Source organism: Asticcacaulis sp. (genome assembly GCF_035497195.1).
In the GTDB taxonomy this organism is placed as follows: Bacteria; Pseudomonadota; Alphaproteobacteria; order Caulobacterales; family Caulobacteraceae; genus Asticcacaulis.
This window is the reverse complement of sequence record NZ_DATJDZ010000014.1, coordinates 1-57,362: the sequence shown is the minus strand read 5'-3', so window position 1 is coordinate 57,362 and position 57,362 is coordinate 1. Positions and strand designations below refer to the sequence as shown.

53 protein-coding genes (1 of these 53 running past the window's edge) are annotated in these 57,362 nt (G+C 60.2%); 34 read left to right on the top strand and 19 right to left on the bottom strand.

Going from position 1 to position 57,362, the window contains the following annotated elements; translation table 11 throughout:
- From gltB to VL130_RS04310, 5 genes are all read left to right on the top strand, one after another.
- Nucleotides 1–242: the 3' portion of a glutamate synthase large subunit gene (gltB, locus tag VL130_RS04330; protein ID WP_325361503.1), read on the top strand. It extends 4,273 nt beyond the left edge of the window; the window shows 242 of its 4,515 coding nt (coding positions 4,274–4,515); the start codon falls outside the window, past its left edge; its stop codon occupies nt 240–242.
- Nucleotides 243–371: 129 nt separating this feature from the next.
- Nucleotides 372–794: a response regulator gene (locus VL130_RS04325; RefSeq protein WP_325361502.1), complete on the top strand. Its 423-nt coding sequence runs from the start codon at nt 372–374 to the stop codon at nt 792–794.
- Nucleotides 795–804: 10 nt separating this feature from the next.
- Nucleotides 805–1,401, top strand: coding sequence for a protein phosphatase CheZ (locus VL130_RS04320; RefSeq protein WP_325361501.1), 597 nt, complete (start codon nt 805–807; stop codon nt 1,399–1,401).
- 181 nt (nt 1,402–1,582) lie between these two features.
- A complete protein-coding gene (locus VL130_RS04315) occupies nt 1,583–2,731 on the top strand; it encodes a sensor histidine kinase (protein WP_325361500.1) in 1,149 nt (382 codons plus the stop codon).
- Between the two features lie 75 nt (nt 2,732–2,806).
- Nucleotides 2,807–3,367 carry a lipocalin family protein gene (locus VL130_RS04310; protein WP_325361499.1) on the top strand — a complete coding sequence of 187 codons (561 nt, stop codon included), beginning with the start codon at nt 2,807–2,809 and terminating at the stop codon, nt 3,365–3,367.
- A 40-nt stretch (nt 3,368–3,407) separates the two neighbouring features.
- Here VL130_RS04310 and VL130_RS04305 read toward each other — a convergent pair whose 3' ends face one another.
- The 6 genes from VL130_RS04305 to VL130_RS04280 all read right to left on the bottom strand — a co-directional run bounded on the left by VL130_RS04305 (nt 3,408) and on the right by VL130_RS04280 (nt 8,538).
- A complete protein-coding gene (locus VL130_RS04305) occupies nt 3,408–4,154 on the bottom strand; it encodes a phosphoadenylyl-sulfate reductase (RefSeq protein WP_325361498.1) in 747 nt (248 codons plus the stop codon).
- 13 nt (nt 4,155–4,167) lie between these two features.
- On the bottom strand, nt 4,168–4,716 hold the full coding sequence (locus VL130_RS04300; protein ID WP_325361497.1) for a DUF934 domain-containing protein: 549 nt from the start codon (nt 4,714–4,716) through the stop codon (nt 4,168–4,170).
- Nucleotides 4,703–6,346, bottom strand: a complete 1,644-nt coding sequence (locus VL130_RS04295) for a nitrite/sulfite reductase (protein WP_325361496.1) — start codon at nt 6,344–6,346, stop codon at nt 4,703–4,705. Before VL130_RS04295 ends, VL130_RS04300 begins: the two co-directional genes overlap by 14 nt.
- 5 nt (nt 6,347–6,351) lie before the next feature.
- Nucleotides 6,352–6,657 (bottom strand): DUF2849 domain-containing protein, encoded by a 306-nt coding sequence (locus VL130_RS04290; RefSeq protein WP_325361495.1) that lies wholly within the window; start codon nt 6,655–6,657, stop codon nt 6,352–6,354.
- Nucleotides 6,654–8,042 (bottom strand): siroheme synthase CysG, encoded by a 1,389-nt coding sequence (cysG, locus tag VL130_RS04285; RefSeq protein WP_325361494.1) that lies wholly within the window; start codon nt 8,040–8,042, stop codon nt 6,654–6,656. Before cysG ends, VL130_RS04290 begins: the two co-directional genes overlap by 4 nt.
- 148 nt (nt 8,043–8,190) lie before the next feature.
- Nucleotides 8,191–8,538 carry a GFA family protein gene (locus VL130_RS04280; RefSeq protein ID WP_325361493.1) on the bottom strand — a complete coding sequence of 116 codons (348 nt, stop codon included), beginning with the start codon at nt 8,536–8,538 and terminating at the stop codon, nt 8,191–8,193.
- A gap of 114 nt (nt 8,539–8,652) precedes the next feature.
- Here VL130_RS04280 and VL130_RS04275 point away from each other — a divergent pair, with 114 nt between their 5' ends.
- On the top strand, nt 8,653–9,084 hold the full coding sequence (locus VL130_RS04275; protein ID WP_325361492.1) for a group III truncated hemoglobin: 432 nt from the start codon (nt 8,653–8,655) through the stop codon (nt 9,082–9,084).
- A gap of 199 nt (nt 9,085–9,283) precedes the next feature.
- Here the strand turns inward: VL130_RS04275 and VL130_RS04270 are convergent, their stop codons facing one another.
- Nucleotides 9,284–10,381, bottom strand: coding sequence for an NAD(P)/FAD-dependent oxidoreductase (locus tag VL130_RS04270; RefSeq protein WP_325361491.1), 1,098 nt, complete (start codon nt 10,379–10,381; stop codon nt 9,284–9,286).
- A gap of 122 nt (nt 10,382–10,503) precedes the next feature.
- Between VL130_RS04270 and gcvA the strand changes: the two genes are divergently transcribed.
- Nucleotides 10,504–11,466, top strand: coding sequence for a transcriptional regulator GcvA (gene gcvA, locus VL130_RS04265; protein ID WP_325361490.1), 963 nt, complete (start codon nt 10,504–10,506; stop codon nt 11,464–11,466).
- Between the two features lie 11 nt (nt 11,467–11,477).
- On the opposite strand, the gene VL130_RS04260 is transcribed toward gcvA, so the two are convergent.
- Complete coding sequence (locus VL130_RS04260) at nt 11,478–12,485, bottom strand: cysteine synthase A (RefSeq protein ID WP_325361489.1); 1,008 nt, start codon at nt 12,483–12,485, stop codon at nt 11,478–11,480.
- Between the two features lie 198 nt (nt 12,486–12,683).
- On the opposite strand from VL130_RS04260, the gene thrB reads away from it, so the two are divergent.
- Nucleotides 12,684–13,649, top strand: a complete 966-nt coding sequence (gene thrB, locus VL130_RS04255) for a homoserine kinase (protein ID WP_325361488.1) — start codon at nt 12,684–12,686, stop codon at nt 13,647–13,649.
- 40 nt (nt 13,650–13,689) lie between these two features.
- Entirely contained in the window at nt 13,690–14,832 is a 1,143-nt protein-coding gene (locus VL130_RS04250; RefSeq protein WP_325361487.1) for a tetratricopeptide repeat protein, read from the top strand.
- Nucleotides 14,833–14,855: 23 nt separating this feature from the next.
- Here the strand turns inward: VL130_RS04250 and thrC are convergent, their stop codons facing one another.
- A complete protein-coding gene (gene thrC, locus VL130_RS04245) occupies nt 14,856–16,238 on the bottom strand; it encodes a threonine synthase (protein WP_325361486.1) in 1,383 nt (460 codons plus the stop codon).
- A 105-nt stretch (nt 16,239–16,343) separates the two neighbouring features.
- Between thrC and proB the strand changes: the two genes are divergently transcribed.
- The 6 genes from proB (at nt 16,344) to phoB (ending at nt 22,379) form a co-directional block, all read left to right on the top strand.
- Complete coding sequence (proB, locus tag VL130_RS04240) at nt 16,344–17,480, top strand: glutamate 5-kinase (protein WP_325361485.1); 1,137 nt, start codon at nt 16,344–16,346, stop codon at nt 17,478–17,480.
- Between the two features lie 2 nt (nt 17,481–17,482).
- On the top strand, nt 17,483–17,938 hold the full coding sequence (locus tag VL130_RS04235) for an SMI1/KNR4 family protein (protein ID WP_325361484.1): 456 nt from the start codon (nt 17,483–17,485) through the stop codon (nt 17,936–17,938).
- A gap of 5 nt (nt 17,939–17,943) precedes the next feature.
- Nucleotides 17,944–19,218: a glutamate-5-semialdehyde dehydrogenase gene (locus tag VL130_RS04230; protein ID WP_325361483.1), complete on the top strand. Its 1,275-nt coding sequence runs from the start codon at nt 17,944–17,946 to the stop codon at nt 19,216–19,218.
- A 129-nt stretch (nt 19,219–19,347) separates the two neighbouring features.
- The gene (locus VL130_RS04225) at nt 19,348–20,838 is read left to right on the top strand and encodes a sensor histidine kinase (RefSeq protein WP_325361482.1); all 1,491 of its coding nucleotides are present in this window, start codon (nt 19,348–19,350) and stop codon (nt 20,836–20,838) included.
- A gap of 140 nt (nt 20,839–20,978) precedes the next feature.
- Entirely contained in the window at nt 20,979–21,677 is a 699-nt protein-coding gene (phoU, locus tag VL130_RS04220; RefSeq protein ID WP_325361481.1) for a phosphate signaling complex protein PhoU, read from the top strand.
- Between the two features lie 12 nt (nt 21,678–21,689).
- The gene (phoB, locus tag VL130_RS04215) at nt 21,690–22,379 is read left to right on the top strand and encodes a phosphate regulon transcriptional regulator PhoB (protein ID WP_325361480.1); all 690 of its coding nucleotides are present in this window, start codon (nt 21,690–21,692) and stop codon (nt 22,377–22,379) included.
- Here phoB and VL130_RS04210 read toward each other — a convergent pair.
- The 3 genes from VL130_RS04210 to VL130_RS04200 all read right to left on the bottom strand — a co-directional run bounded on the left by VL130_RS04210 (nt 22,376) and on the right by VL130_RS04200 (nt 25,388).
- Nucleotides 22,376–23,383 (bottom strand): retropepsin-like aspartic protease, encoded by a 1,008-nt coding sequence (locus VL130_RS04210; protein ID WP_325361479.1) that lies wholly within the window; start codon nt 23,381–23,383, stop codon nt 22,376–22,378. The two genes, phoB and VL130_RS04210, sit on opposite strands and share 4 nt — an antisense overlap.
- Complete coding sequence (locus VL130_RS04205) at nt 23,376–24,410, bottom strand: aspartyl protease family protein (RefSeq protein WP_325361478.1); 1,035 nt, start codon at nt 24,408–24,410, stop codon at nt 23,376–23,378. The genes VL130_RS04210 and VL130_RS04205 overlap by 8 nt, the downstream gene beginning before the upstream one ends.
- Before the next feature lie 75 nt (nt 24,411–24,485).
- Nucleotides 24,486–25,388 carry an Hsp33 family molecular chaperone gene (locus tag VL130_RS04200; protein ID WP_325362365.1) on the bottom strand — a complete coding sequence of 301 codons (903 nt, stop codon included), beginning with the start codon at nt 25,386–25,388 and terminating at the stop codon, nt 24,486–24,488.
- Between the two features lie 255 nt (nt 25,389–25,643).
- Between VL130_RS04200 and serA the strand changes: the two genes are divergently transcribed.
- Nucleotides 25,644–27,566, top strand: a complete 1,923-nt coding sequence (gene serA / locus VL130_RS19495; protein ID WP_414636211.1) for a phosphoglycerate dehydrogenase — start codon at nt 25,644–25,646, stop codon at nt 27,564–27,566.
- A 50-nt stretch (nt 27,567–27,616) separates the two neighbouring features.
- Here serA and VL130_RS04185 read toward each other — a convergent pair whose 3' ends face one another.
- On the bottom strand, nt 27,617–28,096 hold the full coding sequence (locus VL130_RS04185; protein WP_325361477.1) for a hypothetical protein: 480 nt from the start codon (nt 28,094–28,096) through the stop codon (nt 27,617–27,619).
- A gap of 661 nt (nt 28,097–28,757) precedes the next feature.
- Here VL130_RS04185 and VL130_RS04180 point away from each other — a divergent pair.
- The gene (locus tag VL130_RS04180; protein ID WP_325361476.1) at nt 28,758–30,566 is read left to right on the top strand and encodes a DEAD/DEAH box helicase; all 1,809 of its coding nucleotides are present in this window, start codon (nt 28,758–28,760) and stop codon (nt 30,564–30,566) included.
- A 149-nt stretch (nt 30,567–30,715) separates the two neighbouring features.
- Entirely contained in the window at nt 30,716–32,677 is a 1,962-nt protein-coding gene (locus tag VL130_RS04175; RefSeq protein ID WP_325361475.1) for a M1 family metallopeptidase, read from the top strand.
- A 31-nt stretch (nt 32,678–32,708) separates the two neighbouring features.
- Here VL130_RS04175 and VL130_RS04170 read toward each other — a convergent pair whose 3' ends face one another.
- Together VL130_RS04170 and VL130_RS04165 are read right to left on the bottom strand one after the other, a co-directional pair.
- On the bottom strand, nt 32,709–33,713 hold the full coding sequence (locus tag VL130_RS04170) for a sugar kinase (RefSeq protein WP_325361474.1): 1,005 nt from the start codon (nt 33,711–33,713) through the stop codon (nt 32,709–32,711).
- On the bottom strand, nt 33,713–34,561 hold the full coding sequence (locus tag VL130_RS04165) for a 2-keto-4-pentenoate hydratase (RefSeq protein WP_325361473.1): 849 nt from the start codon (nt 34,559–34,561) through the stop codon (nt 33,713–33,715). The genes VL130_RS04170 and VL130_RS04165 overlap by 1 nt, the downstream gene beginning before the upstream one ends.
- A gap of 147 nt (nt 34,562–34,708) precedes the next feature.
- Here VL130_RS04165 and VL130_RS04160 point away from each other — a divergent pair, with 147 nt between their 5' ends.
- Together VL130_RS04160 and VL130_RS04155 are read left to right on the top strand one after the other, a co-directional pair.
- Nucleotides 34,709–35,167: a carboxymuconolactone decarboxylase family protein gene (locus tag VL130_RS04160; RefSeq protein ID WP_325361472.1), complete on the top strand. Its 459-nt coding sequence runs from the start codon at nt 34,709–34,711 to the stop codon at nt 35,165–35,167.
- Nucleotides 35,168–35,271: 104 nt separating this feature from the next.
- On the top strand, nt 35,272–36,153 hold the full coding sequence (locus VL130_RS04155; protein ID WP_325361471.1) for a sigma-70 family RNA polymerase sigma factor: 882 nt from the start codon (nt 35,272–35,274) through the stop codon (nt 36,151–36,153).
- A gap of 34 nt (nt 36,154–36,187) precedes the next feature.
- Here the strand turns inward: VL130_RS04155 and uxaC are convergent, their stop codons facing one another.
- Nucleotides 36,188–37,600, bottom strand: a complete 1,413-nt coding sequence (gene uxaC / locus VL130_RS04150) for a glucuronate isomerase (RefSeq protein ID WP_325361470.1) — start codon at nt 37,598–37,600, stop codon at nt 36,188–36,190.
- A 76-nt stretch (nt 37,601–37,676) separates the two neighbouring features.
- Nucleotides 37,677–38,720, bottom strand: coding sequence for a LacI family DNA-binding transcriptional regulator (locus VL130_RS04145; protein ID WP_325361469.1), 1,044 nt, complete (start codon nt 38,718–38,720; stop codon nt 37,677–37,679).
- 139 nt (nt 38,721–38,859) lie between these two features.
- Between VL130_RS04145 and VL130_RS04140 the strand changes: the two genes are divergently transcribed.
- The 8 genes from VL130_RS04140 (at nt 38,860) to VL130_RS04105 (ending at nt 51,535) form a co-directional block, all read left to right on the top strand.
- Nucleotides 38,860–40,365: an altronate dehydratase family protein gene (locus tag VL130_RS04140; protein WP_325361468.1), complete on the top strand. Its 1,506-nt coding sequence runs from the start codon at nt 38,860–38,862 to the stop codon at nt 40,363–40,365.
- The gene (locus VL130_RS04135) at nt 40,366–41,796 is read left to right on the top strand and encodes a mannitol dehydrogenase family protein (protein WP_325361467.1); all 1,431 of its coding nucleotides are present in this window, start codon (nt 40,366–40,368) and stop codon (nt 41,794–41,796) included.
- Between the two features lie 53 nt (nt 41,797–41,849).
- Nucleotides 41,850–42,419: a molybdenum cofactor biosynthesis protein B gene (moaB, locus tag VL130_RS04130; protein ID WP_325361466.1), complete on the top strand. Its 570-nt coding sequence runs from the start codon at nt 41,850–41,852 to the stop codon at nt 42,417–42,419.
- Complete coding sequence (gene glp / locus VL130_RS04125) at nt 42,419–43,636, top strand: gephyrin-like molybdotransferase Glp (RefSeq protein WP_325361465.1); 1,218 nt, start codon at nt 42,419–42,421, stop codon at nt 43,634–43,636. The genes moaB and glp overlap by 1 nt, the downstream gene beginning before the upstream one ends.
- 73 nt (nt 43,637–43,709) lie before the next feature.
- Nucleotides 43,710–45,491, top strand: a complete 1,782-nt coding sequence (locus VL130_RS04120; RefSeq protein ID WP_325361464.1) for a bifunctional protein-serine/threonine kinase/phosphatase — start codon at nt 43,710–43,712, stop codon at nt 45,489–45,491.
- A 152-nt stretch (nt 45,492–45,643) separates the two neighbouring features.
- A complete protein-coding gene (locus tag VL130_RS04115) occupies nt 45,644–48,304 on the top strand; it encodes a M1 family metallopeptidase (RefSeq protein ID WP_325361463.1) in 2,661 nt (886 codons plus the stop codon).
- Between the two features lie 169 nt (nt 48,305–48,473).
- Nucleotides 48,474–50,123 carry an MFS transporter gene (locus VL130_RS04110; RefSeq protein ID WP_325361462.1) on the top strand — a complete coding sequence of 550 codons (1,650 nt, stop codon included), beginning with the start codon at nt 48,474–48,476 and terminating at the stop codon, nt 50,121–50,123.
- A gap of 170 nt (nt 50,124–50,293) precedes the next feature.
- A complete protein-coding gene (locus VL130_RS04105; RefSeq protein WP_325361461.1) occupies nt 50,294–51,535 on the top strand; it encodes a Yip1 family protein in 1,242 nt (413 codons plus the stop codon).
- Here VL130_RS04105 and VL130_RS04100 read toward each other — a convergent pair whose 3' ends face one another.
- On the bottom strand, nt 51,536–52,426 hold the full coding sequence (locus VL130_RS04100; protein ID WP_325361460.1) for an alpha/beta hydrolase: 891 nt from the start codon (nt 52,424–52,426) through the stop codon (nt 51,536–51,538).
- A 137-nt stretch (nt 52,427–52,563) separates the two neighbouring features.
- Between VL130_RS04100 and VL130_RS04095 the strand changes: the two genes are divergently transcribed.
- From VL130_RS04095 to VL130_RS04080, 4 genes are read left to right on the top strand one after another with little or no spacing between them, the layout of a single operon-like run.
- Complete coding sequence (locus VL130_RS04095; RefSeq protein WP_325361459.1) at nt 52,564–53,787, top strand: acyltransferase family protein; 1,224 nt, start codon at nt 52,564–52,566, stop codon at nt 53,785–53,787.
- Entirely contained in the window at nt 53,784–54,416 is a 633-nt protein-coding gene (locus tag VL130_RS04090) for a hypothetical protein (RefSeq protein ID WP_325361458.1), read from the top strand. The genes VL130_RS04095 and VL130_RS04090 overlap by 4 nt, the downstream gene beginning before the upstream one ends.
- Nucleotides 54,413–55,018 (top strand): hypothetical protein, encoded by a 606-nt coding sequence (locus tag VL130_RS04085; RefSeq protein WP_325361457.1) that lies wholly within the window; start codon nt 54,413–54,415, stop codon nt 55,016–55,018. The genes VL130_RS04090 and VL130_RS04085 overlap by 4 nt, the downstream gene beginning before the upstream one ends.
- Before the next feature lie 2 nt (nt 55,019–55,020).
- A complete protein-coding gene (locus VL130_RS04080; protein ID WP_325361456.1) occupies nt 55,021–55,320 on the top strand; it encodes a transcriptional regulator in 300 nt (99 codons plus the stop codon).
- 34 nt (nt 55,321–55,354) lie between these two features.
- Here VL130_RS04080 and VL130_RS04075 read toward each other — a convergent pair whose 3' ends face one another.
- Entirely contained in the window at nt 55,355–55,645 is a 291-nt protein-coding gene (locus VL130_RS04075) for a DUF817 family protein (RefSeq protein WP_325362361.1), read from the bottom strand.
- A gap of 149 nt (nt 55,646–55,794) precedes the next feature.
- Between VL130_RS04075 and VL130_RS04070 the strand changes: the two genes are divergently transcribed.
- A complete protein-coding gene (locus VL130_RS04070; RefSeq protein ID WP_325361455.1) occupies nt 55,795–56,937 on the top strand; it encodes a hypothetical protein in 1,143 nt (380 codons plus the stop codon).
- Nucleotides 56,938–57,032: 95 nt separating this feature from the next.
- The coding region (locus tag VL130_RS04065; RefSeq protein ID WP_325361454.1) for an SIS domain-containing protein at nt 57,033–57,362 on the top strand (330 nt) is incomplete at its 3' end.

The window sequence follows — 57,362 nt, the reverse complement described above, 5'->3', positions numbered from 1 at the left end:
TCTACGATCCGAACGCCGTGCTGGCGAACTATATCAACCCCGAAGGCATTACTCTGCGCCCGGTGCCGGACGCCAGTGTGGCCCGCCTGAAGACGCTGATCGCCAGCCACCTTGAGAAGACCCTGTCGCCACGCGCGCAGGCCATTCTTGACGACTGGGACAACAGCCTGAAGGCCTTCGTTGAGGTCATGCCCAACGAGATATTGGCAATCCAAGCTGCGCAGGAAGCCAAACGCGCCTAAAACAGAAAAGCGGCTCCTATCCGGGGCCGCTTTTTCGTATGATGAATCGCCTCCGCCGGGTCGCGTCCTAACCATATGTTAGGCATTTACCCGCTCTAATAGTATACGTTAGTGAGTAAGGGGCGAGTTATGGCGAGACAAGTGCTGATACTGGAGGATAGCCGGACCCAGGCGATCATTATCAGCAAGATGTTCCAGCGCGCCGGTTACGAAGCGGTCTGTGTGACCAGCATGTCCGAGGCGCTGAACCAGCTCAGCACACAGGCCTTCGACCTGCTGGTGCTCGATGTCTTCATCGAGAGCCACAACACGCTCGACGATCTCGATATTTACCGCGAACTGGCCCCGCAGGTGCCCATCGCCATCATGACGGCCGGGCAGATCGACAATCCGGATGCCGGCGCCACGGCGCTCAACAAGGCGCGCCGCGCCCGCGTGAAATTCCTGCTGCCGAAGCCCTTCTATTTCGATGACGTCAAGCAGGTCTGCGGCGATGTCGATGCCTACTGGGCGCAGGGCGAAAACGTCGAAGCCGTGACAGCCGCGCAGTAAGCCCATTTTCATGTCCGCGTTTCCCCCTTTCCGCCGTCCTGATCCTGACGGCGACATGTCCCGCCTTATGGACCTGATGCAACATTCCGAAACCCTGGTCGGACTGCTGCACAGCTTTTACACACAGCTCGATACCCGCCGCTCGCAGGACTTTCAGGCGATCGCCGACTCGATTGCTCAGGCACGGGCGGAGATCAGCGACCTGAATCCCAACGGTGCTTTTTCCAATGCGGGCGCCGAACTGGCGGCGATTACGCAGGATACCGAGCGCGCCACGAACGCCATCATGACGGCGGCGGAAACCGTTATGGCTATGGATGCCGCCGATCCGCAAATGGCCGGCCGCATTACCGATGAGGTGATGAAGATGTTCGAGGCCTGCGCTTTCCAGGACATTACCGGCCAGCGTATTTCCAAGATCATCCGGCTGTTGAACCAGATCGAGGCGCGGGTCGCCGATCTGGCCGCCGCTGTCGGCATGGGTGAGGAAGTGGCCGTGGCGGAATTGACGGCCGCGGAACTGCGTGCCCAAAATCTGCTGCTCAATGGCCCGGCGCTCGATGGCCCGGAAACGAACCAGGCGGATATCGACGCACTGTTCGCTTAATGCGCTCAGAGGCCGCGCAGGCTCGCCGCATCAGCGGCGGCGTGCGGTCGCACGCTATAGGCTGCGATAAGGCAAGCTCATCACAGCCCGAATGAGTCTCTTACTATGTGAAAACCAAAATGTGATTTCACCGCAGAGGGGGTGGCGGCATAGTGTGCGCCGATCTGAGATGGGAGGGCTTATGAGTGCAATGAACAGCCTTCGCGGCGACGCCCAGGACGGCTTCGGCGCGGCCAGGCCCAAAATCCTCATCGTCGATGACCGTTGGGAAAATCTGCTCGCCACCGAAGCCCTGCTGAAACCGCTGGGCGCTGCCATCGCCACGGTCGATTCCGGTGAAAAGGCGCTGGACCTGGTGCTCAAGGAAGACTTCGCCATCGTCCTGCTCGATGTCCAGATGCCGGTCATGGATGGGTTCGAGACGGCCCGCCTGATGAAGACGCGGCCGTCGATGCAGAATGTGCCGATCATCTTCGTCACCGCCATCAGCAAGGAAGATCACTTTGCCACCGAGGCCGCCGAAATCGGCGCGGTCGATTACATTTTCAAGCCGATCAATTCCGATATCCTGAAAAGCAAGGTCAAGGTCTATCTCGACCTTTACACCCAGCGTCAGCAGATCCTGCAACTGAACGCCAATCTGCGTCAGTCGAACGAGGAGCTGGAGCGCTTCGCCTATGTCTGCTCGCACGACATGCAGGAGCCGGTGCGGATGATGAACGCCTATGCGGGTTTGCTGGCCGAGGGCGTGGCCGGACAGCTTGACGACACCGCCCTGGGCTATGCCGAATATATCCGTGACAATGCCGTCCGTGTACAGACGATGATCCGCGACATCCTCGGTTTCTCGCGCGTCGGCCGCGAAGAGGTGAAGCTGGAGCCGGTCGATTGCCAGAAGGTCTTCGACGGCATCATGCCCGATTTCGCCGACGTCATCGCCGAGAAGCAGGCGCAGGTGACGGGCGTCGATCTGCCGGTTATCAAGACCAGCCCGACCCTGATGCGGGTTCTGCTGCAAAACCTGATCGGCAATGCGCTCAAGTTCCAGGATGGCGCCAGACCACCGGAGATCACCGTTTCGGCGCGCCGTGAAGGCAAGGTGTGGCGGTTTGACGTGGCGGATAACGGCATCGGCATCGATCCGGTTTTCTACGAACGCATCTTCCAGGTTTTCCAGCGTCTGCATAGTTTTGACGACTATATCGGCACGGGCATCGGGCTTTCGACCTGCCGCAAGTTCGTGCGGCTGTGCGGCGGTGATATCAGCGTAAGCTCGAAGCCGGGCGAGGGCAGCGTGTTCAGCTTCACCCTGCCGGAGAAGGCCGCTTAGACGCCCTACTCCACATTGAATATTTACGATGGAAACCGGACCTTACGCAAAGACTGCGCAATCCGGAGATTCGCCATGAAGCCCACCCGCCTGATCTTTCCGCTCACCGTGGCGGGTGGCGCTATCCTGGCCCTCACCGCCTGCGCCAGTCTGATGAGCAGCGGACATATCGGCAATAAGACGGTTCCGCCTCCGGCCAAGCACGTCGATCTCAATCGCTATCTGGGTGTGTGGTATGAGATCGGCCGCTATGAAAACCACTTCGAAAAGGATTGCGAAGCCGTCACCGCCGAATATCGCAAGCGCGATGACGGGTTGATCGATATCATAAACAGTGCCCGCAAGGGCAGCCTGTCCGGTCCGGTGAGGACGGCGCATGGCAAGGCCAGGGTGTTGCGCGGCAGCGATAACGCCAAGCTCAAGGTGTCCTTCTTCGGCCCGTTCTATGTCGGCGACTACTGGGTGCTTGACCATGCCGACGATTATGCGTGGTCGATCGTCGGCGAACCGTCCGGGCGTTATCTGTGGCTCCTCAGCCGCACGGCGCACCCCGATGAACTGACGCGCAACACCCTTGAGGCGCGTACCCGCGAGTTGGGCTATGACTGGTCAATGGTCAGGATGACGCAGCACTGAAATTATCTCCTCCCCATTTCTTAAATGGGCAGGAGATTTTTCATATCCCGTCGCCGCCGTAGATCGGGTTGTGGATGCCGCACTCGACCTTTTCCGTGCCGGCCCAGCGGCCCGAACGCGCGTCCTCGCCGGCCGCCACCGGCTTGGTGCAGGTGAAGCAGCCGATCGACGGAAAACCCTGATCGACCAGCGGATGCGGCGGCAGGTCATGGTTCAGGAAATAGGCGTCGATATCCGCCGAAGTCCAGGTCGCCAGCGGATTGACCTTGAAATGCTTGCCGTCGAATTCAACGATCGGCAGCCTGGCGCGCGTGCTGCTCTGATGGCGCTTGCGGCCGGAAATCCAGGCGCCATAGCCTTCCATGAAACGGTTTAGTGGACGCACCTTGCGCAGGTCGCAGCATTGATCCGGCTGAGTGCGCCACAGGGTATTCTTGTCGTCTTCCCGCGCCGCCTCGGCGACGTCCGCCTTCAGGTTGACCAGATTGGTCAGGCCGAGGCGCGACACCAGCTCATCACGGTATTGCAGGGTCTGGAAGAAATGGCGGTCGGTATCGAGGAAAAGGACCGGCAGACCCGGCTCGATCTGCGCCACCATATGCAGCAGCACGGCGGAATCCGCGCCGAAAGACGACGACAGGGTGATGTCGCCGATGAACTCTTCCTGGATGGCCTTTTGCAGGATTTCCTGCGCGGTCAGGTGTTCCCAGGCCGCGCTCAGGGCTTCGGCACGCAATGAGCCGTGTGTCTTTTTCTGATCTTTCAGTATGTCTATCAAGATCGTCATACGGGTGTCTTTCTTAAGCGCTGACCTTGTGGCGCAGCGCCCATGTCGGGCGGTGGGCGTCGGCGGCGCTTTGATAATAGGTCGTGAAACGCGCCTTGGCCGAAGCCAGCGCCTCGGCGGCATCGCGGTCCTTGACGATGAATTCATTGAAGCCGCAGCGCAGCATCAGCAAAAGCTGATCACGCAACACATCGCCGACGGCGCGGATCGGTCCCTTGAAGTCGTAGTCCTGACGCAGGATGCGCGCCGTTGAATAGTTGCGGCCATCCCGGTAGGTCGGGAAAACCGCCTCGATCAAAGCGATCTTGTCGAGCCACGGCGCCAGTTGGCGCACATCCTGACCCGCATTGAGGCGCACGCCGTAACGGCCATTCAGGCCATCCAGTTCGGTCAGGGCGCGCTCGAAGCTGAGGATGTAGTTGCCATCCGAACCGATCACTTCATCGTCGGCCAGCAGGGTCCAGCCGTTATCGAGACGGGCGCCGCTGTCATCAATCAGGGTCGGCTCATAGGCGGAGTTGGCCTTGGGCAGGGTATGAAGGCTCATATTATGCAGGCTCATGAAGGGCTTCCGCGAAGGTGGGACGGCCGACGCGTTCGAGCGTATCGATGAAACGCTCGGACTCGTCTGTCCGCAGTTGGAGATAAAGCTGGACCACGCGCTCGATGGCGGCGGGCACGTCCTCGGCGGACAGGCCCTTGCCGGTGATCTGGCCGAGCGCGGCGTTTTCATCAGCGCGGCCGCCGAGCAGGATCTGGTAGAATTCGACGCCCTGCTTATCGACGCCCAGGATGCCGATATTGCCGTTATGGTGGTGGCCGCAGGCATTGATGCAGCCGGACATCTTGATCGACAGGTCGCCGATCTTGTCGCTGTAGGCGGCATCGGCGAAGCGATTGGAAATGTCCTGCGCCAGCGGGATCGAGCGGGCATTGGCCAGTGAGCAATAGTCGAGGCCGGGGCAGCAGATGATGTCGGTGATCTTGCCGATATTGGCGGTGGTCAGCTCGACTGTATCCAGCTCACGATAGAGGTCATACAGGTCGGCCTTGGCGATATGCGGCAGCACGATATTCTGTTCGTGTGTCACGCGCAGTTCGCCATTGCCGAAGCGGTCGGCCATGTCAGCCAGCAGGTCCATCTGCTGGTGCGACACATCGCCCGGTGTCTTGCCGATGGGTTTCAGCGACACGGTGACTGAGACGTATTCATCGTTCTTGTGCGGATTAAGATTGTTCTTCACCCAGCGGGCAAATTCCGGATCGGCGGTCTTGGCGCGTTCGTGCGCCGCCGCATCGAAGGGACGAGAGGCCAGATCAGGAGCGGGGAAGAAGCTGCGGATGCGGTCGATTTCGGCTTGCGGCGGATCAATGCGGCTCTTGTCGAGCGTCGCCCACTCTTCTTCGACCTGACGCTTGTATTCGTCAGGCCCCAGGGCGGCGACCAGGATCTTGATGCGCGCCTTGAAGCTGTTGTCGCGACGGCCATAACGATTGTAAACCCGCAGGCAGGCTTCGAGATAGCTCAGCAGTTCACTGCCCGAAAGGCCGGTGCGGATGCGGTGGGCCAGCGCTGGCGTGCGGCCCATGCCGCCGCCGACGAAAACGTCAAAGCCTTCCGGCGTCAGGTGCAGGCCGATATCATGCAGGCGGATGGCGGCGCGATCCTTCTTGGCCGCCGTGATGGCGATCTTGAACTTGCGCGGCAGGAAGGAAAATTCCGGGTGGTTGCTCGACCACTGACGGATCAGTTCAGCCCACGGGCGCGGATCTTCGCATTCGTCCTTCGCGGCGGCGGCGAACTGATCGGTCGTGGTGTTGCGGATGCAGTTGCCGGAGGTTTGCAGCGAGTGCATCTCGACCTCGGACAGTTCTTCGAGGATCTTCGGCGCATCGGCCAGCTTGATCCAGTGGAACTGCATGTTGGTGCGCGTGGTGAAGTGGCCAAAGCCGCGGTCATAGGTGCGGGCGATATGGGCCAGCTTGCGGATCTGACGCGATGACAGCAGGCCATAGGGAATGGCGATGCGGTACATATAGGCGTGCAGTTGCAGATAGAGGCCGTTCATCAGGCGCAGCGGCTTGAATTGGTCCTCGGTCATTTCCCCGGCGAGACGGCGGCGCACCTGGTCGGAGAATTCGCGGACGCGATCCCTGGCGAAAGCATGATCGAACGCATCGTAGATATACATGAACTCTATCCCTGGAAAATTTCGACGCGGTGGTGGGCGCGAGCGATATCGCTGGTCGTCGGCCCCGTGGTCGGGCCGTTGGCGCGGACGAATTCGCGCACATGTTCGCGCTGCACCGGCGCGTCTGCATCATTCAACGGCACCAGATAAGGCGCGACCACCTCGGTTTCGCGCGGCTTCCATTCGGCCAGCAGGTCGTCGGCCTCAGCGTCATCGAGGCGCGCGGCAAGGGCGGCGTCCTCGACCCAGCCGTTTTCACCCCACCACAGGGTCACGCCGTCCTGGAGGCGATTGGTCGTCAAAAGCTTCATGCGTTCAGTCTCGCTAATTCCTGAGTGACGGCCGCGATTTGCGCGGCGTCATCCTTGTAGAGGGCGGCCACCTCGCCGATGATGACGAGGGTGGGGCCTTTCGGTGGATTGGCGGCAACCGTATCCGCCAGTGAACTTAAGGACACGAGCGTCCGCCGCTCGTTCGGGCGGGTGCCGTTTTCAATGATCAGGGCCGGCGTATCGGGCATCCGGCCATGCGCCATCAGCTTGCCGGAAATGATCTTCGCTGTGGCGACGCCCATATAGACGACCAGCGTATGATGCGGGGCCGAGAGCGCCGACCAGTCGAGCATCAGCGGATTGTTGTCGCTGTCACCTTCTTTCGCATGACCGGTGATGAAGGTGACGCTCTGGGCGTGGTCGCGGTGCGTCAGCGGCACGGCGGCGGAAGCGGCGCAGCCCAGGGCGGCGGTGACACCCGGCGTGATATGAACCTCGATGCCGGCGGCGCGCAGGGCCTCGACCTCTTCACCGCCACGACCGAAAACGAACGGATCGCCGCCCTTGAGGCGCACGACGCGACGGCCGAGACGGGCCTGTTCGACCAGCAGTTCGTGAATCTGTTCCTGCGGCACCGAATGGTTGGAGCGTTCCTTGCCGACATAAAAACGATCGGCATCGCGGCGGGCCAGGTCCATGACGCCATCACCGACCAGACGGTCATAGACAATGACATCGGCCTCGGAGAGCAGGCGCAGGGCTTTCAGGGTCAGCAATTCGGGATCGCCGGGACCGGCGCCGACCAGATGGACCACGCCGGTGCGCGGCGCGTCGATATTGGCGAGGGCCGAGGCCACAGCCTCATCGATTTTACCGGATCGCGCCAGTTCGGCAGCGGGCGATTGCAGGATATTTTCCCAGGCGCGGCGACGATCGTCCGTGTTCGGAATAAGCGCGCGCAGGCGGTGGGAAAGCACGGTGGCGAAGGCGGCGACTTCGGTTTCCGAAGGCGGGATGGCGGCTTCGATCTTGCGGCGGGTTTCGCGCGCCAGCACGGGCGCGGTGCCGCCGGTGGCGACGCCGATGCTCAAAGTGCCGCGATCGATAATAGCCGGCACATGGAAATCGCTGAGATCAGGAAAATCAACCACGTTCAAAGGTGCGCGTGAGGTGCGGGCCAGTTCAGCGCCTTTTTCCGCCAGAACACGGTCTTCAAAGGCGACGATGATCAGGCTGGCGTCGGCCAGTTCGGCGGCTTCGGGCCAGCGCGGCAGGGCATCCGCCAGATCGGCCAGCGGCGCGAAAACGGTGATTCTGGCCGGGGTGCGGTTGAGCAAGGTCAGCTTGCGGATCGCCCACGCGCCGGCGCCGATCAGGACGACCTGACGGTTTTCCAGCGGCCATGACAGGGGCAAAGCGAGCATATGAGCAAAACCAAAAGAGGGACCATACAATATGATCCCCTTTAACATTGTCTTATGTAAGGTTTTGCGTCGGCAATTTAAAGCGATGCTTTGTGGCGCGTGGGTTTAGGGCGGCTAAACGGCGGCTGTCTTGACAATCGTTCGCACATCAATGGCTTGCGCCGTCCCATTTGGTGATCCTGAGGCTGTCGAGATCGATATCCGGCACGCAGCGCAGGTTAATACAGCGCATTGGCTTGCCGTCCGGCCCCTGGCCTTCGGAAAAAGGCGCTGTGCCGCAGGTCGCGCAGAAATGATGTTGCAGACGATGGCTGTTGAAAGTGTAGGTCGAGAGGCCGGCTTCCGGCGTTTTCAGCGTAAAGGCGTCAGCCGGCACAAAGGCCAGCAGCCCGCCACGCCGGCGGCAAAGCGAGCAGTTACAGTCCAGGCCCTCGGTGAAATCGGCCTCGACCTCATAGGCGATCCGGCCGCAATGGCAGCTTCCCTGATGCAACATGTACGTACTCCTGTTTTTTGAGCGACGGTATGGCCGTGAAAATAAGAAAGCAATCGTGACGCGAGACAACAGGTCGCATGGGCCAATTCCTGTCAGTATGCTAGAGTGCCGCGCATGAGTTCAGAACACGCCCCAAACGACCGCGCCTTGGCCGCCCGCCAGAAAATCCGCGCAGACGCGGCCGCCATTGGCGTGGACGAAGCCTTTATCTCGAAACTGGTCGATGAATTTTACAGCCGTGTACAAAAGCACGAACATCTGGGGCCGGTTTTCAACGGCGCGGTGCACGACTGGCCGGAACACCTCGCCAAGCTGAAACAATTCTGGGAATCGGTGGCGCTCAATGCCGGCGTCTATTCGGGAAACCCGATGCGGGCGCATCTTAAAACCAAGGCGATAGAACCGGCGCATTTTGGTGAATGGCTGCATCTGTTTGAGCAGACCCTGCGCGATATCGCCCCCACCGAAGCGGCGGTTGACTATTTCATGGTCCGCGCCAGCCGCATCGGCGAGAGCCTGAAGACGGGGCTGTTTTTCCGGCCTTAATGGAGCGTATCTGTTCTCCTTGAGACTGAAACAAATGGGCGTGGGTGGGCATAGCTTGCAAGAGTATAGCTCTTGCAAGCTATGCCCACAAACCTGCCCGACTTCACTAAAAAAGCCTCAGCCTGAGAAGGGGAGGCTTTTTTAGTGAATTAGCAAAGACTTGGGGCCGCAGGCTCCGGGGGCGCCGAGCCAAACCCCGTTATTTCACACCCATCTTCTTTTGCAGTTCCGACGACGACGTCGTGTACTGGAAACGCAGCTTCTTGTCCGGATAGACATAGCGGAAGGCCTGTTGCGCCATCAGGGCCGCCTCGTGGAAGCCCGACAGGATCAGCTTCAACTTGCCTGGATAGTAGTTGATATCGCCGATGGCGAAGATGCCCTTGGTCGAGGTTTCGAACTTTTCCGTATCGACCGGAATCAGGTTTTCGTGCAGGTTCAGGCCGAACTCCGCCACCGGACCGAGCTTCATGGTCAGGCCGAAGAAGGGCAGGAAGGCGTCGGCTTTCAGTTCCGATTCCTTGCCGTCGGCATCTTCGATCAGCACGGCGTCGAGATAGTGCGAGGTCTCGCCTTTCAGCGCCGTGGCTTGGGCGATCACCAGGTCCATCGCGCCTGCGGCGACCAGTTCGCGCATCTTGGCGACCGAGTGCGGCGCGGCGCGGAAATCGTCACGACGGTGAATCAGGGTCACGCGCTTGGCGATCGATTGCAGGTTCAGCACCCAGTCGAGCGCCGAATCGCCGCCGCCGGAAATGACGATTTCCTTGTCCCGGAAGGCTTCCATCTTGCGCACGGCATAGTGGACGCCTTTGCCGGCGCCAAGGTTTTCAAAGCCATCGATACCGGGGATCGGGGGTTTCTTGGGCTGGAACGAACCGCCGCCAGCCGCGATGACGATCGACTTGGCGTAAACCACGGTCTTCTGGTCGGTGGTGACTTCCCACAGGCCTTCATGTTCGCCTTCTTCGACCTTGCGCACGCCTACGGCCATTTCGCCGAGGTGATACTTGGCGTGGAAGGGGTGGATTTGTTCGAGCAGGCGCTTGGTCAGGTCGTCGCCGGAAATGATCGGCCAGGCCGGAATGTCATAGATCGGCTTTTCGGGATACAGCTCGGCGCACTGGCCGCCCACCTTGTCGAGAATATCGATCAGGTGGCACTTGATATCGAGCAGACCGAGTTCGAAAACGCTGAACAGGCCGACCGGCCCGGCGCCAACGACGACCACGTCCGTGGTCCAGGTTCCGCCGGCGTCCAGCGCATCTATGTGATGAAGCGGATTGGCTTCGGTCATTTTTTTCTCCAGTGCTTTTCGATTTTTTGGATCGAAATAGTTTTTTTAAACTTGGAAACGCTATAAAGGGGCGTTTAGGTGAGTTGAACTGAGGCTACAAGAGCCAGGTCGGGGATTTGTGAATGTCGCGTGATCGTTTGCCGCCGCTGTCGGCGCTTCGGGTATTCGAAGCCGCCGCCCGGCACGAAAGTTTTAAACAGGCCGCCGAAGAACTGTTCGTGACGCCCGGCGCGGTGTCGCAGCAGATCCGTCTGCTGGAAGAGCATGTGGGCGTGGAACTGTTTGTGCGTGATGGCCGCCGCGTGGTGCTTAGCGATGCCGGCAAGGCCTCGGCGCAGATTCTGAAGGAAGCCTTCGAGAAGATGTTCGAGGCCACGCGCCTGATGAAGCAAGGCAACCAGAAGGGCCGCGTGACCGTTTCCGCCGCGCCGAGTTTCGCCGCCAAGTGGCTGATGCCGCGTCTTTATGACTTTAGCGCCGCTAACGAAGATATCGATGTCTGGGTGAGTGCCGATATGGCCCCGGTCGATTTTGCTGTGTCGGATATCGACCTGGCTGTCCGTTACGGCAACGGCCATTATAGCGGGCTGAATGTCGAGCATCTGCTGGCCGAAGCCGTAGTGCCGGTCTGCTCGCCCCTGCTCTATGACGCCGCGCCGATCAAGAAGCCCGCTGACCTCAGCCATCACGTCCTGCTGCACGATGTCGGTGCCGAGACTGATCCGTCCTGCCCCGACTGGCCGATGTGGCTCAAGGCGCATGGCGTCGAGGGGGTCGATGCGACGCGCGGCCCGCGTTTCAACCAGTCTAGCATGGTGATCGAAGGCGCGGTCGCCGGCCGTGGCGTGGCTTTGGCCAAGCGCACCATCGCCGAGGCGGATTTGAAGGCGGGCCGCCTGATGGTGCTGTTCGATGAAAAGGACAAGCCGCTGGAATACGGCTATTATCTGGTGTGGCCGCAGACCCGCGAACCGACCCCGGCGCAGTTGCGCTTCATGGAGTGGTTGCGCGCCGAGGCCCATCGGGTTGACGGTGCGCCGAACGCCCACATTGAAACGCCGGTCTTTGCCGCCCAGGATATTTAAGGAAAGGCCCACTAGTCCGCCGCCATCCACGGCGGAACGGGCAGGCCTTTTTCACGCAGGAAGGGCGGGTTGAATATCTTTGAGGCGTAGCGGTTGCCATAGTCGCAGAGCACAGTGACGATCGTCTTGTCCGGCCCCAGATCCTTGGCCATCTTCATGGCGCCGACGATATTGAGCGCGGCCGAGGTGCCGAGGCACAGGCCCTCATTCTGGATCAGGTCATAAAGCACGGGCAGCCATTCAGCGTCCGCTATCCTGTAGGAACGATCGACCGTAATGCCTTCGAGATTGGCTGTGATGCGGCCCTGGCCGATCCCCTCGGTGATCGAGGTGCCTTCGGATTTCAGTTCACCGGCGGTGTAGTAGCTGTAGAGCGCCGCACCGAACGGATCAGCCAGGCCGATCTGGATGTCCGGGTTCTTCGATTTCAGATAAAGGCTCAGGCCGCCGAGCGTGCCACCCGAACCGACCGCGCAGATAAAAGCATCAAGCTTGCCGTTTGTCTGTGCCCAGATTTCGGGGCCGGTGCCCTCGATATGTGCCAACCGATTGGCGGTATTGTCGAACTGGTTGGCCCAGATAACGCTTTCACCGGCGTCGCGCAATTCCTGCGCCAGAGTGCCGGAATAGCGGACATAGTTGCCGGGATTTGCGTAGGGCAGGGCGTCGACCTCGATCAGTTCGGCGCCGAACTGGCGGATGGCGTCCTTCTTTTCCTGCGCCTGGGTACGCGGAATAACGATCTTGGCGGTGTAGCCCAATGCCTTGGCGACCATGGCCAGGCCGATGCCGGTATTGCCAGCCGTACCTTCAACAATGGTGCCGCCGGGCTTTAGCGAGCCATCGGCTTCGGCGGCGCGAATGATCCAAAGGGCGGCGCGGTCCTTGATCGACTGGCCGGGATTTAAAAACTCCGCCTTGCCGTAGATGTCGCAGCCGGTCGCTTCGGAAGCGGCCTTGAGGCGGATCAGGGGCGTGTCACCGATCAGATCGACAACGGAAGTTACAGTCTTGGCCATGAACGGATTTCCTTTTACGGGATGCGGCTTGCTAACAGATGCGGTAGCGCAACCCAAGCGATGGATTCTAAGCCGGCGATTTAGACATTCTGGTTTATGTCCACAAGGAAAAGCTTTTGGCGTTTGCGGCTTTATGTCTATATGCCGCCATCGCCGCATTGGTAACGGCAAGGTTTTGAGGATCAGGACAGAAGAGGCATGGCTGTTTTTACCCCCGTATCTCTGGAGGACGCCCGCGCCTATCTGACCGCTTATGATATAGGCGAACTGATCCATCTCGAAGGTATCGAGGAGGGGGTTTCCAACACCAATTTCAAGGTGGAAACGACCTCCGGCCTCTATGCCCTGACACTGTTCGAGGCCGCCACGCCGGAAGACGGCCTGCCGTGGTTCATGGACTATACGCTATATCTCGACCGCAAGGGCTATCCGGCGCCGGGACCAGCTCTGAAGCGTGACGGGCAATCGCTGGGACGGATCAATGGCAAGCCGTGCGCCCTGATCAAATGGCTGCCGGGGCGCTGGCCGCGCAACCCGGATACCCGCCACGCCGCCTCGGCCGGGGAATATCTGGCGAAGCTGCATCTGGTCGGCGGCGATTTTCCGCAAGTTCGCGCCAATTCGATGGGACCGGCGGCCTGGCCGGGCCTGATCGAACGTTGCGAACCCAAGGCGGCCGGTTCCCTACGCGCCCAGGATATACTCGCCGATTTCCGCGAGGAACTGGCATTTTTACAGGCAAATTGGCCTTCGAATTTGCCCATCGGCGCCATCCATGCCGACTATTTCACCGACAACGTGCTGATGAACGATGACGGCATCGTCACCGGCGTGATCGACTACTATTACGCCTGCACCGATTTCTATGCCTATGATCTGGCGGTGGCGCTCAATGCCTGGGGCTTCACACCGGGCGGTCAGCCGCAGCCGAAGATGATCTCGGCCTTTATCAAGGGCTATAACGAGACGCGGCCGCTTTCCGAAGCCGAAATCAAAGCCCTGCCGCTGTTTGCCCGTGGCTCGGCCGTGCGCTTTACCCTGACACGGCTCTATGACCTGCTCAACCACGACCCCTCATGGGTGGTGAAGCCGAAAGACCCGGAAGCCTTCTATCGTCGGCTCGATTATCACCGCGGCATCAAGACCGGGCATACGTATTTTTAGCAACTGTGGTAGGTTATTCTCGCTGATAAGGGGGAATACCATGCGGAAGATTTTTGCGGGCGCTTTGGTCGTCCTTCTTTTGGCTCAGGCTCTGCCGGTTTTGGCCACAAATTTTCCGTCTAAATCGCCAGCAGAAATACGCCAGTTAAAAAAAGAAGCAGTGGCCGGTGATGTATCGGCGATGCTGTCTCTGGGTGACGCCTATCACTATGGCCGGGCGGTAAATTTTACATCAGATCCTGCGTGGGCGGCCTATTGGTATGGTCGGGCCGCCAGCCAAGGCAATGTAGAAGCACAGACGCGTTTGGGTGATATTTACAGTGATCCAGAAGACAGGCTTTATAATGAGCCGACGGCTTTGGCCTGGTACAAAAACGCTGCTGAAAAAGGATATCTGCCAGCCCAATATTCATTGGCCTTGCTTTATGAAAACGCGAAGACGATCGTTCCCGATTACAGTCAAGCCTATACATGGTATGTAAAAGCGGCGGAACAGGGGGATGAGCAAGCTTACGAAACGCTGGACGGATTATACATTTATGGCGCATCTGTTCGTTCATACGCCGAAGTGTTTGACCGCCTAACCATTGAGGCTGAGGCTGGGAATGCTGAGGCACAATGGCGCCTTGGCAAAAGCTATATGCGTGGTGATGCACGTCAGGATATTTCCAAAGCTATGCGATGGCTGGAAATATCCGCAGATCAAGGAAGCGCCAAAGGACTGTATTATTTTGGCGCCGAGCTGATGACGGGTAATAACCCGCCTCAGAATCTAAAGCGCGGAATGCAAATCGAAAAGCGCGCCGCCGATTTAGGCTATGTCCCGGCCCAGTTGTACTGGGCGCATAACTATCTTGGCAATGATCAGATACCTGATGTGGCCGTCGAGAAAATGATCTTTGACTGGTGGCTGGCCGCCGCCGAAAAGGATTATTCGGAAGCGCAAGAGTCGCTGAGTTACTATTATGTCGAAGGGAAATTTGTGACGCAGGACAAGGCCGAAGCCTGGAAATGGCACCTATTGCCTTTCCGCAGCCCATGGCGTCAATTATTTTGGGAGAAAGATCATTTTCCGGGGGCGCCAGTACCGAGCCTTTCAGATGCAGAGAAGGCAGAAGGCCGCCGCCGCGCCGAGGCCTGGCTGGTGGCACATCCCGGCCCTTACTGGCCACGTCCGCAGTAATTACAAAAGCCGCAGCCGCGCAATCAACCGTGGGCGAAGGCCTTGACCGCTTCCAGGGCCGCGAATTCGTCGTTGCGGATCGACTGGATGGTTTCCTTCTGGCCATGCAATTTGCGGATGGCTTCCGGTACTTCCGGCGCAAAGCCCAGCGCCCTGGTCACGAACTCAGGGAACTTGGCGGCATGGGCGGTGGAGAGCGCAATGATCGGCTGGCCGTCGTTGCGTTTCAAGGCGGCGGCCACGGCCACGGCGGTATGCGGACAGATGACCTTGCCCCATGTGTCGTGGGCGTATTTGATCGTCTGCGCGGTCTCTTCTTCGCTGATCGTCGAGGCCGTCACCTGGGCGCGCAGGGCGTTTTGCAGGTCGCCGGACAAATGCACATTGCCGGTGGCGTTGAAATTGTCGAACACCCCCTTGGTGCCCTCGGCATGGCGGCCGGAGGCTTCAAAAACCAGCCGCTCGAAGTTCGACGGCGCCTGAACATCCATGCTCACCGAAGCGGTTTCGACCGCCTGATGGCGGACATAGTGGCCGGTATTGATGGCCTGCGCCAGGGCATCATTGCGATTCACGGCGGCGTGGATATGGCCGATATTGCCACCGATCTTGCGCCCCACCCAGCCAGCAAAGGCATCGCCGAAATTGCCGGTCGGGACCACGAATTCCGGTTTGTCGGCGCCGGAAGCGGCCGCTGCGGCGAGATAGTAGGGCACCTGGCCCAGCAAGCGGCCCCAGTTGATCGAATTGACCGAGGAGATCAGGCCGTTCTGCTTTAAGTCTTCTTCGCCGAGCAGGCGCTTGACCATGCGCTGACAGTCATCGAAATCACCCTCGACGCCGATATTGAGCACATTGTCAGCCTCAACCGTCGTCATCTGCAAACGCTGAACGGGCGAGACGCGGCCGAGTGGATGGAAAACCACCAGTTTGACATGTTCCGAACCGGCGAAGGCGCGCACGGCGGCAGCGCCGGTATCGCCAGACGTGGCCGTCACCAGGGTCAGCTTTTCGCCATTCTGTGCCAAAGCCGCATCGGTCAGCGGAGCGATCATCTGCATCGCCATGTCCTTGAAGGCGAGCGTCGGGCCATGCCACAGTTCGAGAATCCACAGATTGTCCTCAACCTGCACAAGTGGTGTTTTGCCGGCGTCATTGAGGAAAGCAGCCTTGGTGCGGGCGGCGGCTTTTTGCACGGCTTCCGCGCCCAGCACATCAACGCCGAACAGGGGCAGCAGCTTTTCGGTGAGCAGGCCGTAATCGCCGGCGGCAGCGGCGGAGAGGTCGAAATTGGGGTGTGGATAGGTTTCAGGCACATACAGACCACCATCGGGGGCGAGGCCATCGAGCAGGGCGCCGGCGAATGTACGGGGTTCGCGGAAACCGCGGGTGCCTATATAGTTCATTTTGTTACCAATTTTGCCAAATAAGGTAAGGACTTGCGTAACCGCCCGCATTGTCGTTAAGAAGCGCGCGAGTTAACATCTAAAGCTACTGAGATAAAGACCTTCATGTCATCCGACGCCACAAAATTGCTACCCGATGTCCTGCTGTCGGCGAAGCGCATCACCATCAAGGTCGGCTCGGCCCTGATTGTTGATGCGGCCTCGGGCGTGGCCGATGCGGCGTGGATGCGCGGCCTTGCCGAGGATATCGCGAGCCTGATGGCCGAGGGCAAGTCGGTTCTGCTGGTGTCTTCCGGAGCCGGGGCGCTCGGCCGCCGCTATCTTGGCCTCATGCGCAAGAAGCTGAAGCTCGATGAGAAACAGGCCGCCGCCGCCGCCGGACAGCCGCGCCTGATGAGCGCCTGGGAAGAGGCGTTTCAAACGGTCGGTCTGAAAACCGCACAGGTTTTGCTGACCCGTGAAGATACCGAAAAGCGCCGCCGCTGGCTCAATGCGCGGGCGACTATCGATACCCTGTTCGATCTGGGCTGCGTGCCGATCGTCAATGAAAACGACACGGTGGTGACCGAGGAAATCCGCTATGGCGATAATGACCGGCTGGCCGCGCGCGCCGCGCAACTGGTGCGTTCGGAAGCGCTGATCCTGCTGTCGGATGTCGATGGTCTGTATACGGACGATCCGCGCCGCAATGCTGCTGCCGAGCATATTCCGGTCGTCGAAAAGCTCGATGCGTCGATCGAAGCGATGGCCGGTGGCGCCAATGCGCAGGCCGGCGTCGGCACGGGCGGCATGGCCACCAAGATCGCCGCCGCCAAGATCGCAGGCTCGGCGGGTTGCGCCACCCTGATCGCCTCGGGTCTGGTTGTGCGGCCGCTGGCCAATCTCGTTAAGTTCACCCTGATCAAGCCGCAGGCCAGTCTGGGCGCGGCCTATAAGGCGTGGATCGCCGGCACGGTGGTGCCCGCCGGCAAGCTGATGCTCGATGATGGCGCCGTGCGGGCGCTGCATAATGGCAAGAGCTTGTTGCCGTCGGGGATTGTCGAGGTCACCGGCCAGTTCGACAAGGGCGACAGCGTATCGATTATCTCGCCGTCGGGGATTGAAGTGGCGCGCGGTATCGTCACCTATTCCGCCGAGGCTATCCGCTCGATCCGTGGCCGTGGCAGCCGCGACATTGAGGGGATTTTAGGCTATACGTCAGGGGATGAGGTTATCCATCGGGATGATATGGCGCTGGTGTAGGTATGAAGTTCACTGATATCGAACGTGTCATTGTGAATTTTCAAGGCGATAAAACCCTCGGATCAGGTACGTCTGAGGATGTTGTTCGTTTGGCAGAAACCCAATTGAGTTCGAATATTGCAGGTAGTTACCGACAGTTTCTGAAGCGATATGGCTGGGTTGATATAGGTGCAAATGAAATTTATGGGCTGGGGGATGATATACCGGCGTATCTTGAGCTTACATCTAATACCTTCTGGGAACGTAATGAAGCCTTTCGCCGATTGCCTGCACATATGGTGCCGGTTTATAACGATGGCTTCGGCAACCTGTATGTGCTCGATACTGACCAGATAATTGATGGTGAAAATCCCATTTATTTCTGGGACCATGAAGGACTGCCTGATCAATCCGCAGAATATGTTGCTGACAGTTTTGCGGCATGGTTATGCAACGAACTGATGGCTAATGAGGAATAATTATCATGGACGACCAAAGCCGCCTTTCGCTGAATGACCTGATGACCGACATGGCCCGCAAGGCCAAACTCGGCGCGGAAGCTTTGCGCCTGGCCGGACCAGAGGTGCGCACCAAGGCCATTCTGGAAGCCGCCAAATCGATCCGTCAGCGCGAAGCGCAAATCCTTGCCGCCAATCTCGAAGACCAAAAATTCGCCCGCGACAAGGGCCTGACCGAAGCCATGATCGAGCGTCTGATCCTCAATCCGGCGCGGGTCGAAGCCATGGCCAGGGGGCTGGAAGAGGTCGCGGCGCTGGCCGATCCGGTCGGACGCGAACTGGCGCGCTGGACCCGTCCCAATGGCCTCGATATCGCCCGCGTCTCCACGCCGATCGGTGTCATCGCTATCATTTATGAAAGCCGGCCGAATGTCACCGCCGATGCCGCCGCCCTGTGCATCCGCTCATCAAATGCCGCTATCCTGCGTACCGGATCGGAAGCGCTCAATTCGGCGCTCGCCATCTATGCCGCCTTTGAGGACGGTTTCCGCGCCGCCGGCCTGCCCGAATACTGCGTGCAACTGGTCCCGACCTCGGACCGCGACGCCGTGGGCCTGATCCTTGGCGGGATCGACAAGGCGATCAATCTCATCATTCCGCGCGGTGGCAAGTCGCTGGTGGCGCGAGTGCAGGCCGAGGCGCGCGCCCCCGTGCTGGCGCACCTCGAAGGGTTGAACCATACCTATATCCATGCCGACGCCGATCCGGAAAAGGCCATTGCCGTCACGCTGAATGCCAAGATGCGCCGGGTATCAGTTTGCGGTGCCACTGAAACCCTGCTGATTGATCAGGCCGCGGCGGCGAAGCTCCTGCCGCAGATCGCCGAGGCGCTGACAGCCGCCGGCTGCGAACTGCGCGGCGACGATCGGGCACGGGCCATCTATCCGATGGGCGCCGCCACGGAAGACGACTGGCGCACGGAATATCTGCTGCCGATCATCTCGATCCGCGTGGTCGATGACCTGAAAGCGGCGATCGCGCATATCAAGACCTATGGCTCCGGCCATACCGAGGCGATCCTCACCGAGAATGCGCAGGCCGCTGAAACCTTCCTCAATGAGGTCGATTCCGCCATCGTCATCTGGAACGCTTCGACGCAATATGCCGATGGCGGCGAATTCGGCTTTGGCGCCGAAATCGGCATCTCGACCGACCGGCTCCATGCGCGCGGCCCCGTGGGTGTCGATCAGCTGACGACGTTTAAATATGTCGTGCGCGGCGACGGCCAGACGCGACCATAACTTGTCAGAAACTCGTCAGAAGACCGATTAATCGCCTGTTTACGCCCAGGTCACCAAACTGTCGTCAAATCGCTATAAACACTATGGTCTTTAAGTCATAAGATGAGCGCTGCGAGGTTTGGGCACAAAATGGAAAAGCGTCAGAGCGTCTGGAAATTCATTCCGCCCGGCACTGTGATCGGATGCGCGATCCTGATCGTCATGGCGTTTTTTCCGCCGCTCCGTTCGCTGCTGGTCTTCGTGGCGCTGCTGGTTATCGGTTATACCGCCATCCGTTATCTGGTCCTGCTCGGTGACGCCGAAGAGACAATCAAGGCGTTGAAGGCCCCGGAAAAACAGGTCAAGGTCCAGCCGGAAGGGCCGAGTTTCCAGGAAGTCCTGCGTGCCGTTCCCGATCCGGTGATGATTGTTTCCGGCCACGAACCGGATGATATCGCCGCGCGCCGGGTGATTTTCGCCAATGCCGCCGCCCAGATGGTATTTCATCTGCGCTCTGATGGCGGGCCGCTGGTTGGCGCCATCCGCGTGCCGGAAGTGCTGGAATGTGTCGATGAAGCGCTGTTTGGCGGCATCACCGGCTCGGTCGATTTTGAGACGAGCGGCGGCGCACGCGATCAATATTGGCGGGCTTTCTCCTCGCCCCTGCCTATGGAAAACGCACACGATGGCCAGCGTCTGGCTCTGCTCGTGATCCGCGATGAGACGGATTCCCGCCGCATGGAGCGGATGCGCGCCGATTTCCTCGCCAACGCCTCTCACGAATTGCGCACGCCGTTGGCCTCCATCACCGGCTTTATCGAAACCCTGCGCGGACCGGCGCGCGACGATGAAAAGGCGCGTGACAAATTTTTGACAATCATGAGCGCGCAGGCCGACCGCATGGGCCGGCTGATCGCCGATCTGCTGTCTTTGTCGCGTATCGAAATGAGCGAGCATGTGCCGCCGTCGGGTGAAGCTGATCTGGCCCTGGCTGTGCGCGATGTGGTCGATAGCCTCAGCGTGCTCGCCCAGCAAAAGGGCGTGCGCCTGCGTGTCGATGGGCCGAAGCCCGGTCTGTATCCGATCATCGGCGACCGCGATCAGATCTTGCAGGTGGTGCAGAATCTGACTGATAATGCGCTGAAATATGCCCCGGTGGGGTCGGAGGTCAGTATCACCATCTGCTTCGACATGACCCTGCCGCAGGCGCTTTCGCTCAGCGACAAACAGGCGGCGAAACTGATCCTGCTGCGGCCGGATCGTAACGTGCATGAGCACTACGCCCGCATCACCGTGCGCGACGAAGGGCCTGGAATCAAACGTGAATTTTTGCCGCGCCTGGCCGAACGCTTCTATCGCGTTGAGGGCCAGAAGAGCGGTGACCGGCTGGGCACCGGCCTCGGCCTGGCCATCGTCAAGCACATCATCAATCGCCACCGCGGCGGACTGGTGGTCGAAAGCCAGGGACCGGCCTCGGCCAACGAGGATGATATTCTGGAACGTGATGGAAAGGTGGCGATCTTGCCGCAGACACCCCAGACTTTCACAGCTTTCAGCGCTTATTTCCCGCAGACCCGCGCCTTCGGATCGGCCGAAACGCCCCGTCTGGTTTCGGATAGCCCCATGAAGGATGCGGGATAGTCTGCGCGGTGCTTGAGCGCACAAAAAACAATATCCATTATAAAACTGTCACAAAATACGCCTATTGGGGCTATAGTTTCTGATAAGGGGTGCTTCGCGCCAGCTATCAGGAACAGGGAATTTCAAAGGTGTCGTTCAAGATGAATACTCACATCGTCAAGACCTATGGCGACGAGCTTGATCAGCTTTCGGCAGAAGTGGTGCTCATGGGCGGCCTGGCCGAGGCGCAGGTGGCTGACGCGGTTGACGCCGTGGCGCGTCGCGATGTCGGTCTGGCGCAAAGCGTTGTCGGCCGGGACCATAAGCTTGACGAGCTTGAAAAAGACATCGAGCGCAAGTGTATCCGCCTGATCGCCCTGCGCCAGCCGATGGCCGAAGACCTGCGCAAGACGGTGGCCGCCATGAAGCTGGCCACTGCGCTTGAGCGCACAGGCGACCTGGCCAAGAATATCGCCAAGCGCGCCATCGTCATTTCGGAAGCCCAGCCGATGCAGCCGCTGACCCGCTCGATCGAGCGCATGGGCAAGCTGGTGTCGTCGCGTCTGCGTGATGTGCTGGATGCCTATAAGGGCGGCAAGGTCGATCTGGCGCAAAGCGTCTGGGCCTCGGATACCGAGGTCGATGAGCATTATAATGCGCTGTTCCGTGAACTGCTGACCTACATGATGGGCGATCCGCGCACGATCTCGGCCTGCACGCATCTGCTTTTCATGGCCAAGAACCTGGAGCGCATCGGCGACTACGCCACCAACATGGCCGAACATATCCATTTTGAACTGACCGGCGAGGATTACGTCGAAGACCGCCCCAAAGCCAATACCCTCAGTAACCTGGAATAGCCAGACAACCGCATGAAGCCCTACATCATCATCGCCGAAGACGAAGACGCGCTCGGCACCCTGCTCAGCTATAATCTTGAAAAAGAAGGTTATGATGTCGGTCTCGCCACCGATGGCGACGAAGCCCTGGTGATGGTCAAGGAGCGCTTGCCGGACCTGCTGGTGTGCGACTGGATGATGCCGAAAGTCTCCGGCATCGAGGTCTGCCGCCGTCTGCGCCAGCAGACCGCCACGCGCAACCTGCCGATCGTTATGCTGACCGCCCGTTCCGAAGAAACCGACCGCATCCGCGGCCTGGATACCGGCGCCGATGATTATGTGGTCAAGCCGTTCTCGATGGTCGAGCTGATGGCGCGGATTCGGGCTGTCCTGCGCCGCATCCGCCCGGCGCTGTCGGAAGACCGGGTAGAGTTCGGTGAAATTTCGGTCGATCGCCTGTCGCACAGGGTGCAGCGCGCCGGCCGCGATATCCACCTGGGGCCGACGGAATATAAACTGCTCGATTACCTGATGCAGTATCCGCGCCGCGTTTTCAGCCGCGAGCAGTTGCTTGATGCGGTCTGGGGCAATGACGTTTACGTCGAGGCCCGCACGGTCGATGTCCATGTCGGCCGCCTGCGCAAGGCGCTGAATAATGGCGACCAGTTCGACCCGATCCGGACGGTGCGCTCCGCCGGTTATTCTCTGGACATGCAAAACTAGACCGTGTGTTCGATCTCCACGCCTGGCCGGGGATTTGGTGGCGCCAGGCTGAGTTCAAAGCGGATTTCCTTATTGCGATAATCGATGGTCACCGCTGCGAACTGACGCAAATAGTCCATGCCGATCAGCAGGGCGGCGCGCAGCCGCAGTTTCCACACGCTGAAATCGGGCACATCGGCGATGACCAGGCTGCCATTGGTGAAGGCCAGTCCCTGCAGGCGGATACGCTTGACCGGGATGATGTCGCCGGTGACCTCGCCACCGGTCACCCCGGTCAGGGTCATGGTGCCAAGGGTCGTCAGGTGCTTGTTGCGACGCCGCAGATTGTAAAGCAGGCTTTCATTGCCGACCGACACCTCGGCGCCGGTATCGATGAAGGCGGTGGCGGCTATGCTGTCGACCAGGCAATCGGTGACGCGCAGCCGGCCATCGGCGCCCCTGGCGCGGACGCGGGCGGTCTCACTCTCCGGGGTGGCTTGATGAAGGGGCGCCCTGGGCTGCTCGACATGCAGGGCGTGGTTCTGAAAATCGAAGGTGACGCGCGTGCCGTTGATGGCGTCAAGGCCGAGATAGCCATCGGCAAACAAAAAGGTGCGCGGCAGGATGGGCAGGAACAGCTCGGTGCGCACAAAGAGGCCGAAGGACAGGTTGGCGACCCGGACAGTTGGAACGGTGATGCGGTTGGAAATGCCGTTGATCGTGACGGTATCGCCCTGAGGCAGGCCAAGCGCCGCCGCGACCGTATCGGCGATGACGGTGCGTTCGGCCCCGGTATCGATGACGAAGCGGAAAGGCCCCTTGCCATTGATCATGACTTCGATGGTCAGGTGGTTGTTGCCGTCGGTGCGCGCCATAAGACTGGCTGCATCCTGATCGGCATCCGGTTTTTGCAGGGACGCATTGGCCGTGATCGTCTGTGTCCAGCCGGGACCGCCGGGCAGGAGCGAAGCCGCCAGGGCAAGGCCGCTGCTGGCGAAGGTCCGGCGTGAAAAAGTGTCAGACATGGCTGTTTATCCGCACGCCGGGGGTTGGCTGGGGCGGCGTTTCGCTGAGTTCGAAATGGATGGATTTCTGCCGGTAATCGATTGTCACCGCCGCGAACTGGCGCAGGAAGTTCATGCCGATCAGCAGGCCGGGACGGTTGCGCACGTTCCAGGCATCGAAGCTCGGCACCTCGGCAATCGCCAGCCGCGAATCGGTGAAGGACAAATCTTCTAGTTTGATGAGCGAGACGGGTATGACCTCGCTGAGAATTTCGCCGCCGGTCACGCCGTTGAGGACGAGCGGTCCCAGATTGCGCAGGGTGCCGCGCAGGGCCAGGGCGGCTTTCAAGGCCCGGTTGCCGACCGAGACCTGCGCGCCGGTATCGATAAAGGCGGTTGCGCGCACACCATCGACCACGCAGTCGGAGACGCGCAGGTGGCCGGAAGCGCCGCTGGCCCACAGGCGTGTGGATTGGCCAGCGCCAAAGTGGCGATCTTCGCCCCGTTTACGTGGCCGTTCAATTTTCAGAGTCCGGCCGGCGAAATCGAAAGTCACCCGGCTGTCGCTGATGGCATCGAGACCGAGATAGCCGTCGGCAAGCAGATGCTGGCGCGGGAGGACTGGCAGGGTCATATTCCGGCGCTGGAAGGGGCCGAAAGCTAGGCTGTCGACCTGAACGGTTTGCGCCGGGATACGCCGTGAAAATCCGTCGACCAGGATCGAGGCCACATGCGGCAGGCCCAGCGCCAGGGCGACGTTATCAGCGACCACCGAGGTTTCCGCGCCGGTGTCGACGACAAAATGATAAGGCCCTTGGCCATTGACCAGAACCTCTATGCTGAGATGGTCGGCGTCATCCGTCCGGGCGGCGAGAGCGGCGGTGTCGTGATCTCCCTGATAGTCTGCCGGCGGCGTAGTGACCTGTTGCGCGCGGACCTGCGGCGCGGCGCACAGGCAAAAGGCGGCGGCCGCGCCCCCCATGATATAGCGGCGTGACGCACGGACGTGTGTCGGTGCATCGAACCGGTTGTCAGGCAGTTTATTCACGATGTTTCCCCCCGGACCTTGTTATTTCCGGCCGGTGGAATCACAGTAACATCGTTCTTTAAAAGCGCAATCGCGCTACAATCCGACGAAGAAGGTTTTCGAGCAGTATTCGCAGGTGATGTGGACCTTGCCGTCGGCTTCCAGCATCTCCGACTGTTCTTCGTTGGAAAAGGATTGCACCAGACCTTCGACGCGCTCCTGCGTGCAGCGGCAGAGCTTGTGGATCTGTTTCGCGGCGCTCATGCGCACGCCGTCCTCATGGAAGAGGCGGAACAGCAGGCGGTCGGCCGGCAGGTCGAAATCGGTCAGTTCTTCCTCGCCCAGCGTCTCGAACAGGGCGCGGATATGCTGGAACGACTCTTTTGTGTCGCCGCGTGTTTCGTCGCCGGCGATGGCCTGGATCATGGCGCCGGCGGCCCGCCAGTGAACGCCGTCGATATCCATATATTCCGAGCACGCCAGCTTGATCTGGGTCGGCACCTGTTCCGACTGGCGGAAGTAGTTTTCGGCGCACAGGGCCAGGCTTTCGCCTTCGATCGGGGTAATGCCCTGATAGCGTTCGCCATGTTCTTCCGGATCGAGCGTCATGATGAAAGTGCCCTTGCCGAGCAGGGCCTGGGCGCCCAGACTTTGGAAGCTGCCTTCATTGGCCGCTACCAGCGCGTCAAGCTCGTCCTTGTCGAACCGGCAGAAACCGCGCAGGCCGCCCCTGGTGTCGTAATCGGCCACGACATAGCGCACCACGCCGTCGCCCTGCGCTTGCAGGATCAGCCGGCCCTCGAATTTCAGCGATGCCCCCACCAGCACGGCCAACACGCAGGCTTCGCCCAGCAGGTTGGCGATCTGCGGCGGGTAATCGTGCGCCTTCAGGATCTGATCGAGGGTTTCCCCCAGCCGGACCAATCGCCCATGCACGGGATGAGCTTCGATAACGAAACGAGCGGAGTAGTCTTCGGTGGGATCGATGATGTCGGGCATATATTCGCGTAAGGTATCGAAGGTTTTGGTTACAGATTTTACGGGTTTGGCAGGCTTTTGGGTCATTCGTCTACAGTTTTAAAGAATTACGCCGCCACATGCCATAATAAATGGCGAAGGCGGTTGTGCGGGGCGCACTTTTGTCTTATCGGCTAGCGCATTCCTGCCCTCGTATTACGGAATGGCAGGGCAAAATCTTTAGACAGGGCGGACGGCCCCTCGCGCCGGTTCAGCCCTTAGATGGGCGTGACCGCGATGAATGCAAGCTTTCCCCAACCGAACCTGGCCACTGTCGTTCTCGATTTTGATTCGACCTTCACCTCGGTCGAGGCGCTCGATGTTCTGGCGGAATTGCTTTCGGCCGCCGATCCGGCCCGTCACGCCGATGTCGCCCGGATCAAGACCCTGACCGATCAGGCCATGTCCGGCGAGATCAGCTTCGCCGAGGCCCTCAACCGTCGGGTCCAGTTGCTCAAGCCGACGCGCGACGATATCGCCGCCCTGATCGAGGTGCTGAAAACCAAGGTCAGCATATCGGTGATCCGCAACAAGGCGGTCTTCGCCGAGAATCCCGGCAAGTTCCGCGTCATCTCCGGCGGCTTCCATGATTTCATCGATCCGGTGGTCGCCGATTACGGCATCGAGGCCGAATACGTGCTGGCCAATCGCTTGGTCTGGAATGAGGCCGGCGTCGCTGTCGGTGTTGATCAGGCCAATCCGCTGTCGCAGGATGGCGGCAAGGTGACGGCCCTGACCGGCCTCGGCATCGCCGGTGCGGTCGTCATGGTCGGCGATGGCTGGACTGATTTCGAGGTTTACAAGGGCGGCGCCGCCGAGCGCTTCTATGCCTTCACCGAAAACGTGGCGCGTCCGAAGGTGGTCGCCGCCGTCAATGGTGAGACCAGCCTGACCGCCGCCTCGTTCGACGAAGTGCTGCACGCCGAGGGCTATCAGGGCCGCTATTCCTTCCCGCGCTCCAAGCTGAAAGTGCTGCTGCTCGAAAACATCCATCCGGACGCCGTGCGCGCCTTCCGCGAAGAAGGCTATGACGTCACCACCGTCAAGGGCGCGCTCGATGAGGATGACCTGATCCAGGCGCTCCAGGGCGTTCACATTCTTGGCCTGCGCTCGAAAACCAACCTCACCGCCAAGGCGATTGAAGCCGCTGACAAGCTGATGGCGGTTTCGGCCTTCTGCATCGGCACCAACCAGATTGACCTTGTAGCCTGCTCGCAAAAGGGCATCGCCGTCTTCAACGCGCCCTATTCCAACACCCGCTCGGTGGTGGAAATGGTCATCGGTCTGGTCGTCATGCTGACCCGCAGCATCCCCGACAAGTCGGCGGCCATGCACAAGGGCAAGTGGGACAAGTCGGCCACCGGCGCCCATGAAGTGCGCGGCAAGACGCTCGGCATCGTCGGTTACGGCGCCATTGGTTCGCAGTTGTCGATTCTGGCCGAAAGTTTCGGTATGCGCGTCATCTATTTCGACCTGGCTGAAAAACTGACCCTGGGCAATGCCAAGCGCTATCGCTCGCTCGACGCCCTGCTGGCCGAGGCCGACGTCATTTCGCTGCATGTCGATGGCCGTGGCGACAACAAGAATATCTTCGGCGCGGCGCAGTTCGCCCGCATGAAGGACGGCGCCCTGTTCATCAACCTGTCACGTGGTCATGTCGTTGATATCGACGCCCTGTCGGCGGCGCTGAAATCAGGCAAGCTCTACGGCGCGGCGGTCGATGTCTTCCCGAAGGAACCGCGCACCAATGATGATCCGTTTGAATCGTCGCTGATGGGCCTGCCGAACCTGATCCTGACGCCGCACATCGGCGGCTCGACCGAAGAAGCGCAGGAAGCCATCGCCGAATTCGCTTCGGAACGCCTGCTGGGCTTCCTCAATCGCGGCGACACCACCTTCTCGGTCAACATGCCGCACGTCGCCCTGTCGGAAGTCTCCGGCCGTCATCGCTTCCTGCATCTGCACCAGAACGTGCCGGGCGTATTGGCGTCGATCAACGCCATCATGGCCAAGTATGACCTGAACGTGTTGGCCCAGCATTTGAAGACCAACGAAACGCTCGGCTATGTCATTGTTGATGTCGACAAGGGCTATCCCAAGGAAGCTTTAGACGAGTTGAAAGCTGTCAACGGAACACTCAAATTTCGGTCGCTTATGTAAAAGAAATCCCGCAGACATCACGTCATGCGGGATTTTTCTTTCCAGGGCCCTTAGTCGAAATAGATCACGCCGTCGTCCGGGTCTTCGTCCGGCGCGGCGGTGGTCCTGCTCAGGCGGACCCAGGCATCAAAAACTTCCGGCGGCACCTTGGCGGGACGTTTGCCGTCATCGGTCATCTTCTGGATGAAATTGAATTTCAGTCCCATGCGGTTGGCCATCGACCAGGCAGACGAGCCGCGCTTGACCATGCCGCTGTCGAGATCGATCAACCAGATTTCGGATGGAATATGATCCAGGTTATCCATGGCGACGCGGGCGCCGCTGGCGCTCTGGTCGAGGATGCGGCAGTTGATGATCTGGGAACTTGACAGGAACAGCATGGCGCCGCGGGCGTCGCACTGGACACGCGGTTCGGCACGGCGATCGGCGTACTGATCAGGGGTGATGACCTCGACCGCCGGGCGGCCTTGCGCTGGCGCAGACGGGGCTGCGTTGGCGGGCGGGGCGGGGTGGCGTAGTGGCGGGGTCATGATGAACCTGAAAGCAGAAATGGGCAAAGGACCACGTGGAAAAGCACGTGGGGAATACGCATACGCGGCACTAACGGATCACTGGTCTATGGCCCCGCCGTTCGTTAACGCGACGGCTTGCGGGCATTTCGCGTATACTACGCTGTAGGGCGGACTGTAGGCCCGTAAGGTTTATAAAGCGTGAGTAAGTGCGCAAAAGGGATGCGGCTTTGCGAAAATGAATGTGAATTTTTTGTTTGCGGCGCAGCAAAATGCAGCCTTGACTTTTCGCCGTTGAAAGGGCATTTACGCCGCTTCGCTTAGGCGAAATAACCGTTTTTACGCTCTCTGCGCGTTTTCCAGTTGAATTTACTCAGGTAATTCTCGGACTGATGCGCTGCTCTGGCCGCGTGAGGTATGCTTCGTATACGCGCAGTCCGATAAAGTGTCATGCAATGCTATTGTGCACTTTTCGGATAAAACTGCGCGCAGACTAAGTACATACCGCCAGTGATCCAAGGTTGCCGCTTCTAGCGACCTGCCATCTATAAAAATGACCGAAGTCCGTGACACGCGAACGCTTCGACCCTCAACTCCCGATCTGTGATGTCACAGATGCGGGTAAGGGCCGTTGTGTCGCCATGTGCGAAGCGACGCCCGATACATAGAAAGCGTGCTTTACGTGACTAAACTCTTTTCCGATCTCGGTCTCGCCTCCACCCTGCTGATCCAGCTTGAAAAAGCCGGCTATACCACGCCGACCCCGATCCAGGCCCAGGCCATCCCTTATCTGCTCGACGGCCATGACCTGCTGGGCATCGCCCAGACCGGCACCGGCAAGACGGCGGCCTTCGCCCTGCCGATCCTGCAAAAGCTGCTGGCCGAGCGCAAGATGCCGGTGCCGCGCCAGACGCGCGTGCTGGTCCTGTCCCCCACCCGTGAACTGGCTTCGCAGATCGCCGACAGCTTCGCCCAATATGCCCGCGGCACCGGCCTGCAAATCGCCACCATCTACGGCGGTTCCAAGTATGGTCCGCAATACAAGGCGCTCAATGGCGGCCTCGACATTCTCGTCGCCACGCCGGGCCGCCTGATCGACCACATCGAACAAAAGACGGTTGATCTGTCGGCGGTCGAATTCTTCGTCCTCGACGAAGCCGACCAGATGCTCGATCTCGGTTTCGTCAAGCCGATCCGCCAGGTCGCTTCGCGTATGCGCGGCCCGCGTCAAAATCTCTTCTTCTCGGCCACCATGCCGAAGGAAATCGGCATCCTCGCCTCCGAACTGCTGGTCAATCCCAAGAAGGTCGAAGTCACGCCGGAGGCCACCACGGCCGAGCGCGTCGAACAAAGCGTCATCTTCATCGAGGCCGTGCGCAAGCGCGCCCTGCTGACCGAGCTTTACGCCGAAGACAAGCTGTCGCGCACTCTGGTTTTCACCCGCACCAAGCGCTCGGCCGATAAGGTCGCCGCCTATCTGCAAGCCGGTGGCATCGAAGCCGCCGCCATCCACGGTGACAAGTCACAGGGCCAGCGCGAACGCGCCCTGCAGGCCTTCAAGGCCGGCAAGGTCCGCGCCCTGGTCGCCACCGATATCGCCGCTCGCGGTATCGACGTCGATAACGTTTCGCACGTCATCAATTACGAGCTGCCGAACGTTTCGGAAGCCTATGTCCACCGCATCGGCCGCACGGCCCGCGCAGGCAAGACCGGTATCTCGATCAGCTTCTGTTCGGATGACGAACGCAAGATGCTGAAGGATATCGAACGCATGACGCGCCAGCGCATCCCGTCGTTCGATCGCCGCAAGGACCAGGCCCTGAAGCTGCTCGACGAGGCCATGCTGGCTTCGGGCGTCGCTGAAAAGCCGACCACGCCGGATCGTATCCCCGTCAGGCGTGAAGCCCGCCATATCGATCCGAACGCCGAGAACGTCCATAAGCGCAGCCGCAACCGTCCGGGCAAGTCCAATGCCGAGGGTTCGGAACGTGGTGAGCGCTCTTCCTTTGCCGATCGCAAGTACGGCAACAAGAAGCCCGGCGGCAATCGTGGCGGTGACCGCGACTTTGGGCCGCGTCCGGCGTCCTATGATCCGATGTCGGCCGAGCGTCCCGCAGCCCCTGCCGGTGAGCGCAACTTCTCTGAAAAGAAGCCTTTCCAGAAGAAGCCGTTCGACCGTAACGCCGCGCCGCGTGGCGATCGTTCGGAACGCAGCTATGATCGTCCGCGTTCGGACGCCCCGCGTGGTGACCGCCCGCATTCGGACCGCGCTCACGCCGAGCGTCCGCGCGAATATACCCCGCGTGACGACCGTAGCGCTGAACGTCCGGCCAAGGCTGATTTCCGTGGCAAGCCACGCCCGGCTGGCCGCAAGGACAACGCCAAGGCCGGCGCGTCCAAGGGCGCTTTCAAGCCCTCCGGTCAACGCTTTAGCGACGCCCCCAAGGCTCGCACGGAAGGCGCCCAGTTCAAGCGCCGTACACGCTCGTAAGGCCTGAGCAAAACCTGAGATGAAACAAGGGCTGCGCGTCTTAATGACGCGCGGCCCTTGTGCTATTTTCACGGTTGTGTGAACATTCATTTTCCCGTTTAATAGACGCGCGCCGAACAACGGCGCCAATTGCCTGAGGATGCCGACCGATGATTGCCAAAGCTGCCACCAAAGCTGCCAGACAACCGATCGGCCTGTTCGCCTGCCTGATGGCGGCGCTGACCCTCACCACGGGCCTGATGATGACCGGCTGCGCCCCGAAGGACGATGAAGCCGCCGCACCCCTGGCCATTGTCGCCAAGACGGTCGATGACCATTCCTACGCCCGCCCGCAGGAAGCCCGCGTCAGCCATGTCGATCTCGACCTGACCGCTGATTTCAACGCCAAGATCCTCAAGGGCACAGCGACCCTGACCCTGATCACCGAGGCCAACGCCAAACAGGTTATCCTCGATACCCGCGCGCTCGATATCCAGTCGGTGACGGATGCGTCCGGCGCCCCGCTGAAATTCACCCTCGGCAAGGGCAATGACATGATGGGCAAGCCGCTCACCATCGAGCTGCCGCAGGGGGCGCAGAAGATCGTCGTCCACTACCAGACGACCAAGGACGGCACGGCTCTGCAATGGCTGTCACCCGAACAGACCGCCGGCAAGAAACTGCCCTTCGTCTTCAGCCAGGGCGAGGAAATCCACACACGCACCTGGATACCGACTCAGGACAGCCCCGCCATCCGCCAGACCTACAGCGCGCGCATCGTCGTGCCTTCCAACCTGGTGGCGGTGATGAGCGCCGATCGCCTGACGCCTGAAGGCGAAAAAGTGCCCGGTCATGCGGCCCAGCGCGCCTTCCGCTTCGATATGAAGAAGCCGATCGCGCCCTATCTGATCGCCATCGCCATCGGCGATATCGGTTTCAAGGCCGAGGGTTCGCGTACCGGCGTTTATGCCGAGAAGGCGACGCTGACCGCCGCGGCCAATGAATTTACCGACATGCAATCCATGCTGGAAGCCGCCGAGAAGCTTTACGGCCCCTATCAGTGGGGCCGCTATGACGTGCTGGTCCTGCCGCCGTCCTTCCCCTTCGGCGGTATGGAAAACCCGACCCTGACCTTCGCCACCCCCACCGTCATCGCCGGCGACAAGTCGCTGGTGTCGCTGGTGGCGCACGAACTGGCGCATAGCTGGTCAGGTAATCTGGTCACCAATGCCACCTGGGAGGATTTCTGGCTCAATGAAGGCTTCACGGTCTATTTCGAGGGCCGGATCATGGAAGAGGTCTATGGCAAGGAGCGCGCCGACATGCTGCGCGTGCTCGGCTGGCAGGACCTGCAGGGCACGCTGAAAGACCTGACTGAACCGGGCAGCAAGACGGCAAATCCCGATTTCACCCGCCTGCATCCCGATCTGAAAAACATCAATCCGGACGATTATTTCAGCGACGTGCCCTATGAAAAGGGCGCCGCCTTCCTGCGGATGCTGGAAGCGCATTTCGGCCGCAAAAAGCTGGACGCCTATCTCAAGGGCTATTTCCAGCGCTACGCCTTCCAGAGCATGACCACGGACGCTTTCGTTGTCGATCTGCGGACGCATCTGTTGCGCAATGACGCTGATCTCGAAAAGACGCTCAAAATTCACCAGTGGCTTTACGACAAAGGGATGCCGGATAACGCCGTGGCGCCGACCTCCGCCGCGCTCGATGAAGTCGCCTCCCAGGTGCTGGCCTTTATGGAAGGCACTCCGGCGAAGGAACTGAAGGTCGACAACTACAGTTCGCCGCAATGGCAGTATTTCCTGACTCACCTGCCCGATGCCCTGACGGTCGAACAGATGACACAACTAGACGAGGTCTACGCCTTCTCAAAGACGCATAATTCGGAAATTCTCTTCGCCTGGCTGCAACTGGCGATCCGGCATCACTATCAGCCCGCCATGCCGGCGCTGGAAAGTTTCCTGACGGAGCAGGGCCGCCGCAAGTTCGTGGTGCCGCTCTATAAAAGCCTGATGGAACAACCGGGCTGGGGCGTCGATATGGCCAAGAGCGTTTATGCCAAGGCCCGTCCCGGCTATCATGATGTCACCCGCCATACGGTCGATGATATCGTAAAGTAGGCAGGGACAAGTCCCCGCACCCGCATGTTTGTCAGCGTTTTACGTCGAAGCCGTCGTCGCTGAGGAAAGCGTCGAGATCGGCCGGCGTGGCCAGGCTGGCGTCGCCCGGTTGCGCATGTTTCAGGCAGGCGCAGGCAATGCCGTAATCAAGCGCTTTTTCATCATCCGCGCCGGTCAAAAGGCCGTGCATGACACCGGCGGCGAAGGCGTCACCGCCGCCGATCCGGTCGATGATCCGTTCGATATCATGGGTGTCGGTTTCCAGCGCGCCGTCACGGGTATACATCAGGCCGGTCAGGCGGTTGTGATCGACATTGATCTGTTCACGGCGGGTGCAGACCAGCCGTTGCAGGAGCGGGAAGGCGGCGAAGGCATGATCCGCCGCCGCGCGCTCATCATTGAAGCGCTGGCCGGAAACCAGTTCGATATCGCGGTAGCCGCCGAAAATCAGATCGGCCTCGGTCATCAGTTTTGTGATGTAGGCGGGTGCGTCGGCGCTCCATTCGGCCCATAGCTTGGGGCGATAATTGCAGTCGAATGACACCTTCACACCGGCCTTGCGGGCGGCTTTCATGGCGGTCAGCGCCGCCGTCACACAGTTTTCACCGAGCGCCGCCGTGACGCCCGAAACATGCAGCCAGCCGGCGCCTTTTAATAGCTTCGGCCAGTCGAGCGTGCTGAAATCGGCCAGGGCAAAAGCCGAGCCGGCGCGGTCATAGACGATATCAGACGGTCGGTGGATGGCGCCGGGTGTCAGGAAATAGAGGCCCATGCGCTGCGGCGCCTTTGTCACCGCGTTGGTATCGACGCCCCAGCGGCGCAGTTCATTGATCGCCGCTACGCCCAGCGCATTATCGGCCACCACACTGACCATGCGGGTGTCATGGCCCAGCCGCGCCAGCCCGACCGCCACATTGGCCTCGGCGCCGCCGCCGACGGGTTGCAGAGGCGAAAGGCTCTCCAGCAGATGGCCGCCGGTGACGGTCAGGCGGATCAGCAATTCGCCGAAGCAGACAAAAGGAGCGGTCGATGGCATTAGGTCGTTTCCTGTAATATTTCTGGCGCGCAGGCGGTCAGGGGCACGGTTTTCAACCTTATAACCACATCGGCGATGCCGCTAAAGGTAATATCCGAGGCCTGGCCGGCTTTGATGGCATGGACGCCGGTGGTCTGGCCGGTCGAGATCAAAAGGCCACGCGTCAGCGGCCGGCCACGTTCGGCCAGGTGACCGGCCAGCCACGCCAGTGCGCTGAAAGGGCCGCCGGGCATGACGAAAAGCCCGCCTTCGCCGACGGTCTGGCCGTCGATCTCGGTCTTCGATCTGTAGTTTTTCAGCGCTTCCGGACTGACGGTATCGAGCGTCGTGTCGGAATCGATCTCCAGCAGTCGGGGGCCTAAGATTTCGCCGAAATTATTGCCGAAATCCGAAGCCGTGACCGTCGGCCCCAGTTCATTGATCTTCGGAAAGGGTGAACCGGCCACCTCCACCCCGGCGAACAGGCCGTCGCACAGGCGCAGGGCTTCTTCTTCGGTATAACTGGTTTTTTCCGGATCGGCGTCGTGATCGATACGCAGGACGAACTCAGCCTCGACCGCGCCGAAGCCACCGGTGAAAAGCGAATAGGTCAGGGTTTCGCCTTTATATTCATGGAAGCTGTTGGCGAAGATCGGCCCGGCCATTCGCTCGCCGTGCTGCGCCTGAAAATCGGGATGAATGCGGGCGATTTTCCAGCCGACAAGCTTCTGATGCCACTGATCCATGGCCGCGTCCTGGATGGCGTAGGCGTCCGTCATTGTCGCCGGCAGGTCACCGGGATAATCCGGCAGGGCCGTGGCGGTGCGGCGGGCGGCGACAAAACGATCAGCGGTGGATTTATAAGACATTGCGTGACTTCCGTTAGGTTCGCAAACCTAAAAGATACCGGTGTCAGGTTCAATCTAAATACGTTTTCCTGAGAAAAAATCGCGTGTCATGTCACAACCGCGCCGGCCCGCTCGTCATAACAGCATAACCAACCGAAGGAGACTGTTATGACCCACTTCAACCGCCTGAATCTCGCCGTCCTTGCCGCCGATGGCTATAACGGCCTGATCAATGTCGAAAACTACATACACGGCGCGCTCGACCTGAAACTGCTGAGCCTCGTCAAGCTGCGCGCCTCGCAGATCAATGGCTGCGCCTTCTGCCTGCACATGCACTATGAAGAAGCGCTCAAGGCCGGCGATACGCCCGCCCGCCTGAACCTGCTGCCGGCCTGGGAAGAATCGCGCATGTTCACGGAGAAGGAACGCGCCGCGCTGCTGTGGACGGAATCCCTCACCAATATCGCCACGGATCGTGCCGAGGACGAGACCTATGCAGAGGTCAAGGCCCATTTCACCGACAAGGAAATGGCCGATCTGACGCTGGCCGTCGCCATGATCAACGCTTGGAACCGCATCGCTATTTCCATGCGTTTCCTCCATGCCAACGACAAGCCAGCGGCTTAAGATTTAAGGGGTCCACAGATAAGCCAGATAAGCGCAGATAAGATTTTATACGCTGAACCATCTGTGCTTATCTGTGGACCAACCTTTATTGAAAAGGCCAGAGCATGATCCCTCACTCCGACATCCAGTGGTTTGAAGACGAGCGCCGGTATCTGCAAGGCGTGGCCTATCGGATGCTGGGTACGATCAGCGAGGCCGAGGACGCCGTTCAGGATGCTTTTTTGCGGGTGCGCGAAACGGCGCCGGATGCGCTCGACAACAAACGCGCCTACCTGACCCGGATCGTGACGCGTATCTGTCTCGATATCCTGAAAAGCGCGCACAAGAAACGCGTCGATTATGTAGGTCCGTGGCTGCCGGAGCCGTTGCACGATGTCAGCGATTTCACCGGCTCGCCGGCGGCGGCCACCGAACTGGCGGATGATCTGTCCGTCGGGCTTCTCTATGCGCTGGAACGCCTGACTCCACTAGAGCGCGCCAGCTTCCTGCTGCACGATGTCTTCGATGTCGGCTATGACGAAATCGCCAAAACTCTGGAACGTTCCGAGGACAGTTGCCGCCAACTGGCCGCCCGTGCGCGCAGCCATGTCAAGGCGTCGCGGCCACGCTTCAAGGTGACGCCGGCCGACGAACGGCGCTATCTCGAAGCCTTTGTCACAGCCTCGCAAAAGGGTGATGTGGCGGCGCTGGAAGCCCTGCTGGCCGAGGATGTGAAGCTCTACAGCGACGGCGGCGGCAAGGTGTCGGCGGCGATCAATATTCTCGATGGCAAGCGCCGGGTCGGCGCCTTCATGGCCGGCATCTACCAGAAGTTCCGAAACCACACGACCGCAGCGCTGCGCTACGAACGCGTCAACGGTGTGATGTCATTGCTGACCACCCACACGGATGCTTATATCGATGTGCTGAGCGTGGAAGTCACTGACGGCCGGATTTCCGCCGTCTGGTTCCAGCGTAACCCTGATAAGCTGACACGGCTGCACTGATTCTCCTCCCCCGCTTCGCAGGGGAGGGGTAAAGTCACAGCTTATATGCCGCTTTCGGCAGGTTGTAGGTCAGATCCTGGATGACTTGGGCGGCGTCTTCAATCGGCAGTCTATGCTCAGCCACAAGACGCGCCAGGAACGCCGAGTCGATGCGGCGGGCGACATCGTGGCGCGCCGGGATCGACAGGAAGGCGCGGGTGTCGTCATTGAAGCCGACCGTATTATAGAAGCCGGCCGTCTCGGTCACCTGCTCGCGGAAGCGCATCATGCCTTCGGGTGAATCGTGGAACCACCACGACGGGCCGAGCCTGAGCACCGGATAGTGACCGGCCAGCGGGGCCAGTTCGCGGGCATAATTCGTCTCATCGAGCGTGAAGAGAATGACCGTCAGGTTTTTTTCATTGCCGAAGGCGTCAAGCAGCGGCTTGAGAGCGTGCACATAGCCGGTCGGCATCGGAATATCGGCGCCCTTGTCGCGGCCGTACTTATCGAAAACCTTGGCGTTGTGATTGCGGTAGGCGCCGGGGTGAATCTGCATGGTCAGGCCGTCATCGAGCGACATGCGCGCCATCTCGGTCAACATCTGGGCGCGGAAAAGCTCGGCGTCTTCCGGCGATACATGCTTTTTCAGCACACGATGGAACAAGTCCTTGGCGTCGGAATGCGAGAGATTGGCGGTCTGCGCGGTCGGGTGACCGTGATCGGTCGAGGTGGCGCCATGAGCCATGAAGACATCGCGGCGCTTGCGGTGGGCGCTAAGATAGCCCTTCCAGCTATGGACATCCTCGCCGGTCAGATCGGCGAATTGCGCCAGCTTGTCGTGGAAATCCTCGTGTTCCGGATCGATGACCGGATCGGGCCGATAGGCGGTGACGACGCGGCCTTTCCAGCCGGAGTCCTTGATCTTCTGGTGATGTTCAAGCGTATCGGTCGGGCCTTCGGTAGTGGCCAGCAGCTCGATATTGAAGCGGTCGAACAGGGCACGCGGGCGATAGGCCTCAGACGCCAGCAGCTCGCCGATACGGTCGAAATAGAAATCGGCGGTGCTTTCATCGAGCGCCACGTCGAAGCCCATGATCTCGCCGAAAACATGGCTCATCCACATGAAGGAGGGCGTGCCGCGGAAAAGATGCTGGTTGGCGGCGTAGATATGCCAGGCCTTGCGGGCATCGGCGCTGGAAGGTCCATCTTTCGAACCGACACCGACCGCAGCCATGTCGATGCCCTGGCTGTACAGCATCCGGTAGATATAGTGATCGGGCGCCAGAAACAGTTCGGTGGCGTTCTCGAAGGGCTGGTTGTCGGCGAACCACGACGGATCGGTATGGCCGTGCGGTGACAGGATCGGCAGGGCCTTCACGCTGGCATAGAGGTCACGGGCGATGGCGCGCTGGGCCGGATTGCTGGAAAACAGACGGTCTGCGTGAAGATAAAGCGGTTTGGACATGGATCGACCCTGCGAGATAATTGGCGCCATAGGTAACCGGTGTCATTGCGTTTGACAACAGACTTTTTAGCCTGGGTTAAGCCTTGGCGGTCGATTCCCGCACCACCAGGCCGGATTCAAAGATAATCTCGGCCTTGCGGTCGCCTTCATCGGTCAGCAGCGTGGTGGCGGCGGCCTTGGCCATGTCGCGGCTCGGCAGGTTGACCGTGGTCAGCGGTGGCGACACGCGCAGGGCCATCGGGCTGTCGTCATAGCCGCAGATGCTGAGATCGGCGGGGATGCGCAGGCCCAGTTCAAAAGCAGCCTTGTAGGCGCCGATGGCCATTTCGTCATTGCTGGCGAAAAGCGCGGTCGGGCGATTGGGGCGGTTGAGGATTTTCAATGCGGCGGCGTGGCCGGATTCAAAGGTATAGGCCCCCTGCGCCTCCAGTTCCCAATCGATATCCAGCCCGTGGGCTTGCAGGCCTTCGCGGAAGCCAGCGCGGCGCTCGGTGGCTGACGTATAGCCTTCCGGCCCGGCGATAAAGCCGATCGATTTATGGCCAAGTTGCGCCAGATGTTCGCCGGCGGCGCGGCAACCGATGCGCTCTTTCGACAATATGGCGTAACCGCCTTTTGTCGTGGTCGGTTGCAGGGCCGAGACGCGGACGTAGGCGACCTCCAGTTCCTCAAGCAGGGCCAGCAGGCGCTTATCCTCGGAAATCGGCGGCAGGATAATCACCCCGGCCAGGCGCTGGAGTTCTATAAAGTCGCGGATATCCTCGATAAAGCGCTCACTGCGCAGGTCGCATGGGTGGACCACCAGTTCGCTGCCGGAACCGCGCAGGGCGTCGAGCGCCCCCATCTGCATGTTGACGACATATTGCGCATTGGGATTGTCGTAGATCAGCCCGATCAGGAACGACCGGCGAAAGGCCAGGCCGCGCGCCTGCGGATCGGGCCGGAAGCCGATGCGCGCGATGATGGCGTTCACGCTGTCACGCGTCTCGGCGCGGACGCTGGGTGATGCGTTGATGACCCGCGACACCGTTTTTTTCGACACGCGCGCCAGCCGGGCCACATCGTTGATCGTCGCCTTCTTGCGGCGCTGGATGAATTCTTCGATGGCGTCTTCGGACATGAATATTGAGCCTGATCGTCTTGTTTGAAGATGGGTAGCGGGCTTCGCGGCGGCTGAACAGTTATTTTCTTGAAAAGATTGCGCTCTAGGTTTATGACACCGGTATCATAATTTGTAAAACACATCTTGGAGTTTGGTAATGGCGGATGATCCGGCTGGCGTATCGGTGCCCTGGCTACGGGTCAGCACGGGTGATTCGGTTGCGGTCGCCTTGCAGGATCTGGCGGCGGGTTACGTCATCACCATTGACGGCCGTGAAATCGTTCTGCGCAACGATGTGCCGAAAGGCCACAAGATCGCGCTGACAGATATCAAGGCCGGCGATGAGGTCTTCAAGCTCGGTTTCAGCATCGGCCGGGTGTCGCAGGCCATCGCCCCCGGTGAACATGTCCACGCGCATAATCTGGTGACGGGTCTGAGCGGTCTGGAAGATTACAGCTACCAGCCGTCGCCGGTTGCGCCCGCGCCGGCTCTGACCGAAGCGACCTTTCAGGGCTATCGCCGCAGTGATGGCCAGGTCGGCATCCGCAATGAAATCTGGATTTTGTGCACGGTCGGCTGTGTGGCCAAAACCTCCGAACGGCTGGCGCGGATCGCCTCCGAGCGCTTCAAGGGCCGCGTCGATGGCGTCTATGCCCTGACCCACCCGCTCGGCTGTTCGCAGATGGGTGACGATCTTGACCACACCCGCAAGCTGCTGGCCTCGCTGGCCATGCACCCCAATGCCGGCGGTGTGCTGATCGTCGGCCTTGGCTGTGAGAACAACCAGCTTTCGGCGCTGATCAAGGAAATAGACCGCCCCGCCGACCGCCTGAAATATTTCGCGGCGCAAATGGTCGAAGATGAGCACGAAACGGGCCTCGATGCGCTCGAGGAACTGGTCGCGGTGGTCGAAAAAGACCGGCGCGAAATCTGTTCCGTCCGTGATCTGACAATCGGCGTCAAGTGTGGCGGATCGGACGCCTTTTCCGGCCTGACTGCCAATCCGCTGGTCGGCCTGATCGCCGATCGCGTGGCGTTTGCCGGCGGCAAGGCGATCATGACCGAGATACCGGAAGTCTTCGGCGCCGAACGCGGCCTGATGAACCGGGCGAAGAATGAGCAGGTCTTTCATGAGGTTGTCGAGGTCGTCAACGATTTCAAGAATTACTTCATCGCACACAAGCAGCCGGTCTTTGAAAATCCGTCGCCGGGCAACAAGGCCGGCGGCATCACAACGCTGGAAGAAAAGTCGCTCGGCGCCGTGCAGAAGGGCGGCCACAGCCCGCTCAACGAGGTCATGCGTTATGGCGAACGGGCGCACGAACAAGGCCTGTCCCTACTTGAAGCGCCCGGCAATGATGCGGTTTCCTCCACGGCCCTGACGGCGGCGGGGGCGGTGATCGTCCTCTTTACTACTGGTCGCGGCACGCCGCTGGGCTTCCCGGCCCCCACACTCAAGATCGCGTCCAATTCGGCCCTTGCCGCTCACAAGCCGCGCTGGATCGATTTCAATGCCGGTCAGGTTCTGGAAGGTCATTCGCTGGAAGAGACGGCCGACGACCTGATGGACCTGATCCTCAAAACCGCTTCGGGCCAGCCGGCCTGCAATGAAAAAAACGATGAGCGCGAAATCGCCATCTGGAAAAACGGGGTTACGCTTTAAATGCGCCTTTCGCTTGATACACTCGCCGCCGCCAATGCCCTCAAGCCCGCCTATGATCCGGCGGCGCTCGATATCGGCGTCGTCCATTTCGGTGCCGGCGCTTTTCACCGCGCCCATCAGGCGGCCTATTTCGATGCGCTTGCGGTAGCAGATAAGCGCTGGGGCATCTGCGGCGTGTCGCTGCATTCGGCCGGCGTGCGTGACGCCCTGAAGCCGCAGGATGGCCTCTATACCCTGGCCATTCTCGATGAAGAGATCAGCTACCGCATCATCGGTTCGATGCGTGAGGTTCTGGTCGGGCCGGAAGATATCGAAGCGGTGTTTGAACGCCTGACGCGGCCGTCGGTCGGATTGGTGACATCGACGGTCACCGAGAAGGGCTATTGCCTGGCGCCGGACTTTTCGCTCGATCTTCAGCACCCGGACATTGCCCACGATCTGGCCAATCCGCAGACGCCGAAATCCTTTATTGGCTATGTTGCCGAAGGTCTGCGCCGCCGCAAACAGGCGGGTTTGAAGCCCTTCGTGCTGATTCCCTGCGACAACCTGCCGAAGAACGGCGTGCGTTTGAAAGAGGCGGTGACGGTCTTCGCCGGGCAGTCTGATCATGATCTGGCGCTGTGGATTCATGAAAATCTGCAATGCCCCTGCACCATGGTCGATTCGATCACGCCGGCCACCGATGACGCCCTGCGCACCCGCGTGGCCGAGGCGATTGGCGTGGCCGATGCCTGGCCGATCCAGCGCGAAGCCTTTACCCAGTGGGTAATCGAAGACCACACGCATGACGGCGGTCCCGATTGGGAAAGCGTTGGCGTGACAATCACCGATAATGTGCCGGCCTATGAACGCGCCAAGCTGCGCCTGCTCAACGGCCCGCATTCAACCCTGGCCTATATGGGCCTGCATCGCGGCTATGAGAGCGTCTCCAAGGCTATGAAGGACGCCGAACTGGCCGATATCGTCCGTAAACTGATGATCGAGGATGTCGTGCCGCTGCTGGAGGCGCCCAAGGGTCTCGATCTGGTGGCCTATAGCGAGGATATCCTCACGCGTTTCCGCAATCCGGCCATCGTCCACAAGCTGGCGCAGATCGCCTGGGACGGCTCGCAGAAACTGCCGATCCGCATCCTGAGTTCGTTGACCGAGGCGCTCGATCGCGGCCAGGATATCCATCGCCTTTGCCTGCCATTGGCGGCGTGGATGCGGTTTATCAGGGCACAAGCTCTTTCTGGTGAGCCGCTCACCGACCCCCTGGTGGATGAACTGATTGCCATCGGCACGACATGCCAGGATGATCTTGGTGATGTCAGCCGCTTCCTGTCCTTACGCGCCGTCTTCCCGGAAACTCTGGCGACAGATGCCACGGTCATCACCGGAATCGAAGGCGCTTATGCCGAACTCCTGAAACGCGAGGCCGTTTTCGCTTGAGATAAGGAAGGCCTGCGCCTAAATCTGCTGTGAAGACAACAGATGAGGCAGGCATGAGCGAAATCACCGAAGCGGACAAGGCATTCTTAGGCGGCGGGCGCATCGACGAGACGCGCCCCTTCCGGCAGATTCATCTCGCCGTCCTGACCATTTCCGACACGCGTGACGAAGACAGCGATACCTCCGGCGATGTGCTGGCCAGGCGTATCGAAGCGGCGGGTCACAGCGTCGTGCGCCGCGCCATCGTCCGCGATGACATCGACGCCATCCGCGCCAGGGTGACGGCGTGGGTCAATACCGGCGAGATCGACGCCATTGTCACCACCGGCGGCACCGGCATTACCGGCCGCGATGTTACGCCGGAAGCCATCGAACCGCTGCTGACCAAGCGCATCGAGGGTTTCTCGACCATCTTCCACATGCTGAGTTATCAGACGGTCGGCCTCTCCACCCTGCAATCGCGGGCGCTGGCGGGGATCATCGACGGCGTGTTCATCTTCTGCCTGCCGGGGTCAAACGGCGCGGTCAAGGACGGCTGGGACAAGGTGATCCGCTGGCAACTCGATAGCCGCCACGGGCCATGCAATATGGTCGAACTGATGCCGCGCTTGAGAGAGACATAATGAAAAACGTTTCGGTCGAGGCGGCGCTGGCCGCGGTCAGGCAAGGCGCTTTGAGTCCTGTGGCCGAACGTGTGCTGCTGGCCAGGGCGATGGGGCGGGTACTGGCCGAAGCGGTTTTAGCGAGCCGTGATCAACCGCCTTTCAATGCCTCGGCCATGGATGGCTACGCTGTCCGTTTGGAATCCCTGCATCCGAAAGCCAAACAGATCACCCTGAATGTGGTGGGCGAAAGCTCGGCAGGGCGCGCCTATGCGGGAAAAGTGGCGGCGGGCGAGGCGGTGCGCATCTTTACCGGCGCGCCGGTGCCCGCCGATTGCGACGCTATCGTCATTCAGGAAAACGTGGTCCGGCAGGATGGTGTGATTGACGTAACGCCGGATGGTCGTGTCCCCATGCCGACGCATATCCGCAAGGCGGGTCAGGATTTCAAGGCGGGTGACACCCTGCTGGAACCGGGTGTACGGCTCGATCCGTGGCGTTTGTCGCTGATCGCGGCGGCGGGGCAGGACACCGTGCCGGTATGGCGGCGGCCGGAGATTGCCGTCCTTTGCACCGGCGATGAGCTGGTGCTGCCGGGCCAGACGCCGAAGCTGGATCAGATCTATGAATCGGCCTCGCACGCCCTGATGGCTCTGATCAAACAGTGGGGCGGCAAGGCCCGCTATCTTGGCGTCCAGGCGGATGACGCCAAAGGCATTTACAAGGCGCTGAAAAACGTCAAGGCCGACCTGATCGTCACGGTCGGCGGCGCCAGTGTTGGCGATTACGACCTCGTGTGCCCGGCGCTGGAAAAGCTTGGCCTGGTGCTTGATTTCGCCTCGGTGGCCGTGCGTCCGGGTAAGCCAACCAGCTTCGGTCGCCTGACCAATGGCACGCGTGTCTTGAGCCTGCCCGGCAATCCGGCCTCGGCTTTTGTCACGGCGCAACTGTTCCTGAAAACCTGGATCGAGGCGTCCTTGGGGATGCCGGAAACAAGCCCTTTCATCACCGCTGTCACGCAAGCGCCGCTTTCCGCCGCCGGACCGCGTGAATCCTATCTGCGGGCTAAAATGGGCGGCTCGTTGCAGGGGCAGTTGCAGGTGACGGCGTTTGACGATCAGGATTCGTCGCTGGTCAGCGTTTTTGCCCGCGCCGATGCCCTGATCCGCCTGCCGGCCAATGCCCTGCCGCAAAACGCCGGATCGCGGGTCGAGGTGCTGCCGTTGGATCGGCTGTAAGAAAAAAGTCACGCCGGACGGCATAATCAACCCGCCTCTGGACGAACACGGTTCGCACATGCACACATAGAGCATGACCCCGACACAAAATGCCTCCAGGCTCGATATCGCCGCCGGATTTGCCAGTGATATCGGCAAGCGCGATGAAAATCAGGATTTCGCCGCCCTCTGCCTGGAGGACGGCCAGCGTCATCACGGCGCGGTGGCAGCATTGGCCGATGGCGTCGGCGGCCGCAAGGGCGGGCGCGTGGCGGCCGAGCTATCGGTACGCACCTTCATCGACGATTATCTTGGCCAGTCGGAACTGCTGTCACCGCAAAAGACGGCGGCGCGGGCGCTGGAAAGCATCAATTACTGGCTGTTCCGCGAAGGCCAGAAGAACGAAAATCTGAAAGGCATGTGCGCCGCCTTTACCGGTATCGTCATTAAGGGGCGGCGGCTGCACAGCTTCCATGCCGGCGACACACGCCTATACCGCCTGCGCGCCGGTCAGCTCGAACAACTGACGCAGGATCACAAGCCCGAAGGCGCTGATGGCAGTCCTTTCATCACCCGTGCCGTTGGCGCCGAAGAAGCGATCCGCATCGATTACGGCGCCCATGATATCTTCCCGCACGATCGGTTGATGCTGTGCTCGGACGGGGTTCATGGCTTTGTCAGTCCGGCGCAGATTCTGACCCTGCTCGATGGCCGCGCCTCGCCGGAGGACACAGCGCAGAAACTGGTCGGTCAGGCCATCGCCCACGGCGGCGACGATAACGCCACGGCTATGGTGATCGACGTCATCGATCTGCCGCCGGCCACGATCGAGGATCTCAACCTCGCCATCGCAAAATTGCCGATTATCGAGCCGCCGCATGTCGGCGAAATGATAGATGGCTTCAAGCTGGAGCGGCAACTGGCCGACGGTATCTACAGTCGCGTCTTCCGGGCGCGTGACATGCGGGAATTCCGCACCGGCATTAGTCCCAATGTCGTGCTGAAATTCCCCAAGCCCCACACGATCGGTTCGGAAACTTCGGCGCGCTCGGCCTTCATGCGCGAGGCCTGGGTGGCCACGCGGGTCCAGCACATGTGGATAGGTTCGGTGCTCGATATCGCGCCCGGCCGCCAGACCTGCCTCTATGTCGCCCAGCCCTACTATGTCGGCGAAACGCTCGAACACCGCCTGCTGCGTGCGCCGAAAATCACCCTGAAAGAAGGCGTCGGCATTGCCACCAAGCTGGCCAAGGCGCTGGGGTCGCTGCATCGCGCCGGCATCATCCACCGGGACGTCAAGCCGGAGAACATCATCCTGACGAGCGATGGCGGTTTCAAGCTGGTCGATCTCGGCGTGGCGCGCATTCCCGGCATCGACAAGGACAGTCTGTTCGTGCCGGGTACGCCGAGCTACAAGGCGCCGGAACTTTTCGACGGCAAGCCAGGTGATGAGCGCTCGGATATCTTCGCCATGGGGGTGACGATCTACCGGATGTTCACCGCTGGCGCCTATCCGTTCGGCGAGATCGAAACCGGCCAGACTCCGCGCTTCAACAAACCGGAAAGCCTCGGCAGCCGGCGCGGTGACCTGCCGGCGTGGCTGGACAGCGTGATCCTGCAGGCCCTGGCGCCCAATCCGGCGGACCGTTTCCAGGACGGTTTCGAAATGGCCTTCAAGCTGGAAACCGGTTCGCATGGCGCGGAGCCTGATTTCTTCCGCAAGCATTCGTGGCTCGCCCGTAATCAACTCGGCATCTGGCGGGGCGTCAGCCTGGTGCTGGCCCTGGCGCTCGTTGCTTTACTGGCGGCGGTGCCGTTCGATTTCCCGCCGTGGGTACAGCACGCCTGGACGGCATTTGCCGGGAAACTCTATTAGATCCCGGATTGGTTTTTGGCATTACAAAAACTTAATGCGCGCGTGACGGTCGCCGTGCTAACCCTGCCGACTGGTTTCATTTTTAATTATCGCGCCGCATTTCGGGATCGCCAATCCCCCGCGCCGCGTCACGCAAAACCCGGATAGTATTTATGCGCCCATTGCTTTTCGCCGCCAGCCTGCTCCTTGCCTCGACGGCGCTCACCCCTGTGGTGGCACTTGCTGCCCCGGCCACCACGGCCATTGTGGCCGACGCCAATGCGCCCAAGGGCAAGCTGCCAGACGCTGTCACGCCATTGTCGTACAGCCTCAACCTGACTATCGTCCCCTCAAAGCCGCGCTTTTCCGGCCATGTCGAGATCGACGTCAATGTGAAGGCCGAAACGAAATCGCTGTATCTGCATGGCCGCGATCTCAAGGTGTCCAAGGTTGTCGCGATGGTTGGCGGCAAACCCATTGCTGCCAAATATACCCAGGTTGATGATCTCGGTGTCGCCCGCCTCGATTTCAGCAAGGCCGTTCCCGCCGGTCGCGTGACCCTGGTGTTCGATTACGACGCCCGTTTCACCAACGATGCAGCAGGGCTTTATCGCGTCAAGGTCGGTGATGACTGGTACGTCTGGTCGCAGTTTGAATCGATCGACGCCCGCGGCGCCTTCCCGTCGTTCGACGAGCCGGGCTTCAAGACGCCCTTCAAGGTGGAGATCACGACCGAAGACGGACTTGTGGCTCTCAGCAATGGTCCGGAAGACGGCTCGACCACCAGCGGCAAGATGATCACGCACTCCTTTTACCGCACAGAAAAGCTGCCCACCTATCTGATGGCCTTCGTCGTGGGGCCGTTCGCAGTCGCTGAAGGCGTGGTTCCGCCCAATCAGTTCCGCAATTATGCCTTGCCGATCCGCATCGTGGCGACGAAGCCCAACGCCGCCAAGCTGAAATATGCGCTTGATGAAACGCCGTCGATCGTCGCGCACCTGGAAACCTATTTTGGCCAGGCCTTCCCCTATCCGAAGCTCGATCAGGTCGCGTCGCCGATCATGCCGGGCGCCATGGAAAACGCCGGCATCGATATCTACGGCGACAATATCCTGCTGCTCGATTCCGGCGCGTCGACAACCCAGAAGCAGACGTTCGGCATGGTAGTGGCGCATGAATTGTCGCACCAGTGGTTCGGCGATTACGTCACCCCAGCCTGGTGGGATGATATCTGGCTCAACGAGAGCTTCGCTAACTGGATGGGCTACCGTATCGGCAACGAATGGCGGCCTGAACTGAATATCGGCGTCGGCGCCATTGGCGAAGGGTTCGAGGCGATGGATGACGACTCACTCAAGGTCGGCCGTCCGATCCACGAAAAGATCACCAATAACAGCGATATCGACTCGGCCTTCGATACCATCACCTATGGCAAGGGCGGCCAGGTCGTTTCCATGGTGGCTGGCTATCTTGGCGATGAGACCTTCAAGCGTGGCGTGCGCCTGCATATGTCGCGTCATCCCTACGGCAACGCCACCTCCGATGAATTCTTCGGCGCTTTGGCCGATGCGGCACAGGAGCCGGGCGTGCTCGACGCCATGAAAAGCTTCATCAACCAGCAGGGCTTCCCGACGGTCGATTTCACCCACCAGGGCGGCTGGCTGGTGGCGACGCAATCGCGCTATGCTCGCCTCGGCACGACGCTCGATCCGCAAAGCTGGACCATTCCGCTCTGCCTGCGCCGGGGCGATGAGCGCAACTGCTTCCTGATGGCCCAGCCGCAAGGCACACTCGGCGCCGACGTGCCGGGCGCGCTGATGCCCAATGCCGGCGGCACCGGCTATTACCGTTTCACCCTGACGCCGGAAGACTGGTCGGCCCTGATTGCTACCGGTGACAAGCTGCCCGCCGGCGAAGGCCTGGCGACGCTCGACAGCCTGTGGGGCCAGTTCTACGCAGGCAAGGGCACGGCCTCGCAACTGATCGACGCGGCCAAGGTCTTCGTTAACAACAAGGACTCCAACGTCGCTACCGGCAGCGCCGATCAGTTCGATGAACTGGTGACGCGCGGCATCATCTCCGAAGCCGGCCTGCCCGATTACCGCCGCGAGATGGATGCCATCTATGCGCCGCGCCTGACCGCCCTTGGTTTCAATCCGAAAGCCGGGGCGCATCTGGGCGATGATCCGGATACACAGAAACTGCGCCAGAAGCTGGTCGCCATCGTGGCGGATGCCGGCCACGATCCGGCGGTGCGCAAGCAACTGCTCGATGCCGCCAATGCCTATCTCGGCGGCGACACGACGGCGCTTGATCAGGCATTCCTCGGTCGCGGCCTCAAGGTCTATGTCGAGGAAGGTCACCTGACCGCCGCAAAAACGATGTTCGACCGGATGCTGAGCGCGCAGGACGAGGTTTTCCGCTCCGCCGCGCAAAAGGCGATCACGTCTGACGCTGATACCGCCACGGCAACCTGGGTGTTCAGCATCCTGTCCGACACCCGCCTGCGCGTGCCGGACAGGCTGGCCCTGGTTGGCGGGCTGATGAACAATGCCGCCACGCGCGACATGACCTATGACTGGCTGAAAGCCAATTATGACAGCTTCTCGGCGGGCGCGGGCATCTTCTCGGCTGGCCGTATCGCCTCCCTGCCGCATGATTACTGCGACGCGGCGAAGGCGGACGAGATCGACCACATCATGCGCCCGAAGGTCATTGCCGCCGGTCGGGGTGAGCTGTCGTTCAACCGGATGCTCGAAGATATCCGCTCGTGCAGTGTTCTTAAGGACGCCAGGGGCGCCGATATCGCTGCGGCTTTCAAAGACGCGAAGTAGGCGACATTTTACGACAGAAAAAACCTCCGGCGCGAAATCGCCGGAGGTTTTTTCTTGGCCGAGGCTAACCCCTTGCCGTCACGTCAGGCCTGTGCCATTTCTTCTTTCAAAGAGACGAAAGTCACATCCGGAACCGGACGCATAAAACAGACAAGAGGGTTGAGACGACATGAGTGAAGTTGCGCATAAAAAGCAAAGCATGTGGCTGGTGATAGGGGCGTCTTCGCTCGGCACCATTTTCGAATGGTTCGATTTCTATATTTTCGGCACATTGGCCGCCATCATGGGGGCGCAATTCTTCGAGGTGAAGGGCATCAACCCGACCACCTCCTTCATCTTCGCCTTGCTGGCCCTGGCTGCGGGTTTCATTGTGCGGCCCTTCGGCGCGATGGTCTTCGGCGGCATGGGCGACAAGATCGGCCGCAAACATACCTTCCTCGTCACCATGATCATCATGGGCATGTCCACCTTCCTGGTCGGTCTCCTGCCCAACTACGCCACCATCGGCATCGCGGCGCCCATCATCCTGATCGGCCTGCGGCTGGTGCAGGGCCTGGCAATGGGCGGCGAATACGGCGGCGCGGCGACCTATGTGGCGGAACATTCGCCGGATAACAAGCGCGGCGAGATGACGGCCTGGATTCAGACCACCGCCACGCTCGGCCTGCTGCTGGCGCTCGTCGCCATCGGCGTGACGCAGCATTACATTAACGAAGACGACTTCAAGGCCTGGGGCTGGCGTCTGCCTTTTCTGTTCTCGATCGTGCTGCTGGCTGTCTCGATCTGGATTCGGATGAAGCTCAATGAAAGCCCGATTTTCCAGGCGATGAAGGACGAGGGGCGGACCTCGAAATCACCGCTTTCCGAAGCCTTCCTGCGCTGGGGCAATCTCAAGATCGTGCTGATCGCCCTGTTCGGTCTCGTCATGGGGCAGGGGGTGGTGTGGTACACCGGCCAGTTCTACGCGCTGTTTTTCCTGCAAAAAATGCTGCATGTCGATCTGACGACCTCTTACTGGCTGATCGGCGCGGCCCTGGTCATCGCCACGCCCTTCTTCATCTTTTTCGGCTGGCTGTCGGACAAGATCGGCCGCAAACCGATCATTCTCGCCGGCCTGCTGCTGGCGGCTCTCGGCTATTTCCCGCTGTTCCAGATGCTGACCGGCGCCGTCAGTCCGGCGCTCGAACACGCGCAAAAAGCCTCGCCGGTCGTGGTCGTGGCCGATCAATCTGCTTGCGCCGTTCAGTTCGATCCGGTCGGCAAGGCGAAGTTCCTGCAATCGTGCGATATCGCCAAGTCCTATCTCGCCAAGGGCGGCATCAGCTACACCAATGAAGCCGCACCCGCCGGCACCGTCGCCAGTGTGCGTATCGGCCAGACGGTCATCCCGTCCTTCGAGGGCAAGGGCCTGACCGGCGATGCGCTGAAAGCGGCGCAAACCGACTTCACCAAACAGGTCGGTGACGCCCTGAAAACCGCCGGCTATCCGGCCAGCGCCGACAGGGCGCAGATCGACTTCCCCAAAACCATCGGCATCCTGACCGTGCTCGTGATCCTGGTCACCATGGTCTATGCGCCAATGGCGGCGGCGCTGGTGGAAATGTTCCCCGCGCGCATCCGCTACAGCGCCATGTCCCTGCCCTATCACTTCGGCAATGGCTGGTTCGGCGGCTTGCTGCCCTTCATCACCTTCACAATCGTGGCGGCGACCGGCGGGATCTATGACGGCCTGTGGTATCCGGTGGGTATCGCCGCCCTGACCGTGGTGATCGGCCTGTTCACCATCAAGGATAACCGTCACATCGATTTTAAAGAGTAAAAAACAGCGATCTAAATCACGAAAACGTTGAAACAAAAGGCCTTCGGTTGATTGACCGGAGGCCTTTTTTTAGCCATGATCGCCTCATTGGGGTGAAGGTTTTATGCTACCCCGCCAAAGTCGCGTTTCAGTTCCCGCGTATTTTCATCCACTTACAGGGCGACCCTTTCATGACCGACGATTCCGTTCCCCCCGTGCAGGCCCCGGACCCCAATCCCTACGCCAATCCGAAGAACCCGAATAATCTGATCGAGCGCGTGCAGGCCATTCTGCTCAAACCCGCGCCGACCTGGGATGTGATCGAAGGCGAGCAGACCTCGGTCAAGGCGCTTTATACCAGCTACATCATGCCGCTGGCGGCTATCGGCCCGGTGGCCAATGCGATCGGTTCGGTGCTGTTCGGCGCCGGGGCTTTCGGTATCGTTGTCCGGGCCTCACCGGTATCGGCGATCATCACGGCCATCCTGTTCTATGTTCTTTCGCTGATCATGATCTATGTCGTGGCCCTGGTCATCGATGGCCTGGCCCCCAGTTTCAACGGCCAGAAGAACTTCATCCAGGCGCTGAAAGTCGCGGCCTACGCCTCCACCGCCGGATGGGTGGCGGCTGTTTTCGGCATCTTCCCGGCGCTTGGTCTGCTGGCCCTGCTTGGCGCGCTTTACGGCATCTATCTCTTCTATCTGGGCTTGCCGAAACTTATGAAAAACCCGGCGGATAAAACCATCGTCTATATGATCGTGATCGCCGTGGTCTATATCGTCCTGACCCTGGTCATTGGCGCTATCGTCGGCAGTGTGGTCAGCATGGGCATGATGGGTTCAGGCGGATTTGGCGCCCTTGGGTCCAACAGCAGTCATGTCTCCGGCACCCTGACGGTTCCGGGCGCCGGCAAGGTCGATCTTGGCAAGATGGAAGCGGCCGCCAGCCAGATGGCGGCGCAGGCCTCGGCCATGCAAAACGGCCAGACGACGGTGAAACTGGCCGATGCCACAGAGCTTCTGGCCCTTCTGCCGGCGTCGCTCAATGGCGCGGCGCGGACCGATGACAACACCAGTTCCGGCGGGGCGGGCGGGATCGCCGTCTCCAGCGCCAAGAGCACCTACCATGTCGGTGACGGTACGGTGAATGTGACCGTCACGGATATGGGTACGGTGGCCGGCATCGGCGCTATGGCGGCGGCGATGAACCTGAATACGTCGAGCAGCAGCGCCACCGGCTATGAAAAGGTGACGACCGAAAATGGCCGCATGGTCACCGAGAAATGGGACAATGCCGCGAAACATGGCGAATACGCCATTGTTTCCGATGGCCGTTTCAGTGTCGAGGCGGAAGGCGACAATGTTGATATGGCGACCCTGAAATCGGTCGTGGCCGGGATCGATCTCGACCGGGCCAAAGCGCTGACACAATAACTATTTGCCGATGACGATTGCCGGATCGACATCCGTCTCCGGCAGGCCGAGAAATTTCCAGTAATAGGGATAAACGCCGTCACGGGTCAGGGTATTATGCTCTGACCCGTGCATTCTCACGAACACCTTCGGCTCATTGGCCAGGGCAAACAGCCGCTCGCCTTCTGTGAACGGTACGACACTATCCTTGTCGCCGTGAGCGATCAGCACCGGCATATGGACAGCCTTTATGCGCTCACGGCTGAGGAACTTGTCCTTCATCAGAAACGCCACCGGAATGAACGGATAACGCTCGGCCCCGACATCGCTGGCGGCGGTAAACGGCGCTTCAAGGATCAGGGCGCGCGCCGGCCTTTGTGTGGCGACATAGGTGGCGACGCCAGTGCCGAGGCTGTGGCCATGAATGACGATATCACCGTCCTTGAACCCCTTTGTTTTCAGCCAGTCATAAGCCGCCAGGCCGTCGATCAGCAGGCCCTTTTCCGTAGGCGTGCCGGTCGAGCCGGAATAGCCGCGATAGGCCAGGGCGAGATAGCCGACGCCCTGTTTGTGCATTCGGATATAGCGCCATTTGCCCATCATCAATGTGCCGCCCTGGCCATGAAGAAACAGAATGACGGGCTTGCCGGGTTGCGGGGCTTCATAGAGCGCCTGCAAGGTTTCCCCGTCGGGCGTGTGTATGCGTACATCCTGCAAGGCCAGGCCCTTGATAGCGAGCGCTTCAGTCTCGCGTTCGGGGTAAAAAAGCAGGTGGCGCTGGTTGATATAGAGATAACCGACGGCCAGCAGCCATGCCGTGAGCAGGGTTGCCAGCAGGCCCAGGCCGGCGATGCGCAGAAGCCGCCAGCCGAAGGCCATGCCGCGTGGTTTCCTGTCAATTGTTCTGGTCATATCCGCCCCTTGTCGCATCGTTTATCGAAGCTTTGATGACGGTGTGCAATATCGAAAAACACAAACCAGTTTACAAAACAAACTTGTTGATGTAATTGTCCCGCCATTGGGGCGATTGGCCCTGACGGGAGGTCATTATGTCTGAGACGGCTAATATGTCTGTGAGTATCAGTTCCGAGCGTTTTCACGATCTCGATGCCGTGCGGGCCGGCGCGCTTCTGCTCGGCGTCGCGCTGCACACCAGCATGTCATTCCTCGAGCCGCAGGTATGGCTCATCAAGGATGCCAGTTCCTCCGCAGGGCTGGGCGTGCTGTTTTACGTCATCCACATGTTCCGCATGATGACCTTTTTCGTCATGGCCGGCTTCTTTGCGCATCTGCTGATGGACAAGCGCGGTTTGGGCGGCTTCATCACAAACCGGCTGATCCGGGTGGGCGCGCCGCTGGTCGCTTTCTGGCCGATCGTGTTTGCCGCAATCATCGTCGTCATGATCATCGCCTTTGCGCCACCCCCGGGCGCGCCGTCCGTCCCCGCCGCCCCGCCGCCGCCCCTGATGGCCAAGACTTTTCCGCTGACCCACCTGTGGTTCCTCTACGCCCTGCTGTGGCTCTATGGCGGCGCCGTCGTTCTCAAGGTGCTAACCGATATGCTGCATATTGGCAAAGGACTGGGACGGATGTTTGATGCCATTGTCGGTTTCCTGACGCGTACCGATTTGATCGGCGCGGTCCTGATCCTGCCGGCCTTTGCCGCCCTCTATGCCAATCCCGCCTGGCTGATATGGTTCGGCATCCCGACCCCGGATGCCGGCGTGGTGATCAATACGCCCGCCCTGGCCGGTTTCAGCACAGCCTTTGCTTTTGGCTGGTTCCTGCACCGTTCGCCGGACCTGCTCGGCCATCTGGCAAAGCGTTGGTGGGCCTATCTGCCCGCCGCCGCCATCGGCACGATCGTCTGCCTGAATATGGTCGGCATCATGCCCGTCATCACGCCGGCTGTGGGCAGCGAGCACCCGCTCTATCTCGCCCTTTACCTGCTAACGGGCTGGTCGTGGACGCTCGGCCTGATCGGCGCCGCCCATGCCTGCCTCAAGCGCGAAAATCCGGTGCTGCGCTATCTGTCGGACGCCTCCTACTGGATCTATATCCTGCATATCCCAGTGGTAATGGGACTGCAACTGGCCATACGCGACATGGCCGGACCGGCCGAACTGAAATTCGCCGGTATCCTGCTGGTAACCGTGATGATCGGCCTCCTCAGCTATCAAATTATGGTACGCTATACCTTCATCGGGGCGATTCTCAACGGCCGCCGCCGCAGAACGAAGCGCACATCTGACGGCCAGGAGGTCACGGCATGACGAATGACGGCGAGAACGTCCACGAAGACCTCGCGTTCCTTCGGGCCCTCGTCAGCGAGGGTCCGAAGGCGCAGGGGGCGGCGGGCCTTGTATTTCTGACCGCCGGACTGGCCTATGGCATCGACTGCCTGGCCTATTGGGCGCAAGAGGCGTTCGGCTGGCCGCAAAGCGCGCTGATAAACTGGACGCTGATCCTGTTCCCCATTGTCGTCTCCGTTCCCGTCATCGCCTATGTCACCTGGCAAAACCGCAAGGCCGGGCCGCAGGGCGTCGCCACGCGCGCGCTCAATGCCGCCTATGGCTCGGCGGGCCTGGCCAATCTCGCCATCGCCATTGTGTTTGGTTATGTGGCCAGCCAACAGAAAAGCATGCTGATATGGCTTTTGTACCCGGTGGTGATCTGCGCTTTCATGGGCGCGGTCTGGTATGTCGCCTACATGATCCGGCGCAAGCTGTGGCTGATCGGCATTTCCGCCGGCTGGTTCATCACCACGGTGGCCCTGGGCCTGCTGATCCGCCAGACCGAAACCTATCTGCTGATCCTCGGCATCGCGCTGATCGTTCTGATGGGCGGTTCGGGCGGGATCATGATGTCTCTCGACCGGCGGCAAAAGAGGACAGACGCATGACACAAAAGGATATTCAGGCCGATCTGGCTTTTGTGAAGGCGCTGGTCAGCGAAGGCGCGCGCGTGCGGATTTCGGGTGGTGCGCTCTATCTGGCGGGTGGTGTCTGCTACGGTTTACAATGCCTGGCGCAATGGGCGCACCTCGTCGGCCTCGTCAATCTGGGCCTGTGGGGCAATCTGATCGCCGGCTTTCTGCCCACGATCGTCTTTCTAGCCGTGATGTGCGTCATTCTGTGGCGCGATCGCAAGGTGCCGAAGAATGGCGTGGCGACGCGCGCGCTCAATGCCGCCTTCAGCAGCGCCGGCCTGGCCAATCTGTTCATGGTCGGCGTGTTTGCCTACGTCGCCATCACAGAAAAAAGCATCCTGATCTGGCTGCTGTATCCGATAACGGTTTGCGCCTTCCAGGGCGCGGTATGGTTTACCGCCTATATGATCCGCAAGGAGGCCTGGCTGGCGGTCATATCTGCCGGCTGGTTTGTCACCACCCTGACCCTGGGCCTGCTGATCGGCACCCCGCATTACGTGCTGGTGCTGGGACTGGCCCTGTCTGTCATCATGGGCGGCGGCGGCTGGTATATGATGCAGCAGGCGCGTAAATAATCATGGCCGGCTTCGACATCAACAAGCTCGATGACGCCATCCACGGACGCCTGCGTCTGGGGGTCATGGCCTATCTGATGGACGCCGAAGCCGCCGATTTCAATGAGCTGAAGGCGGTGCTGGAAGCGACCCAGGGCAATCTGTCGGTCCACCTGCGCAAGCTGGAAGAAGCGGGATATGTCGAGATCGTCAAGAGCTTCCAGGGCCGCAAGCCCCTGACCCGCGCCCATATCACGCCCGCCGGCCGCAAGGCTTTTGCGGATTATCTCGAAGCCCTGTCAAATCTGGTGGCCAGACGTTAGGCGACTGAACCACAGGCGGTAGCCGCCGGTCTTCTCAGCCTCGCCGTCCGGAACTTTTGGCTTGAAGATTTCCATGATCGTGCCGATGACATGCATAGAGGAAAATGACCTTCACCTCGTCGAAGGTCTCCAGCCGCGTCCATAACAGCAGGCACTGGATAGCGATGGCGGCGACCAGCAGGAAATCGTAGCGGTGAACCGGGCCGTCCGCCGGCCAGAACAGATGCGTGGCGATCATCAAAGCAAGCATCCCTGCGCCGAACAGGCACGACCACGCCATCTTCAGCCCGAACAGCACGAACCCTCGCAGCGGCCCCGGCAGCACCAGCAAGGTTCGCCTGATCCAGCGCCGCACTGGCTGCAGAAAGGGCGCGAGGGGGGGGCTGGGGTGTCGCTCATTCCATGCTGCCTTTTTGACAAACGCCTCTCGTCATGACATGCCTTGGCTCAACGTAATGCGCAAGGGGGGGCGTTATGCGGCTGATCGGCATTTCGACTATAGTTACAATCCTTTTGAATATTGGCATGCTGACGGGGGCGCAAGCTCAATCCAGCCCCACAACATTTGATTTCGGCGCATTGAAATGCAGCGGCGAAAGCTTCGACGCGTACGATTACACCTACACTTATGCCTACAGCGAAGTAACATGTGTCACAGACGCTGAGCCACGAAAACCAACCTATCAACTTGCCCGACGCGACCTGAGGCATAATCGCAGTGAACTGATTGATTTGGCGGCCACCGACCAAGAGTTCTTCATCTTAGGGACGGATCGAAAAGAAAACCTGTACTGGGTTGCGGATCATCATCATTCATATAATCCGCCCTTAACAGAACTGTCTGTCAACCGGACAAACCTTGCCATGCGAACCACCGATGCGGTGATCATAAAATTCGATCGGCCGGCAATAAGGGTCTACAATAGTGGGTATTATAATGGTGGCTATCTGGTTCAAGCCGTCGATCAAGCAGGTAAGCGGTTGTTGTATGGCCTTGGCCCGGATGGCGATGTCCAGTTGGTTTATGATGAGACGAATTCACCATGCGCCTATACATGCCATTATGTTGTGCCGAACACCTTCTATTCGCCACTTGTTATTTATACCGTGGATGGCAATCCAGGTGAAGATTATCAACTAAAGAGCGTGGAGGTCATAAATGGTCACACGAGATCGGTTTGTCTCACTGAAGCACAACTCGCTCCCTTCGAGATTATTACTGACTATGGGCTGGAGATCAGTGCATCGCCAACCTGTGATAGGTTCATTATAGGGAACTTTAGCGGACTTGGTCGTGCGGATTTCGAAAAACGGAGTGAACTGGCCCGGAAAGATTTTGAGGATACCTCTTTGGATAGTGTCATCGTTTATGACGCCAAGCGTGCAGGTAGCCCATTCTTCACGGTGCGCCAGCCGTATTATGGGAAGGTTGGTCTGTCGCCGGACGGACAGTTGTTTTATCGCTGGCTTGCCTATTCGACTGAAGTGCGGAGTATAGAGACGGGCACAAAAATATATTCAGCTAGCTCTCTGACAAGCGACATTAAATTTCTTGATAACCAGACACTCCTGCTCAATCACAGTTCACATTCCAATATTATCAAGCTGCCGCAGTAGGCCAAATAGCCAGCCACGGAAAAGGCGCTTATCCATCATTGTGACGGCCTGGCAATCTTGCTAAGAGGGGCGCTCAGTTCCATATGGTGTGACTAATGAGCCTTAGCCCGACATCTGAAATCAACAGCCGTACCGAGATTCTCGCTACCGGCGCGCGGGTGATGCGCACGGAGGGCGAGGCGCTGCTGCTGTTTGCGGGTTCCTTGTCGGAAGCGTTCGTGCGGGCGGTCGAGGTGATGTACGCCGTCAAGGGCCGGGTCATCCTGTCGGGCATGGGGAAGTCCGGCCATATCGCCGCCAAGATCACCGCGACGCTGGCCTCCACCGGCACGCCGGCGCAGTTCGTCCACCCGGCCGAAGCCTCGCACGGCGACCTCGGCATGATCACGCCCGATGATGTGGTGATCGTGCTGTCGAACTCCGGC

Excerpts from the sequence above, each read along its gene's own strand:
- VL130_RS04310 (WP_325361499.1), top strand. The coding sequence starts at position 2,807 with ATGAAGCCCACCCGCCTGATCTTTCCGCTCACCGTGGCGGGTGGCGCT.
- VL130_RS04185 (WP_325361477.1), bottom strand. The coding sequence starts at position 28,096 with ATGACCCCGCCACTACGCCACCCCGCCCCGCCCGCCAACGCAGCCCCG.
- cysG (WP_325361494.1), bottom strand. The coding sequence starts at position 8,042 with ATGCTCGCTTTGCCCCTGTCATGGCCGCTGGAAAACCGTCAGGTCGTC.
- VL130_RS04200 (WP_325362365.1), bottom strand. The coding sequence starts at position 25,388 with ATGCCCGACATCATCGATCCCACCGAAGACTACTCCGCTCGTTTCGTT.
- VL130_RS04155 (WP_325361471.1), top strand. The coding sequence starts at position 35,272 with ATGATCCCTCACTCCGACATCCAGTGGTTTGAAGACGAGCGCCGGTAT.
- VL130_RS04160 (WP_325361472.1), top strand. The coding sequence starts at position 34,709 with ATGACCCACTTCAACCGCCTGAATCTCGCCGTCCTTGCCGCCGATGGC.
- VL130_RS04070 (WP_325361455.1), top strand. The coding sequence starts at position 55,795 with ATGCGGCTGATCGGCATTTCGACTATAGTTACAATCCTTTTGAATATT.
- VL130_RS04110 (WP_325361462.1), top strand. The coding sequence starts at position 48,474 with ATGAGTGAAGTTGCGCATAAAAAGCAAAGCATGTGGCTGGTGATAGGG.
- glp (WP_325361465.1), top strand. The coding sequence starts at position 42,419 with ATGAAAAACGTTTCGGTCGAGGCGGCGCTGGCCGCGGTCAGGCAAGGC.
- VL130_RS04230 (WP_325361483.1), top strand. The coding sequence starts at position 17,944 with ATGGACGACCAAAGCCGCCTTTCGCTGAATGACCTGATGACCGACATG.
- VL130_RS04270 (WP_325361491.1), bottom strand. The coding sequence starts at position 10,381 with ATGACCGAAGCCAATCCGCTTCATCACATAGATGCGCTGGACGCCGGC.
- VL130_RS04115 (WP_325361463.1), top strand. The coding sequence starts at position 45,644 with ATGCGCCCATTGCTTTTCGCCGCCAGCCTGCTCCTTGCCTCGACGGCG.
- VL130_RS04235 (WP_325361484.1), top strand. The coding sequence starts at position 17,483 with ATGAAGTTCACTGATATCGAACGTGTCATTGTGAATTTTCAAGGCGAT.
- VL130_RS04140 (WP_325361468.1), top strand. The coding sequence starts at position 38,860 with ATGGCGGATGATCCGGCTGGCGTATCGGTGCCCTGGCTACGGGTCAGC.
- moaB (WP_325361466.1), top strand. The coding sequence starts at position 41,850 with ATGAGCGAAATCACCGAAGCGGACAAGGCATTCTTAGGCGGCGGGCGC.
- thrB (WP_325361488.1), top strand. The coding sequence starts at position 12,684 with ATGGCTGTTTTTACCCCCGTATCTCTGGAGGACGCCCGCGCCTATCTG.
- VL130_RS04095 (WP_325361459.1), top strand. The coding sequence starts at position 52,564 with ATGTCTGAGACGGCTAATATGTCTGTGAGTATCAGTTCCGAGCGTTTT.
- VL130_RS04170 (WP_325361474.1), bottom strand. The coding sequence starts at position 33,713 with ATGCCATCGACCGCTCCTTTTGTCTGCTTCGGCGAATTGCTGATCCGC.
- VL130_RS04260 (WP_325361489.1), bottom strand. The coding sequence starts at position 12,485 with ATGGCCAAGACTGTAACTTCCGTTGTCGATCTGATCGGTGACACGCCC.
- phoB (WP_325361480.1), top strand. The coding sequence starts at position 21,690 with ATGAAGCCCTACATCATCATCGCCGAAGACGAAGACGCGCTCGGCACC.
- VL130_RS04175 (WP_325361475.1), top strand. The coding sequence starts at position 30,716 with ATGATTGCCAAAGCTGCCACCAAAGCTGCCAGACAACCGATCGGCCTG.
- phoU (WP_325361481.1), top strand. The coding sequence starts at position 20,979 with ATGAATACTCACATCGTCAAGACCTATGGCGACGAGCTTGATCAGCTT.
- proB (WP_325361485.1), top strand. The coding sequence starts at position 16,344 with ATGTCATCCGACGCCACAAAATTGCTACCCGATGTCCTGCTGTCGGCG.
- VL130_RS04280 (WP_325361493.1), bottom strand. The coding sequence starts at position 8,538 with ATGTTGCATCAGGGAAGCTGCCATTGCGGCCGGATCGCCTATGAGGTC.
- VL130_RS04250 (WP_325361487.1), top strand. The coding sequence starts at position 13,690 with ATGCGGAAGATTTTTGCGGGCGCTTTGGTCGTCCTTCTTTTGGCTCAG.
- serA (WP_414636211.1), top strand. The coding sequence starts at position 25,644 with ATGAATGCAAGCTTTCCCCAACCGAACCTGGCCACTGTCGTTCTCGAT.
- VL130_RS04275 (WP_325361492.1), top strand. The coding sequence starts at position 8,653 with ATGAGTTCAGAACACGCCCCAAACGACCGCGCCTTGGCCGCCCGCCAG.
- VL130_RS04105 (WP_325361461.1), top strand. The coding sequence starts at position 50,294 with ATGACCGACGATTCCGTTCCCCCCGTGCAGGCCCCGGACCCCAATCCC.
- uxaC (WP_325361470.1), bottom strand. The coding sequence starts at position 37,600 with ATGTCCAAACCGCTTTATCTTCACGCAGACCGTCTGTTTTCCAGCAAT.
- VL130_RS04135 (WP_325361467.1), top strand. The coding sequence starts at position 40,366 with ATGCGCCTTTCGCTTGATACACTCGCCGCCGCCAATGCCCTCAAGCCC.
- VL130_RS04315 (WP_325361500.1), top strand. The coding sequence starts at position 1,583 with ATGAGTGCAATGAACAGCCTTCGCGGCGACGCCCAGGACGGCTTCGGC.
- VL130_RS04120 (WP_325361464.1), top strand. The coding sequence starts at position 43,710 with ATGACCCCGACACAAAATGCCTCCAGGCTCGATATCGCCGCCGGATTT.
- gcvA (WP_325361490.1), top strand. The coding sequence starts at position 10,504 with ATGTCGCGTGATCGTTTGCCGCCGCTGTCGGCGCTTCGGGTATTCGAA.
- VL130_RS04145 (WP_325361469.1), bottom strand. The coding sequence starts at position 38,720 with ATGTCCGAAGACGCCATCGAAGAATTCATCCAGCGCCGCAAGAAGGCG.
- VL130_RS04290 (WP_325361495.1), bottom strand. The coding sequence starts at position 6,657 with ATGAAGCTTTTGACGACCAATCGCCTCCAGGACGGCGTGACCCTGTGG.
- VL130_RS04325 (WP_325361502.1), top strand. The coding sequence starts at position 372 with ATGGCGAGACAAGTGCTGATACTGGAGGATAGCCGGACCCAGGCGATC.
- VL130_RS04320 (WP_325361501.1), top strand. The coding sequence starts at position 805 with ATGTCCGCGTTTCCCCCTTTCCGCCGTCCTGATCCTGACGGCGACATG.
- VL130_RS04165 (WP_325361473.1), bottom strand. The coding sequence starts at position 34,561 with ATGTCTTATAAATCCACCGCTGATCGTTTTGTCGCCGCCCGCCGCACC.
- thrC (WP_325361486.1), bottom strand. The coding sequence starts at position 16,238 with ATGAACTATATAGGCACCCGCGGTTTCCGCGAACCCCGTACATTCGCC.
- VL130_RS04080 (WP_325361456.1), top strand. The coding sequence starts at position 55,021 with ATGGCCGGCTTCGACATCAACAAGCTCGATGACGCCATCCACGGACGC.
- VL130_RS04305 (WP_325361498.1), bottom strand. The coding sequence starts at position 4,154 with ATGACGATCTTGATAGACATACTGAAAGATCAGAAAAAGACACACGGC.
- VL130_RS04300 (WP_325361497.1), bottom strand. The coding sequence starts at position 4,716 with ATGAGCCTGCATAATATGAGCCTTCATACCCTGCCCAAGGCCAACTCC.
- VL130_RS04100 (WP_325361460.1), bottom strand. The coding sequence starts at position 52,426 with ATGACCAGAACAATTGACAGGAAACCACGCGGCATGGCCTTCGGCTGG.
- VL130_RS04295 (WP_325361496.1), bottom strand. The coding sequence starts at position 6,346 with ATGTATATCTACGATGCGTTCGATCATGCTTTCGCCAGGGATCGCGTC.
- VL130_RS04090 (WP_325361458.1), top strand. The coding sequence starts at position 53,784 with ATGACGAATGACGGCGAGAACGTCCACGAAGACCTCGCGTTCCTTCGG.
- VL130_RS04210 (WP_325361479.1), bottom strand. The coding sequence starts at position 23,383 with ATGTCTGACACTTTTTCACGCCGGACCTTCGCCAGCAGCGGCCTTGCC.
- VL130_RS04085 (WP_325361457.1), top strand. The coding sequence starts at position 54,413 with ATGACACAAAAGGATATTCAGGCCGATCTGGCTTTTGTGAAGGCGCTG.
- VL130_RS04225 (WP_325361482.1), top strand. The coding sequence starts at position 19,348 with ATGGAAAAGCGTCAGAGCGTCTGGAAATTCATTCCGCCCGGCACTGTG.